Origin of the sequence: Phenylobacterium sp. (genome assembly GCF_030645195.1) — a bacterium.
Lineage (GTDB): Bacteria > Pseudomonadota > Alphaproteobacteria > Caulobacterales > Caulobacteraceae > Phenylobacterium.
In genome coordinates, this window is sequence record NZ_JAUSLW010000068.1 from 1 (window position 1) to 49,204 (window position 49,204).

The window sequence follows — 49,204 nt, forward strand, 5'->3', positions numbered from 1 at the left end:
GCTTCGGCGCCGCGCCCCGCCTGTTCCAGGCGCCGGGCCGCATCAACATCATCGGCGAGCACACTGACTATTCCGGCGGCTTCGTCCTGCCCGCCGCCATCGACCGCTGGTGCGCGGCGGCCGCCGCCCCGAACGACCGCGCGACCCTGCGGGTGGCCAGCGCCACGGTGGGGGAGGAGGTGGAGCTGGATCTCGCCGCCCTCGCCCGTCGCGGCGACTGGACCGACTATGTGGCGGGCGTGGCGGCGACCCTGTTGCAGGCGGGCGTGGCGGTCGCCGGCGCCGACCTGCTCATCGAGTCCGACGTGCCCATGGGCGCCGGGGTCAGCTCGTCCGCCGCCCTGGAGGTGGCCGTCACCCTGGCCCTGCTGGCCCTGGCGGGCCGTGAGGCCGACGGGCGTCAGGTGGCGCTCTGGGCCCAGGCCGCCGAAAACAACTTCGTCGGCGTGCCCTGCGGGATCATGGACCAGTTCGCGTCGGCCAACGGCGTGGCGGGCGGGGCGGTGATGCTGGACTGCCGCAGCCTGCAGGCGACCCCGGCGCATCTGCCGGAGGGCGCGCGCTTCCTGCTGGTCAACAGCATGGCCGAGCGCCGCCTGGCCTCGGGGGCGTACCGGGCGCGGCGCGAGGACTGCGAGGCCGCCGCCGCCACCCTGGGGGTCCCGAGCCTGCGCGACGTCGGCCTGGCCGACCTGCCGGCGGCCCTGGCCCGGCTCGACGGCGGCCCGGCCCGCCGCTGCCGCCACGTGGTGAGCGAGAACGCCCGGGTGCTGGCGGCGATGAAAGCCATGGCCTTGGGGGACCTGCCGGGTCTAGGTCGGCTGATGGACCAGTCCCACCAGAGCCTGAGCGACGACATGGAGGTCAGCCTGCCGGTCCTGGACCGCCTGGCGCGGATCGCCCGGGCGACGCCGGGCGTCCACGGCGCCCGGATGATGGGCGGCGGCTTCGGCGGCTGCGTCATCGCCCTGGCGGACCAGGACCGGGCGGACGCGGCCATGGCCGCCATCCAGGCCGCCTATGGGGCGGAGATCGGCCAGGTCCCCGACGCCTTCCTCTGCCGGACGGTGGGCGGCGCGGCGGAGGTGAGGCCATGACCGCGCCCCGGCCCGAACGGCGCCTCAACCTGCTCACCGGCGACTGGGTGCTGGTCTCGCCCCAGCGGGTCAGCCGGCCCTGGCAGGGGGCGGCCAGCGCGCCCAAGCCCGCCTCCGACCTGATCCACGATCCGTCCTGCTATCTCTGCGCCGGGGTGACCCGGGCCGGGGGCGCGGTCAATCCGGACTATCAAGGGGTCTATGTCTTCGACAACGACTACCCGGCCCTGCTGCCGGGCCTGACGGCGCCTGGTCCGGAGACCGATCCGCTGCTGGTCTCCGAGCCCGAGGCCGGGGTCTGCCGGGTGATCTGCTACGCCCCCGACCACAGCCTCACCATGGCCGGCATGAGCCGCGCCCAGATCGAGGCGGTGATCGACACCTGGACCGAACAGTTCGTGGAGCTGGCCGGCCGCCCCGACGTGGGCGCGGTGACCATCTTCGAGAACCGCGGCGAGATGATGGGGGCGAGCAATCCCCACCCCCACGGCCAGATCTGGGCCCAGCAGCGGCTGCCCAACGAACAGGTGGCCGAGGACGCCCGCCAGCGCGCCTGGTTCGTCGCCAACGACGTCCCCCTGCTCGCGGCCTATCTGGAGCGCGAGTTCGAGGTGGGCGAGCGGATCGTCGCGCAGAACGACAGCTTCGTCGCCCTGGTCCCCTATTGGGCCGCCTGGCCCTTCGAGACCCTGGTCCTGCCCCGCCGCTCGGTCACCGGCCTGGACGAGCTGAGCGCGCGCGAGCGGGCGGGCCTGGCCGATGTGCTGTCGCGGCTGACGCGCGCCTATGACCGGCTGTTCGACACGCCCTTCCCCTACACCATGGGCTTCCACCAGCGTCCGGTGGACGGGCGGCCCGAGGAGCACATCACCCTGCACGCCCACGTCTATCCGCCCCTGCTGCGCTCGGCCTCGGTGCGCAAGTTCATGGTAGGCTACGAAATGCTGGCCATGCCCCAACGCGACCTGACGCCCGAGGAGGCCGCCGCGCGGCTGCGGACCCTGGTATGAACGACCCCATCGCCATGAAGCCCCTCAGCCGCCTGCCGGGCGGCCCGATGGTGGACGCCTACACCCTGACCAATGTGCACGGGGTCTCGGTGCGCATCCTGACCTATGGCGGGACCATCCAGTCGATCCGGGCGCCCGATCGCCACGGAGAGCTGGACGACATCGTGCTCGGCTACGACCACCTGGAGCGCTATCTCGAAAGCCCGCGCTATTTCGGCTGCCTGGTGGGGCGCTATGCCGGCCGGATCGCCGGGGGCCGGTTCACCATCGACGGCCGTTCCTACGATCTCGACCGCAACGAGGGCGACAACTGCCTGCACGGCGGCCGGGCCGGCTTCGACAAGGCCGTCTGGACGGCGAAGACCCAGGAGACCCGCGCCGGCGCCCAGGTGAGCCTCTCCCATGTCAGCCCGGACGGGGACATGGGCTTCCCCGGCGAGCTCACGGTCCAGGCGACCTACGAGCTGACCCGCGGAAACGAGCTGCGGCTGGAGCTTCAGGCTGCGACCACGGCGCCCACGGTGATCAACCTCACCAACCACACCTACTGGAACCTGGGGGGCCTCGGCGCCCGTCACGTCCGCGACCACGAACTGCAGGTTCTGGCCGACGCCTACCTGCCCACCGACGAGGCCCAGCTTCCCAGCGGCGAGATTCGAGAGGTGGCCGGGACCGAGTTCGACTATCGCCAGCCGCGGATCCTGGCCGAGGAGCTGGACCACACCTTCGTCCTGGCCGCCAGGAAACGCGGGGTCCTGGCCCCGGCCGCCCGGCTGAGCCACCCGGGCACGGGCCGCAGCCTCGACATCGCCACCACCGAGCCCTGTCTCGCCGCCTATACCGGCTGGGGCGGGATCGCTCTGGAGACCGAGCACGCGCCGGACGCGCCCAACCAGCCCAACTTCCTCCCCACCCTGCTGCGGCCCGGCGTGGTCTGGAAGTCCGCCACCGTGTTCAAGCTGGGCTAGGAGGCCCCTGCCGTGACCTCGCCTGACGGCCGCGACGCCCCGGAGCACCCCTTCGCCTTCGCCTCCTTCGATTCGCTGGAGGGGGTGCCGGTCCTGGCCCCGGCCCCGGCCGGCACGCCCGGCTATCGGCGGCTCTACCAGGCGGTCGCGCGCATCCTGCCCGGCGGGCTGATCGCCATCCTGGTGGCGCTCTCGGCCACCTGGCTGGCCGACCATTACGGCGCGCCGGTCATGCTGTTCGCCCTGCTCATCGGCATGGCGGTGAACTTCGTCGGCCAGGACCCCCGCTGCCGCCCGGGCATCGACTTCATGGCCCGCACGGTGCTGCGGCTCGGCGTCGCCCTGCTGGGCGCGCGGATCACCCTGGACCAGGTCAACTCGCTGGGGGGCAAGGTGCTGGTGATCGCCGCCGGCGGGGTGATCCTCACCATCCTGGCCGGCTGGGCCCTGTCGCGCCTCCTGAAGCTCAAGCCCGACTTCGGCATCCTCACCGGCGGGGCGGTGGCCATCTGCGGCGCCTCGGCGGCGCTGGCCCTCTCCTCGGTCCTGCCCCAGACCCCGACGCGGGAGCGCGACACCACCCTGACCGTGGTCGGCGTCACCACGCTCTCGACCGTCGTCATGGTCATCTATCCGCTGATCGCCGCGGCGCTCGGCCTCTCCCACACCCAGACCGGGGTGTTCCTGGGCGCCACCATCCACGACGTGGCCCAGGTGGTGGGGGCCGGCTACGGCGTCTCCAAGGAGACCGGCGACACCGCCACCATCGTCAAGCTGTTCCGGGTGGCCCTGCTGCTCCCCACCATCCTGGTGGTGGCCCTGATGTTCCGCTCAAGGATGACCGCCGGCCCCTCGGGCAAGCGGCCGCCGCTCGTGCCGATGTTCCTGGTCGGCTTTGTCCTGCTGGTGGGGCTCAACTCCTCCGGCGCCGTGGCCGCCGGGATCATGGACCAGGTCGGGACCGCCTCGCGCTGGTGCCTGGTCACCGCCATCGCCGCCCTGGGCGCCAAGACCTCGCTCGGCGAACTGGTCTATGTCGGCTGGAAGCCGGTGCTGCTGATCGTCGCCGAGACCCTGGTGGTTCTGGCCTGGGTGCTGGCCATGCTGCTGCTGGGGTGAAGAGCCCCTCATACGAGCCTGCGCCCGAGGGAAACCAGCAAACCCACGTCGTCATCCCGGCCGCAGCGAAGCGGAGAGCCGGGACCCAGGGGCCCAGCCTACGGCCCCTGGGTCCCGGATCGGCCTGTCGGCCGTCCGGGATGACGGCTATTGTTCTGAAGGCGGAGCACGACCCCGCACGGCGGGACGGACCGCGCGAGCTAGCCGAAGTCCCTCGCCAGCTCCGCCCGTGTCGCGGGGCTGAGCAGCGCCAGGTGCCCGTAGCTCTCATGATCGCAGCCGATGGCCACGGTCACCGCCGGATCGCGGAACACCGCCACGTGCTCGGGCTTCAGGGCGAAGCGCAGGAAGTGGACCGACGAGGTCTTGCCGTCCTCCCGCGTGCGCTCCACGTCGCCCTCGGGAACCCCCATCATCCGGTCCTCGCCGACAGCCACGAAGAAGTGGTCCTCCACCCCGCCCAGCCGGGCGAGCGTCGCGGCGCGGCGCACCTCGTCCTCGATCTCGAACATCACCGTGGCCACCAGCTCCGAGCCCTGGGGGATCAGCGGGTTATAGGCCGCCAGCTCGTCGGCCAGCTGGGCCTCGCCGCCCTTCTCGATCAGCAGCATCTCCTGGACCTGGAACAGCATGGTCTCGAAGCACTCGAAATAGAACGAGCAGATGGGCCCCAGATCGATGCGGCGCAGGCGCTTGGTCGGCAGCAGGGCCTTGCGGCGCTCGCCGCGCACCTTGGCGAACTCGGCGTCCGGCAGCAGGTCGGCCTTGGTGATCTGGCGAAGGTGGGCGGGCATGGCGGTCACGTCTCAGAGCGCCCCATAGGCGCGGGCGAAGATCTCGATGGGGTGGGACTGGCGCGGCTGGGCGGCGTCGCCGGTCTCCGCGACCAGCATCTGGCCCAGGTGCTTGCAGGCCAGCGGGCAGTCGGAACAGAGCTCGGCATTGGCCTTCTGGGCCACCTGCTTGGTGGTGGGCTTTCCCACCTTGAGCGCCAGGGGCCGGGTCTCCTTCATGATCCCGAAGGTGCCGCCGTGGCCCGAGCAGCGCTCGATGACGTCCACCTTGGTGTCGGGAATCAGCCGCAGCATGTCGGCCGACTTCTGGCCCATGTTCTGGGCCCGGGCGTGGCAGGCGTGGTGGACGCTGACCCCGCCGGCCACGGGGGTCAGGCCCGGCGCCAGGCCCTCGGCGCGGGCGATGTCGACGACATATTCGCTGATGTCGCGGGTGGCGGCGGCCAGGCGGCCGACGGCGTGGTTCTCGGGCAGCAGCAGCGGCCATTCGAACTTCATCATCAGGCCGCAGGAGGCGGTGAGCGCCACCACGTCGTAGCCGCCCTCGATCCAGGGCTCGAAGGCCTTGGCGATCCGCTCGGCGCGGCCGGCCACATCGGCCAGGTCGCCGCCCTCCAGCTGCGGCATGCCGCAGCACTCGGGATAGATCAGTCGGGTCTCCACGCCTTGCAGGGCGAGAACCCGCGCCGCGGCGAGCGCCGTGTCGGGCTGGTTGTAGTCCACGAAGCAGGTGGCGTAGAGCACCGCCTTGCGCAAGCCGAAGGCCGGCCCCTGCGGGTTGGCGGGGACGGGCGCCTTCAGCAGATCGGTGGCGGTCTTGGAGTGGTACTTGGGCAGCTCGGCCTCGGCGTCGATCTCCGCGATCGCGTCCAGCAGCTTGCGCAGGGGGGTGTTCTTGCGCGCCGTGGCCCAGTTGGCCAGGCCGGCCACCGGCTTGGCCAGCTTGCCGTTGCGGTCGGTCTGCCCGAGCTGGTCGCGGATGAAATCCTTCTCGCCGGCCCGCCGCTTGGCGGCGCGATAGCGCAGGATCAGGTGGGGGATGTCGATGTCGAACTCGTGCGGCGGCACGTAGGGACACTTGGTCAGGAAGCACATGTCGCAAAGCGTGCAGGCCTCGTCGACCTTGGCGTACGCAGCCTTGGGAACGCTATCGAGCTCGCCGGTGGGCGCCTCGTCGATCATGTCGAACAGGCGCGGGAAGCTGTCGCACAGGTTGAAGCAGCGCCGGCAGGTGTGACAGACGTCGAACTGCCGCTCCATCTCCTTCTCGACGGCGGCCAGGTCGTAATAGGCCTCGTCGCGCCAAGCGATGGGATGGCGGAAGGGCGCATCCAGGCTCCCCTCCCGCGCGGTGGTCTTCGGGCTCTCGTCCAAGCGCCATCTCCCAAGGGCGTCCTTCTCCCCTTGTGGGTGAAGGTGTCGGGCGAAGGCCCGACGGATGAGGGGTCGCGCTCCGCTCTCAACCCTTCACGTCATCCCGGCCGCAGCGAAGCGGAGAGCCGGGACCCAGGGGCGGCGCGTGTGGCCCCTGGGTCCCGGATCGGCCTATCGGCCGTCCGGGATGACGCAAGGATGGGCGAGACCGCGACCCAGTCCTGAGGGGATCTAACCCAGGGTCTCAAGCGCCCGCTGGAAGCGGCCGGCGTGGGACTTCTCGGCCTTGGCCAGGGTCTCGAACCAGTCGGCGATCTCGTCGAAGCCCTCGTCGCGGGCGGTGCGCGCCATGCCCGGATACATGTCGGTGTATTCGTGCGTCTCGCCGGCGATGGAGGCCTTGAGGTTCAGCTCGGTGCCGCCGATCGGCAGGCCGGTGGCGGGGTCGCCCACGCCTTCCATGAATTCGAGGTGGCCGTGGGCATGGCCGGTCTCGCCCTCGGCGGTGGAGCGGAACACCGCGGCCACGTCATTATAGCCTTCGATGTCGGCCTTCTGGGCGAAATAGAGGTAGCGCCGGTTGGCCTGGCTCTCGCCGGCGAAGGCGTCCTTGAGGTTCTGCAGGGTCTTGCTGGTGGCGAGGGTCATCTGGTCATCTCCCGTGAGGCTAAGGATCCCCCGGCGTCGAGGCCGGGTCTTGCTCAAGATCAAGTATGGCCGCTTTTCCACATAGAACTAATCGAATTAATCTATCCGCAGCATAGAGTGCGTCGATGGAAGGCCCCTTGTCGCAGTGCGGGCTTCCATTTGTGATCAATGATAAGTTATCTTGATTCTAATCAAGGCGGCCCCCGCGCGGGGCGCGAACCTTGGCGATGAGGAAACAACGGAACGCCTGCGGACGTCCCGATCAACAGCGACCCCTTTGCGCAACGAGAGCTGAGCCATGTCCGAAGCCGCCACCCTGACCCGCACCGCCCAGAAGACCGAGCACTTCGACGTCCTGATCGTCGGCGCCGGAATCTCCGGGGTCGGCGGCGCCTATCACCTGGCCAAGGAGCGGCCGGGGACCAGCTTCGTGGTGCTGGACAACCAGGACAAGTTCGGCGGCACCTGGACCACCCACACCTATCCGGGCATCCGCTCCGACAGCGACCTCTACACCTTCGGCTACCACTTCAAGCCCTGGGTCGGCGCCCCCATCGCCACGGCCGACGAGATCCTCCGCTACATGGGCGAGGTGATCGACGAGAACGATCTGGCCCGCCACATCCGCTACAAGCACCGCATCACCAGCGCCGTCTGGTCCAGCAAGGACAACCTCTGGACCCTGGAGGCCGAGCGCACCGACACCGGCGAGCCCCTGCGCTTCACCACCAACTTCCTGTGGATGTGCCAGGGCTATTTCCGCCATTCCAAGGGCTACACCCCCGACTGGGAGGGCATGACCGACTACAAGGGCCAGATCGTCCATCCCCAGACCTGGCCGGAGAACCTCGACTACAAGGGCAAGAAGGTCCTGGTGATCGGCTCGGGCGCCACCGCCGCGACCCTGGTCCCGGCCATCGCCGGGGACTGCGCCCACGTCACCCTGCTGCAGCGCTCGCCCACCTATTTCATCCCGGGGCGCAACGCCAACGAACTGGCCGACACCCTGCGCGAGCTGAAGATCGACGAGAAGTGGATCCACGAGATCGTCCGTCGCAAGATCGTCCATGACGGCGACGCCTTCGCCCGCCGGGCGGTGGAGGATACCGAGGCGGTCACCGCGGAGTTGCTGGGGGGCGTCCGCGCCTTCCTCGGCGAGGACTTCGACGTGGCCAAGCACTTCACCCCCCGCTACCGCCCCTGGCGTCAGCGCATCGCCTTCATCCCGGACGGCGACCTGTTCCAGGGCATCGCCTCGGGCAAGGCCTCCATCGTCACCGACGAGATCGACCGCTTCACGCAGAAGGGCATCCTGCTGAAGTCGGGCCAGGAGCTGGAGGCCGACATCATCGTCACCGCCACCGGCTTCGAGCTCTGCGTGCTGGGCGACATCGACTTCACCATCGACGGCAAGAAGCTGAACTTCGGCGACACCGTCACCTATCGCGGCATGATGTTCACCGGCGTCCCCAACATGGTCTGGGTGTTCGGCTACTTCCGCGCCAGCTGGACCCTGCGGGCCGACATGGTCGCCGAGTTCGTCCTGCGTCTGCTGAATCACATGGACAAGAAGGGCGCCAAGAAGGTCGAGGTCGCCCTGCGCCCGGAAGACAAGGACATGCCGCTGCTGCCCTGGATCGACCCGGAGAACTTCAACCCCGGCTACCTGATGCGCGGCATGCACCTCTTGCCCAAGGCCGGCGACAAGCCCGAATGGCGCCACAGCCAAGACTACCTCACCGAAAAAGAGCAGTTCCCCGCCATCGACCTCGACGACAAGGCCTTCGTCTACAAGTGACTCCTCCTCGCCCCCTTCTGGGGGAGAGGATGGGTGAGGGGGCCTCCGCGTAGCGGAGGTCTTCCGCCTCCGGAGCAACAACGGCGCTTCAGAAAGAGCCCTCACCCAACCTCTCCCGCAAGCGGGAGAGGAGGAGCTGCACGACCCAGATCCTCCCCCAGCGCGCCAGCGCGATGTGGGGGAGGTGGCCCGCACCGAAGGTGCGGGTCGGAGGGGGATCGACGTAGTCGACCTCTTCAACCCTAAAGCAAGAGTCAAAGTCCCCCTCAGGCGCTTCGCGCCAGCTCCCCCAGCGGGGGAGCATCTGTCACCCGCTGTTCCGCAACCCCGCCGCCACGCCGTTGATGGTCAGGTGGATGCCCTCGCGCACCTCGGCGGTGTCGTCGCCCGACCGCCGCCGGCGGATCAGTTCGATCTGCAGGTGGTTGAGCGGGTCGATATAGGGCAGGCGCGAGCGGATGATGGCCGCCAGGTCCGGGTTGTTCTCCAGCAAGGACGACTGGCCGGTGATGGCCAGGATGGCGTCGCGGGTGCGCTCCCACTCGCCGCTGATCTGGCCGAAGATGGCCTCCCTCAGGCCCGCGTCCTCCACCAGGCCGCCGTAGCGCCGGGCGATGGCGATGTCAGCCTTGGCCAGCACCATCTCCATGTTGGCCAGCGTCGTGGCGAAGAAGGGCCAGGTCGCGTGGAGCTCCGCCAACTGGGCCGGCGGCAGGCCCGCGCCCGCCACCGCCGAGCCGAAGCCGTACCAGCCCGGCAGCATGGTGCGGGCCTGGGACCAGGAGAACACCCAGGGGATGGCGCGCAGGGCCTCGATACTGCGGGTCGCCGCACGGGACGAGGGACGGCTGCCGATATTGAGGTCGGCGATCTCGGCGATGGGGGTGGCGGCGTAGAAATAGTCCACGAAGCCCGGGGTCTCGTAGACCAGGGCGCGATAGGCGGCGATGGAGCCCGCCGAGAGCGCGTCCATGGCCGCGCGGTGACCCGCTCCCACCGGCGCCGCCGGCTCGCTCAGAGAGGCCAGCACCACGCCCGCGGTCAGGGTCTCCAGGCTCTGGCGGGCGAGCTGGGGGTCGGCGTACTTGTTGGCCACCACCTCCCCCTGCTCGGTGATGCGGATATGGCCGTTCACCGTGCCCGCCGGCTGGGCCAGCAGGGCCTCGAAGCTCGATCCGCCCCCGCGCCCCACCGTGCCGCCGCGGCCGTGGAACAGTTGCAGGGAGAGCCCCGCCGCCCGCGCGGTCTTCACCAGGGCCGTGGAGGTCTCGTGCAGGGCCCAGGTGGAGGTCAGGTAGCTGCCGTCCTTGTTGCTGTCGGAATAGCCGATCATCACCTCCTGCCGGGCCTTGGACTTCAGGAGATCGCGGACCAGGGGCAGGGCGAAATAGCGGGCCATGGTGGCCGGCGCCTCGGCCAGGTCGCCGATGGTCTCGAACAGGGGCTCGGCGAAGACGCGGGTGGCGGGCGGATCGCCCGGGGTGAACAGCCCCACCTCCTTGAGCAGCAGATAGACCTCCAGCAGGTCGGAGACCGAGGTGGTGTTGGAGACGATATAGGCCTTGATGGCCTCGGCCCCGTAGAGCCGCACGGCCTCGGCGGCGGCCTGCAGCACGCCATATTCCCGCACTGTCTCGTCGCTGTAGGCCCCGTAGGGCGAATAGAGCAGACGGCTATGGGAGAGCTCGCCGACCAGCAGGTCGCAGCGCCGCGCTTCCGAGAGCGCCTCGTAGTCCGGGCAGGCGCCGGCGTCCTTCAGCAGCTCGGCCGCGACCCGCGCATGGACCGAGGAGTTCTGACGCAGGTCCAGCGTCGCCAGGTGGAAGCCGAAACAGTCCACCGCTCGGATCAGGTCGGGCAGGACGCCCTCGCCGAACACCTCGCCGTGCTCGGCGATCAGGGAGTCCAGGATGGTCTGCAGGTCGGCCTTCAGCTCCTGCGGGCTCGCATACGGGTCGCCCTTGAAGGGGGCCAGCAGGACCGTGCCGCCGGTCAGGGCCGGATAGGCCGCCGCCAGCCGCGCATAGATCCCGGTCAGCGCCCGGCGATAGGGCTCGTCGGCCCGGTGTGGCGAGGTGTCGGGGGATCGGTCGGCCAGGGCCTGGAGGGCGGGCGTCACCTTCGCCAGCGAGCCTGAGATCGAGAGTTCCGCGCCCAGGGCGTGGATGCGGGCCAGGTAGAGGTCGAGCGCCGCCCGGGACTGGCGGGCGAAGGCGTGATGCATGATCTGCGCCGTCACGCCCGGATGGCCGTCCCGGTCGCCGCCGACCCAGGACCCCACCTGCAGGAAGCTCGGCAGGTCCGCCCCCGGCAGCTGGCCGCGCCAGTGGGCGTAGAGCCTCGGCAGCTCGGTGAGGAAGCTGCGCTCGAAATAGGAGACCGCGTTCTCGATCTCGTCGGTGACCCCCAGCTTCACGCCGCGCAGCAGGCGGGTGCGCCAGATGATGGCGATCTGCCGCACCAGTTCCCGCTCGTGGGCCGCCCGAGCATCGATGTCGGGCGTGTCATGGGCCTCCAGCGCTTCCATGATGGCGCCGGCGCGGTCCAGCAGGCTCTTGCGGCGCACCTCGCTGGGGTGGGCGGTGATCACCGGGGCGATGACGGCGTCGGCCAGCAGTTCGGCCACCCGCTCGGGCCCGATCCCGGCCTGCGCTAGGCTGCGCAGGGCGCCGGCCAGGGTGTCGGGGCGGCCGTCGCCCTCACGGCCGCGACGCCGCTGGATCTGGTCCTCGGCGATATTGGTGATCTGCAGGAAGCAGGCGAAGGAGTGGGCGAAGCGGACCGCGTCGGGCAGGGACAGCCGGCCCAGCCGGGTCTCGACGGCCTTGGCGTCGGCGTCCGGGCCGTCGCGGTGCAGGGCCACCGAGGCCTGGCGGATCTGCTCGATCTCCTCGAACACCGCCAGCCCGTCCTCCGAGCGGATCACGTCCCCCAGGATGCGCCCCAGGAAACGCACCGTGGCGCGGAGCTGGACCGGCAGGGAATGGGGCATGGGCGACCTCTCGACAAACGCTCTATGACACCGGTGTCAATAATCCAGCAACCCCCTTGGGGTCCACTCCATCAAGCGCCCAAACTCAACGCCCGGGCCGGTAGGTCCGCTCCGTGTGGCCGGCCAGCTGATCGGGGTGGAAATAGACCTCCCGCAGGTCGCCGGCGGCATAGCGCCCGGCCTGGTCGTTGAAGTGGGGCGACTTGGGATCGCCGCTCTCGCCCCCGGCGGTCACCGCCCGGGCCTGCACCCGGTCGCCGAACTCCACCACGGCCACGAAGCTGTTGCCGCTGGTCCCGTAGTACTTCCGGGTCCCCGGCTTGCGCCCGGCGCCGAAGGAGGCCAGCGACCCCCACTGGGCCGAGGCGAAGGGCACGGGGATGCTGGGGGCGGCGTCGTTGAAGGGCTGGACCAGGTCGCCGGTCAGGCGCTGGAACCGGTTGATCTGGCCCCAGGGTGTCCGCCAGCTGCCGAAGTCCTGGGCCAGCCGGTCGGAGGCGACGGCGAGCGCCGTCAGCTTCTGCGCCGCTGTGGTGCGGGTCGCCATGTCCTCGTAGACCGGGCGTCCCGCGGCCCGGGCGGTGACCGCCACCTCCCCCCACAGCTGCTCCCCCCAGAACACCGCCAGGGAGGTGGCGGCCGAGTCCGCCGACCAGCGATGGTCCCAGCCTCGCAGCAGGACGATCTGCTCGGCCAGCCGGACCTTCAGCGGGTCGCTGGCGGGGGTCGCGTCATAGGCCGCCAGCAGGGGCGGGATCATCTGGTCGAAGGCCGTCAGCCGCGGGTCATAGGCCGCCGCGATCAGGCTTTGCAGGGTGAAGTCCTTGCGGTCCCGTAGCACCAGGTCGGCGTGGATCCCGCGCGGGTTCTCCCCGGCTGAGTCCATGTAGCGCGGATAGTCGGCCTTCCGCGGGCTGTAGGAGCCTGCCGCCGAATAGGGCCAGTTGTTGGTGTTGGCGATCCAGCCGTTGGTCGGGTTGAGCAGGTGCGGCGCCTCGGAGAGCGCGTGCAGCCCCTTCCAGTCCGTGGCCGGGTCGGAGCCGTCCACCGGCTTGGTGTAGTCGAAGCGGTCGTCGCGGCGGGGGATGAACTGCGGGTGCAGATAGGCCACCTCGCCCTTGGTGTCGGCGAACAGGGTGTTGTTGGAGGAGTTGGCCTGGAGTTCCATGACCTTCATGTAGCTGGCGTAGTCGACGGCCTTGGTGCGCAGGAACGACTGGCTCAGGGCCGCCACCGGCCGGTGCATCAGGGCCACGCTGATCCACTTGCCCCCGGCTTCGCGGACGATGGGCCCATGGTGGGTGCGATAGACGGTGAAGGTCCGGGTCTTCATCGTCCCGTCGGCGGCCCGGTAGGGCACGGCGATGGTCGAGGTCGTCACCGGCCGGTCTTCGGCGCCATAGCGGTAGGTGAGCCCTGCCTTGCCGATGGTCTCGGCGAACTCGTCGATGACGTCGACCCCGCTGGAGGTGTGCATCCAGCCGGCCTTGGCGTTGAAGCCCTGGTAGATGAAGAACTGGCCCCAGGTCGCCGCCCCATAGACGTTTAGCCCCTCGTCGCTGCTTACCTGCTGCTCGGAGCGGAAGAAGAAGCTGGTGTGGGGATTGATCAGCAGCAGGGCGTGTCCGCCCGCCGTATTGGAAGGCGCGATGGCGAAACCGTTGGAGCCCGAGGGCTCCTTGAACTGGGCCAGGGCGAACTGCTCGTCGGCCATCGAGGTCCGCCGCCCGCCATAGAAGGCCTCCAGTTGGGGCAGGGAGATGCTCTCGATGTCGCCGCCGATGCTGCCCTCGGTGAAGGACAGCGCCATCCAGGGTTCGAAGCGCCTGATCACCCGCGGCGTCACGGCGGGATGGGTGGCGAGGTAGTAGTTCAGCCCGTCGGCCCAGGCGGTCATCAGGGTCCGCAGCCAGGCCGGGCTCTGCGCGTACTGGACCTGGAGTTGGGCCGGATCGATGAACAGCTTCATCCGCAGGTCCTGCCAGATCGCCGTCTCCCCCTCGGCTTCGGCCAGGCGGCCCATGGCGTTGATGTAGTTGGTCTCCACCCGGTTGAAGTCGTCCTCGGCCTGGGCGTAGACCATGCCGAACACCGCGTCGGCGTCGGTCTTGCCGTGGACGTGGGCGATCCCCCAGTCGTCGCGGACGATGGTCACCTTCTGGGCCTGCCGCGCCCAGCGGGCGGCGTCGCTTTCGGCGGCGGCGGCCGGGGAGGCCAGGGCGATCAGGACGGCGATCAGGGCGAGGGCGCGGGGAAGGACTTGCATCCCGCGACGCTAGGGTCAGGCCGCGGTCACCGCAACGACCCAGCCGTGGCAATCTGGCCGCGGCCGTCCCGACGCTAGCCGATCAGGCGCCGCACGGCGGCGGCGAGCACCCCTTGCGCCCGCTCCGGGGCCAGGCCCTGTTCACGGCGCAGGCGCGACCAGGCCTCGAAGCTCAGCATCAGGTCCAGGGCCTCGAGGGTCGGGGGATCGACCTGGGTTCCCACCACCCGCTCCAGGATTTCCCGCAGGGCCTTCACCAGCCGGCTGGCGTCGTCCCCCAGGAAGCGGGAGCGGTGGCGGAAGGTGTCCGACGCGCGGCGGAAGGGCCCGATCTTCTCGAAGACCATGCTGCGGCGCTCCACCAGTTCCAGCACCCGGCCGCGCCAGTCGGGCGCCTTGAAGGGCTGGTCGGCGATGGCGCGGACCTCGGCCTCTATGACCTCGGACATCTCGCGATAGAGGCCGTCCATGTCGCTGAAGTGCCGGAACACGGTGCGCAGGCCGACATCGGCGCGCACCGCAACCTGTTCGGCGCTGGGGGCGACCTCGCCCGACTGGACGATCTCCAGCATGGCCGCGACGATGCGGGCGCGATTGTCCTCGCCGCGCCGGCGACGACCGTCGGAGGACGCGCCGGCGTCTGGTTCGACGAGGCTGAGCTTGGGTCGGGATGTCACGCGGCTACACACTCACCAGGGGCGCCAAAGGCCGCTGAATAGAGCCCGTCGCGCCCGCGCGCCAGGGGTCAGGCGAACAGGGCCATGCATCCGGTCGGCCGGAGGGCGGTATCGACCTTGGCCCGGGCGCCGTCGTCCAGGCCTGCCCGCGACTGCCGCAGCCACTGCAGGCACTTGGCCTGGTACGGGAAGGGCTGCTGGCTCCAGGCTTGGCCGTCGACGGTGGCAGCGACCTCGGCGGCGCCGTCCATCACCGCCTTGGCGTTGGCCAGCATGACCGGCGGATAGACCCGGCCGACTTCGGTCAGCAGGGCGATCAGGGTCGGGGGCAGGGCGTCCATGGAGATCCAGCCGTCGTCCTTCGGCTCGACCCCCGACTGGTCCTCCATCATCCCGACCCACGCTGTGACCCGGGGCGCGACCTTCAGGGTCAGCGCCATGGGGGTGGGATCGAACTCGGCGAGCTGGGTGAGCTGGCCGAACACCGCGAAGTCGCAGGCCGCGGGCCGGTGGCCGAGGATATAGGGATGGCGGGTCAGGTGGGCGTCGAATGCCCGCAGGAAGCGTTCATAGGCCGCCTCGATCACCGGCCCGGTCACCGGGTTGGAGCCGACATAGCGCAGGCGGCCGATCTGCCGCTCGGCGAACATCGCGCCACGGGAAGCCAGCTCCTCGTCGGGGACGCAGTAGCCGCGCCAGCAGGGGAGGATGGCGGCGGCCTTGGCGATGTCGGCGTCATAAGCCCAACGGTAGTGGAACATGGCCTTCGTCAGCCACTCGTCGGCATAGTCCTCGATCAGCTCGTCGAGGAAGGCCAGGGCGGGGTCGGCCGGGATCAGGCTTCGGCCCGCATGCTCGCGCTCCAGCCGCCGGATGATCGGGGTGGAGTCGGTGACCGCCTGCGGCGTCCCGGCCTCGTCGGGCAGGTAGAAGGTGGGCAGCAGGGCCACCTTGGGCTGGGGCAGCCCCGCCAGGGCCGGGCCGCTGGCCGGGAGGAAGCGGTAGGGGATGCGCCGGTAGCGCAGCACCGCCAGCATCTTGCGGGTATAGGGCGAGCCGGGGGCGCCGGAGAGGGCGACGATGTCGGACATGCGCAGATCTCCTTAGCGGAAGGTTTTGAGCCGGTTCGAGTATCTGATTTCCGTAGAGCCGGCCGGCAGGCTCATCAGGTCGCCATCATGGCCGACGCGGATGGCGCCGGAATAGATCTCCCGCGACTTGCCGAGGAACGGTCCCTCCAGCGCCCGCATGGGCAGGGGCGGGATGACGTGGGTGAACAGCAGGGACTTCACCCCGGCCCGCTGGGCGATGCCCGCCGCCTGTTCGGGGGTCGTGTGATAGGTCAGGATGTCGTTGAAGATGGCCGCCAGATTGCCCCGGCCATTGGCCAGGGCCGCCTTGCGCTGCAGGGCCACGAGGTTGGGCGCCAGGCCCTCGTGCACCAGCAGGTCGGCGCCCTTGGCGGCGGCCTCCAGGCGCGGCGAGGCGGTGGTGTCGCCGCTGATCACCGCGCGGCGGCCCTTGTAGATGAACAGGTAGCCCACCGCCGGCTCGACGGGATTGTGATGCACCGGAAAGGCGATGACCTTCAGGTCCGGCTCGTCGATCAGGGTGACGTCAGGCAGGTCCGGGCGAGATTCAAATGGGTGGGCGACGCCCCCGAAGCCGCTCGGCGGGACCACGACCGGCCCGTGGTGGGCGATGCGGTAGCCGCTGTCGAGCTCGTAGGCCGACTGGAAGCCCGCCACCACCTGGTCGACCCCGGTGGGGCCGTAGATCGGCAGGGGGCTGGTGTTGGGCCCGCTGGCCCAGCGTTGCAGCATGAGTTCGCCCAGGCCGTCGATGTGGTCGGAGTGGAAGTGAGTGAGGAAGACCGCGTTCACGCGGGCCGGCGGCAGGTTCATCAGGGAGAGGTTCTTGGTCCCGCCCGCCCCGGCGTCGACCACGAACAGCTTCTTGCCCGCCAGCACGACCGTGCAGGGGCCGGCCCGGGTGGGGTCGGACATCGGGGAGCCGGAGCCGCAGAGCCCGACATGCAGGCCATCGGCCAGGCCGGCATAGGGGTCTTGCCCCATGACGCGGTCGTAGATCCGCGCCATGGCCGCGGTGGCCAGCTTGCCCCGCGCGAGCCAGGCGCCGGTCAGGCCCAGGATGATCACGCCCACCAGCACCAGGACGACTGTCCGCAACCCGCGCATGCCTGTTCTCCCCGATTGTCTCACGTCCCCGGCTTGACCCCGGGATATATTGGCACGCATATTGTCACTAGTTTCAGTCAAGGGCCAGGGCCAACTGGCGCCGGAGGATGCGATGCAGGTTCTGAGGACGCCGGACGAACGATTCACCGGCCTGGCCGACTGGCCCTTCGCCCCCCACTACGCCCAGATCACCGACGCCGATGGGACGGCCCTGCGCCTGCACTATGTCGATGAGGGCCCCCGCGACGGGGCCGTCGTGCTGCTGATGCACGGCGAGCCCTCCTGGGCCTATCTCTACCGCAAGATCATCGCCGCCCTGGTCGCCAAGGGTCACCGGGTGATCGCGCCGGACCTGATCGGCTTTGGCCGCTCCGACAAGCCGGCCCTGCGCACCGACTACACCTACGAACGCCATGTCGCCTGGATGAGCCAATGGTTCCTGGACCTCGACCTGAAGGACGTCACCCTGTTCTGCCAGGACTGGGGCGGCCTGATCGGCCTGCGCCTGGTGGCCGCCTTCCCCGAGCGCTTCGCCGGCCTGGTGATCGCCAATACCGGCCTGCCGGTGGGCTCGGGCATGACCGAGGGCTTCAAGGCCTGGCTGACGTTCAGCCAGACCGTTCCGCAGATGCCCATCGGCATGATCGTCAACATGGGGACCGGCCGCGACCTGACCCTGGCCGAGATCGCCGCCTATGACGCCCCCTTCCCGGATGAGACCTACAAGGAGGGCGCGCGCCAGTTCCCGACCCTGGTGCCGGTGACCCCGGAGCACGGCTCGGTGGCGGAGAACAAGGCCGCCTGGCAGGTGCTGGAGACCTTCGAGAGGCCGGTGGTCACCGCCTTCAGTGACGGCGACGCCGTCAGCCGCGGCGGCGACGCCGCCTTCCAGACCCGCATCCCCGGCGCCAAGGGCCAGCCCCACGTCACCACCAAGGGCGGCCACTTCCTGCAGGAAGACTGCCCCGAGGAGATCGCCGCCATCCTCGACACCCTGATCCGTACCCGGAGCTAAGCCGCCATGAACGTCGTCAACGCCGTCCTGCCGCCGATGACCCAGGCCATGGAATTCTTCGGCGCGCCCGAGGACGGGCCCTTCGTCATGGTCAACCTGCTGAAGTTCAAGCCCCAGGCCGAGTACCCCGACGGCGCCGACGCCCACCTCACCGGCCGCGAGGCCTATGCCCGCTATGGCGAGGAGGTGGCCAAGCTGGTGGAGGGCCTGGGAGGCAAGATCCACTACAGCGGCGAGGTCACCGGCCTGATGATCGGCGAGGTCGAGGACCTTTGGGACATGGTGGCCCTGGCCGAATACCCGTCCCTGGCCGCCTTCCGCGAGATGGCGATGTCGCCGGCCATGCACGCCATCGAGCACCACCGCGCCGCCGGCCTCGCCGGCCAACTCAACATCAAGACCAGGCCGCTGGCGGGCTGAGGGCGCTGGCGCTCCCGCGCCCGCCCCTCAGTTGTCCCAGAGGATGTATTCGTCGCCCGCCTTCTGCGGAACACCGCCCGGCTTGTCGACCATCACCGCCCCCTGCAGCAGGGAGGGCCACATGGGCTTGGCGTTCTGGGCATCCTGGGCCTTCAGCTTGGCCAGCAGGGCCTTGACCCGTTCCGGCTGGGCCTGGGCCAGGTCGTGCTGCTCGGTGGGATCGGCGGCCAGGTCGTACAGCCAGACCTTGCCGCGCGCCTCGTTGCTCTGCAGCTTCCAGTCGCCGTCCAGCACCACCTTGTACTGGCCCGAGCGCCAGAACAGCGTCTGGTGGGGCCGACCCGCGGACTGACCCTTCAGATAGGGCAGCAGGTCGACCCCGTCGATCACCCGGTCCTTGGGCAGGGGCGCGCCGGCCGCCGCCGCGGCGGTGGCGAAGATGTCGATATGGCCCACGGGATAGGGATAGCGCGAGCCGGCCGCGATCGCGCCCGGCCAGCGCATGAAGAAGGGCGCGTGGATGCCGCCCTCGAAGAAGGTCGACTTGAAGCCGCGATAGGGCCGGTTGACGTCGGGCAGGCCGATATAGCCGGCGCCGCCGTTGTCGCTGGTGAAGATCACCAGGGTGTTCTGGTCCAGGCCCTCGTCCTTCAGGCTCTGCAGGATGCGGCCCACATTGCGGTCCAGGTTCCGCACCATGGCGCCATAGACCCGCAGGCGGTGGTCCTTGATCTGGGGCAGGGCGTCATAGTCGGCCTTCGCAGCCTGCAGCGGGGTGTGGATGGCGTTGGGGGCGAAGTACATGAAGAACGGCCGGTTCTTGTTGGCCTTGATCGAGGTGATCGCCTCATCGGTGAGGTAGTCGGTCATGTAGCCCTTGGGGGCGAACATCGGCGAGCCGTTATACTGCACCTGGTAGGGCAGGTTGGGCCACAGGAAGCGGTCGATGGGATCCCAGGCTTGCTTGGCGTTGACGGTCCCGGGATCGTTCTCCGGCAGGTACATCGAGCCGCCGGCGATGAAACCCAGGCTCTCGTCGAAGCCCTGGGCCTCGGGCCGCGAGCCGGCGCCGCCCCCCAGGTGCCACTTGCCGAAGTGCAGGGTGTGGTAACCGCGGGTCTTCAGCACTTCTGCAATGGTGAGTTCGCCGGCGGGCACGCTCAGGGTGTTGACCGCTGTCGGCGTGGGATCGGTGCTGCCGGGGGGCATGTCCTTGACCCGGTCGTGGAAGAACCTGGGCTTGAAGATCGCCCCGGGCTCGGCCTCGGTGCCCACCAGCTTGGCGAAGGCGACCGGCGCCGGGGTGAACTCGAAGCCGAAGCGAGTGGGGTAGCGGCCGGTCATGATCGCCGCGCGCGACGGGGCGCAGGTGGCGTTGCCGGCATAGCCGTTGGCGAAGGCCACCCCGTCGCGGCCGATGGAGTCGATGTTGGGGGTCGGGACCTGGCCGCCGGCCACGCCGCCGCCGTTGAAGGTGATGTCGTTGAATCCCATGTCGTCGACCAGGATGAAGACCACGTTCGGCGGCCGCGCCCCCGGCGCCGGGGCGGCCGGGCCCTGGGCCCAGGGCACCGGACGGTTGGGCTCGATGTGCGGCAGCCGCGAATGGGCGATCATGGCGAAGATCTTCGCCCTGTTCATGGCCGCGAGCGCCACTGCGCCGGCCACCACGACGAGCGCCAGGCCGATCCAGATCCGGAGCTTCATGTCTTCCCCCCCCGCGCCCGCGCGATCGCCGGGCATATATTGGCATCTAGAGTGTCATTAGATGCGGGGGCGGGCAAGCGGCCTTGCGTTGGGGGCTAGCCGGCGGCCCGTTTCACGGTTCGGAAGCCCAGGTGCGACGATCCGGTGTCCGGCGGTCCCGGCTGCCGGGCCGAGGGGCGGTAGCGGAAGCAGTAGTCGTCGGCGCAGAGATAGGAGCCGCCCTTGATCACGTGCTTGGGCGCGGTGGCCCGGGGCTCGGCGGGGTCGTAGGCCATCTCCTCGCCGGGGCCGTGCGGATCGTGGCCGGCAGCCACCAGGCCGGGCTTGTAGAGGTCCTTCGTCCACTCCCAGACATTGCCGGCCATGTCGTGCAGGCCGTAGCCATTGGCGGGGAAGCAACCCACCGGGGCGGGCCTGGCCTGATAGCCGTCGGCGCCGGTGTCGACGGCGGGGAACACCCCCTGCCAGTAGTTGGCCCGGGGCCGGGTCTGGCTGGAGGGCGTGTCGCCCCACTCGTAGCGGGCGGCTTCCAGGCCGCCGCGGGCGGCGAACTCCCACTCGGCCTCCGTCGGCAGGTCCCGGCCGCGCCAGAGGGCGTAGGCGAGCGCGTCCTCATAGGCGATCTGCACGGCGGGCAGCCGGTCCTGGCCGGCGATGGCGCTCTTGGGGCCGGTGGGATGCCGCCACTGGGCGCCGTCGACGATCTGCCACCAGGTGGTGGGATTGGTCAGCTTGGGGTCGGCCAACGCCCCCTTGAACACGATGGCCGAGGGTTTCAGCAGGGCCGGGTCGACGCCGGGATAGACCTTCGGATCGGGCTGGCGTTCGGCCAGGGTCACATAGCCGGTGGCCTTCACGAACTGGGCGAACTCGCCGTTGGTGACCTCGGTGCGGTCGATCGAGAAGGGACCCACGCTCACCGTCCGCGGCGGGCCCTCCTCGGGGCGCAGGGGATCCTCGCCCATGGTGAAGTCTCCGCCGGCCAGGGCCGCCTCGCCGGTAGGTTGGGCCGCGCAGGGCGCCGGCCGCGGGCCGCCCGCCGCCGTCTTTCCGGGCCCGCAGGCGGCCAGGACGAGCATCAGGGACACGGGCAGGGCGATCCGGATCATGGGTCGACACTCCCCCATTGCGACAAATTGCGCCAGCGGTCAGCGGCGCGGGACTTGATTCCGATCAAGGTGGAGGCCTTCGCCCAAGCTTAGCAAGGGGGCGCCGTGAAGGCCGATTCCAGCGACGGGACGTCCGCCCCCCGGGCCCCCTGCTGGACGGGCGCCCCGGAGAGAAATCTCCGGGGCGCTCTCTCCGTCCCATCGGACCCGCAGAGGGCGAACACTATGCTGACGTCTCCCCAAGACCTCTCCCGGACCGCCGGCTGGCGCACGCTCCGGATCGCCGCCCTGTCGCTTTCGATGCTCACCGCCGGCTGCGCCACCTCGGCCCAAGACGGGGTCGCTCCCGGCTCGGCGGCGGAGCGGGGACGGGACCTAGCCGAACTGCGCTGCGGCGGCTGCCATGGCCTTGGCCTCTATGGCGAAAGCCCCCGGTCGCCCTCCACCCCCTTCCGCGACATGCGCCGGCGGATGACCGCGCTCACCTTCCAGCAGCGGATGACCGACATCGCCGAGGGGCGGCACTACGACATGCCGCGCATCGGGCTGAGCGCCGGCGAGACCGAGGACATCGCCGCCTATATCGAGAGCCTCGAGAAGCCCTGACCCTCGACCCCGGCGCGGAAGCCGCCGCGATAGGCGCCCATGACGGGCTCTGCCTAAGAGAAGGGCGCCTGACCGCCTGCGCGGCCTCCCGGCGTATTACGATTTGATCGGATCGTAATACCGACCGCACATCGGGGCATGAATCTCGAAAGCCTTCCCCTGGCGCGTTTGAGTCTGAGCATGCCGGCCGAACTCGTGGCGCAGCTCGACGCCATGGTCACCGAGCGCGGCCTGCCCAGCCGCTCCCAGATGATCGCCGAACTGATCCGCCACGAGCTGGCTGAGCATGGCGAGGAGCGGGCTGGCGTGGTCCTGGCCGGGACCATAACCCTGATCTACCGCACCGAGAGCGGCCGGGTCCGCCAGGCCCTGGCCCAGGCCCAGCAGGCCTATCTGGAGGAGGTGATCTCCTCCCAGCACGTCTTCCTGGAGGACGACCAGTCCCTCGAGGTGCTGCTGGTCCAGGGCCCCTCGGAGCACCTGCGCGATCTCTGCGACGAGCTGCGCAAGATCCGCGGCGTGCAGCAGATCAAGCTGGTGACCACCACCGCCCTCCTGCCGCCCCTGCACGCCCTGCTCGATCCGAAGGACGCGTCATGACCGACACCGCCAATCCCTATGGCGCCCAGGCCCATGCCCGGGCCATGGCCGGAACCCGGGTGGAGTCCATGCCGACCCTGCCGGCCTCCGCCGCCCCCGACCTGCCCCCCGGCGTCGCCGCCGAGGCCATGATCTGGGAGGAGACCGTCGCGCCGGGGGGCTACGCCGCCAAGCAGATCGACCGCGGCGCGCGCCTGCGGCTCGTCGACCTGGCCGGCGACGCCTGCGCCTCGATGCTGGTGTTCAACGCCGAGCGGCCCATCGAGCGGTTGAACGTGGCCGACACCCTCAAGGTCCAGTGGAACGCCTATCTGGGCGCCGGCAAGCTGGTGCTGTCGGACATGGGCAAGGTGATGTTCAGCGTCCTGGCCGACGAGGCCGAAACCCACGACGCCTTTTGCGGCGCCTCCAACCTGGCGACCAATGCGGCCAGGTACGGAGCCGGCGACAACTGGGGCCCCCACCCCAACGCCCGCGACCGCTTCAGCCTGGCGCTCGCCAAGTTCGGCCTTGGCCGCCGCGACATCCATCCCTGCATCAACTGGTTCAAGGGGGTGAGGGTCGAGGACGACGGGTCCCTGACCCCCCGGCACGGCCCCTTCGCGCCGGGCCGCGGCCTGACCCTGCGGGCGGAGATGGACCTCATCGTGGTGTTCGCCAACTGCCCCCACGTCCTGGACGCCCGGCCCGACTACAGCGTCACGCCGCTGCGGGTCAGCGCCTGGCGCGGGCCGGTGACCCCCGCCGACGACCCCCTGCGCACCGCCACGCCGGAGGGCCTGCGGGCCTTCCTCAACGTCGAAGCCGAGTACAGCCGATGAGCGACCCCCTGAGCGGCCTGACCGGCCCCATCGCCCGCGACGACGTCGTGCCCGCCCGCGCCCCCTGGGACGCGGTGGTGCGCAAGGGCCAGACCCTGCGCATCGTCGACCTGGAGGGCAACCAGGCCGTGGACTTCCTGATGTACGCCCTGGCCGACGACGCCGAGCGCTATTCGGCCCAGGACACCATGGCCGCCCAGGGCAATATCTTCCTGCGGACGGGGTCGGTGCTGCTCTCCAACGAGGGGAACCCCATGGCCACGGTCACCGGCACCTCGGTGGCCTATCACGACACCATCGGCGGGGCCTGTTCCTGCGAGAGCAACACCCTGCGCTACGGCCACCACACCAAGAGCCAGCATGCCTGCGTCGAGAACTTCCTGCAGGCCAACGCCAAGCACGGGCGCGGCAAGCGCGATATGGTCTCCAACATCAACTGGTTCATGAACGTGCCGGTCGAGGCCGACGGGGCTCTGGGCATCGTCGACGGCATCTCGGCGCCTGGCCTCCATGTCGATCTGCGCGCGGAGATGGACCTGGTGGCCATCGTCTCCAACTGTCCGCAGATCAACAATCCCTGCAACGGCTTCAATCCGACGCCCGTGCGCATGATCATCGCGGGGTAGGACCAGTGTTCACCAAGGTCCTGATCGCCAACCGGGGCGCCATCGCCTGCCGGATCATCCGTACCCTGAAGGCCATGGGGGTCGGTTCGGTCGCGGTGTTCTCCGACGCCGACGCCGGCTCCCTGCACGTCTCCCAGGCCGACGAGGCGGTGCGCATCGGCCCCGCGCCGGCCGCGCAGTCCTATCTCGACATCGACGCCATCCTGGCGGCCGCCAAGGCCACGGGCGCCCAGGCGATCCATCCGGGCTACGGCTTCCTGTCGGAGAACACCGCCTTCGCTGAACGCTGCGAGGCGGCCGGCATCGCCTTCATAGGCCCGACGCCGGCCAACATCCTGGCCTTCGGCCTCAAGCATACGGCGCGGGAGCTGGCCCACGCTCAGGGCGTGCCGCTGGCCCCGGGCACCGACCTGCTGACGGACGCCGAGGCGGCACGCGCGGCGGCGGAGCGGATCGGCTTCCCGGTGATCCTCAAGGCCACCGCCGGGGGCGGCGGCATCGGCATGCGCGTCTGCGAGACGCCCGAGGCCGTCGCTGAGGCCTTCGCCGCCGTGGCGCGGCTGGCCGGCTCCAACTTTTCCGACGGCGGGGTCTTCCTGGAGCGCTATGTCCGCAAGGCCCGCCACATCGAGGTCCAGGTGTTCGGCGACGGGCAGGGCGGCGTCGTCGCGCTCGCCGAGCGCGACTGCTCGCTGCAGCGGCGCAACCAAAAGGTCATCGAGGAGACCCCGGCGCCCCACCTGCCGGCCGCCACCCGCGCGGCCCTGATGGCGGCGGCCGTGCGGCTCTGCGAGGCCGCCGACTATCGCTCCGCCGGCACCGTGGAATTCCTCTACGACGCCGAGCGCGACGACTTCTTCTTCCTGGAGGTCAATACCCGCCTGCAGGTGGAGCACGGCGTCACCGAGCAGGTCACCGGCGTCGACCTGGTGGAATGGATGATCCGCGGGGCGGCCGGCGACTACGCCTTCCTTGACGCCTTCGACGGGACCGTCAGGGGCGCCTCGATCCAGGCCCGCCTCTACGCCGAGGACCCCGGCCAGGACTATCGGCCCTCCTCCGGCGTGCTCACCAAGGCGAGTTTCCCCGACGGCGTCCGCGTCGACACCTGGGTCACCGACGGCTCGGAGATCAGCGCCCATTACGATCCGCTGCTGGCCAAGCTGATCGTCACCGCCGCCGACCGGCCGGCCGCCGTCCGCGCCCTGCAGGACGCGCTCGACCGCACCGCTCTGTTCGGCCTGGAGACCAATCTCGAATGGCTGCGCCAGGTGGCGCGCAGCCAGGCCTTCGTCAGCGGAAAGGTCTCCACCCGAGCGCTCGCCGAGATCACCTTCAAGCCGTGCACCATCCGGGTGCTGAGCGGCGGGCCGGCCACCACCGTCCAGGACTATCCCGGCCGCCTCGGCTACTGGGACGTGGGGGTGCCGCCCTCGGGGCCGATGGACGCGCTGGCCTTCCGGCTGGGCAACCGCCTGCTGGGCAATCCCGAGGACGCCGCCGGCCTGGAGATCACCGCCCTTGGCCCCAGCCTGATCTTCAATCATGAGGCCGTGGTCTGCCTGACGGGGGCCGAGCTGGAGGCCAGCCTCGACGCCCAGCCGGTGGCCACCTACGCCCCCATCGCCATCGCCGCGGGCCAGACCCTGAAGATCGCCCGGGTGAAGGGTGGGGGCCTGCGCGCCTATCTGCTGGTGCGCGGCGGGCTGGATATCCCGGCCTATCTCGGCAGCCGCTCCAGCTTCACCCTCGGCGGCTTCGGCGGCCATGCGGGACGGACCCTGGCCGCAGGCGACGTGCTGCACATCGGCCTGGCCGCCGCGGGCGAAGTCTCAGCCCCCCTGGCGCCGGCCCTGAGGCCGGAGCTCTCAAAATTCTGGGTGCTGCGGGTCCTGGCCGGGCCCCATGGCGCGCCGGACTTCTTCACGCCGGGCGACATCGCCATGGTCCACGCCGCCGAGTGGAAGGTGCACTACAACTCCAACCGCACCGGGGTGCGCCTGATCGGGCCCAAGCCCCACTGGGCGCGGCGCGACGGCGGGGAGGCGGGGCTGCACCCCTCCAACATCCACGACAACGCCTACGCCATCGGCGCCATTGATTTCACCGGCGACATGCCCATCATCCTGGGTCCCGACGGTCCGTCCCTGGGGGGCTTCGTCTGCCCCTTCGTGGTGATCCAGGCCGACCTCTGGAAGGTGGGCCAGCTGGCACCCGGCGACACCGTCATGTTCGATCTGGTGGACGACGCCGCGGCCACGGCGGCCGAGGTGGATCAGGACCGCCTGGTGGCGCGCCTTGAACCCGCCCCGCCCTCTGTCGCGGCGGCGGTCCGCGACCTGGCGGAACTCACCGATCCGATCCTGGGGGAGATCGAGGCCATCGATCACCGGCCCCGCGTGGTCTATCGCCGCCAGGGCGACCGCCACCTGCTGGTGGAATACGGCCCCATCGTGCTGGATCTGGAGCTGCGCCTGCGCATCCACGCCCTGATGCTGGAGCTGCAGGCCCAGGCCCTGCCGGGGGTCATCGATATCACCCCGGGCATCCGCTCCCTGCAGGTCCACTATGACAGCCGCGTCCTGCCCCAGGGCAGGCTGCTGGCGGCCCTGATGGAGATGGAGGAACGGCTGGGCGGTCTCGACGACTTCGAAATTCCCAGCCGAGTGGTCCACCTGCCGCTGTCCTGGAAGGACCCGGCGATCTACCAGACCATCGACAAGTACATGGCCTCGGTGCGCGACGACGCCCCCTGGTGCCCGGACAACATCGAGTTCATCCGTCGCATCAACGGCCTGGCGAGCGAGGACGACGTCCACCGCATCGTCTTCGACGCCCGCTACCTGGTGATGGGCCTGGGCGACGTCTATCTGGGCGCCCCCGTCGCCACCCCGGTGGATCCGCGCCACCGTCTGGTGACCACCAAGTACAACCCCGCCCGCACCTGGACCCCGCCCAATGTGGTGGGGATCGGCGGGGCTTATATGTGCATCTACGGCATGGAGGGGCCGGGGGGCTATCAGCTCTTCGGCCGCACCATCCAGGTCTGGAACACCTACCGGCAGACGAACGCCTTCACCGAGGGCAAGCCCTGGCTGCTGCGCTTCTTCGACCAGATCCGCTTCTTCCCCGTGACCCACGAGGAGCTTACCGAATGGCGTCGCGACTTCCCCCTGGGCCGCCGCGAAATCCGCATCGAGGAGGAGACCTTCAGGCTCTCCGACTACCGCGCCATGATGGCCGACAACGCCGAGAGCATCGCGGCCTTCCAGGCCACCCGCCAGGCCGCCTTCGAGGCCGAGCGGCACGACTGGGAACTGAAGGGCGAGTTCGCCCGGGTGGAGGCCTTGTCGAGTGAAGCGATAGATAACGCCCCCACGGCCGCCATCGAGGCGCCCGGCGGCTCGGAGTTCGTCGAGGCGCCTCTCGGGGGCAGCGTCTGGAAGATGCTCGTCGAGGTGGGCGACCATGTGGAGAAGGGCGCGATCATCGCGGTGATCGAGGCCATGAAGACCGAGTGCGACGTGGCCAGTCCCAGCGCCGGCGTGGTCCGCCAGGTCTATGCCCAGGAGCGTCAGCCCATCGCCCCGGGCGCCCCGATGATCGCCCTCGAACCGGCCTGAGCCCCATGACCCGTCCCTCCGTCACCGCCATCGCCGCCGAGGTCTCCAGCGGCAAGCGCTCCGCCGAGAGCGTCATCGCCGAGGCCCTGGACTCCATCGCCGCCTATGACGACGTCCAGGCCCACGCCTGGATCATGCGGCCGGACCCCCAGGCCGTCCTGGCCCAGGCCCGCGCGGTGGATGCGCGCATCGCGGCCGGCCAACAGCTTCCGCTCGCCGGTGTCCCCTTCGCGGTGAAGGACAATATCGACGTGGCCGGTCTGCCCACCACGGCCGCCTGCCCGGCCTACGCCTACGTTCCCAACGAGACCGCCACCGTCGTCACCCGCCTGCTGGCGGCCGGCGCGATCCTGATGGGCAAGACCAATCTCGATCAGTTCGCCACCGGCCTGGTGGGCGCCCGCAGCCCCTATGGCGCGCCGGCTTGCGTCTACAACCGCGACTATGTCAGCGGTGGGTCGAGTTCCGGGTCGGCCGTGGCCGTCGCCGCGGGCCTGGTGGCCTTCGCGCTTGGCACAGACACGGCGGGCTCGGGCCGGGTGCCGGCCGCCTTCAACGGCTTGATCGGCTTCAAACCCACCAAGGGCCGCTGGAGCAGTTCCGGCGTGGTTCCGGCCTGCCGCTCCCTGGACTGCGTGACGGTGCTCGCCAACGACGTCGCCGACGCCGCCCTGGTGGATAGCGTGGTCGCCGCCTTCGATCCGGCCGACGCCTATTCCCGCGCCGCCCCGGCCGCGCCGTCCCTGCTGGGCGAGAGCTTCCGGTTCGGCGTGCCGAAGGCCGACCAGCTGATCTTCATGGGCGACGATCAGGCCCAGGCCCTCTATGGCCAGGCCGTCGCGCGGCTCACGGCCACCGGCGGCGTCCCCGTCGAGATCGACATCGAGCCCCTGCTGGAGGCCGCCAAGCTGCTCTATAGCGGCCCCTGGGTCGCCGAGCGCACCGCCGCCATCGAGCCCCTGCTGCGGCAGACCCCGGCGGCGGTCCATCCCGTGGTCCGCGCCATCCTGCAGGGCGGCTTCGGGGTGACCGGGGTGGAGACCTTCCGGGGCCTCTATGCGCTGGCCGACCACGCCCGCGCCGCCGAGGCGATCTGGCCCCAGGTCGCCGTCCTGCTGCTGCCCACCACGCCGACCATCTACCGTCTGGCCGAGGTGATGGCCGAGCCCTTCGCCCTGAACGGGGCGCTCGGCCTCTACACCAACTTCGTCAACCTGCTGGATATGAGCGCCATCGCGATCCCGGCCGGGTTCCGCGACAACGACACCGGCTTCGGCGTCACCCTGATCGGCCAGGCCTGGGCGGACCACGTCCTCCTCGACCTGGCCCGCCGCTACGAGGAGATCTTCCCCATGCCCGACGCCCCCGCCCTCGATGTCAGCGGCAAGCCCCAGACCGTGAAGATCGCTGTGGTCGGCGCCCACCTGGCCGGCATGCCCCTGCACTGGCAGCTCACTTCCCGCGACGCCAGACTGTTGAGCCGCACGAAGACCGCGCCGGCCTACAAGCTGTTCGCCATGACCAACACCACCCCCTTCAAGCCGGCGCTGATCCATGTCGGCGAGGGCGGTGGGGCCATCGAGGTGGAGATCTACGAGTTGGGGGTCGAGGCCTTCGGTAGCTTCGTGGTGGAGGTGCCCGCGCCGCTAGCCATCGGCACGGTGACCCTGGAGGACGGCGCCTCGGTGAAGGGCTTCGTCGCCGAACCCCGCGCCATCGTCGGCGCGCAGGACATCACCGCGCTCGGCGGCTGGCGCGCCTATGTCGCGGGATTGTCGGCCTAGCCGCCGGGCACGGACGATTCTAGAAGGGAGCTGACGCTTCCTCTCTCGACGACAAGGCCTCCATGCTGAGCTGGATCCATTCGACCCTGGGCCACGCCTGGGGGCCCTTGCGCCTCTTCGATTCGTTCTTCTTCCTGGCGGGTACGGGCTTCGCCGCCAGCGCCCTGGTCACCTGGCTGATCCTGCCCCGCCTCTGGTCGCGCCTGCCCACCGACCGGGGCCGGGCCTTCGCCGTCAATGCCGAGATGAGCGTCGGCAAGCCCATCAGCGCGGGCCTGATCTTCGTCAGCGTCTTCGTCGTGGCCTGTCTGATCTTCGTGCCCTTCGGGGCGCGCTGCCTGCTGACCCTGCCCCTGATGGTGGCCGCCATGCTGGTGGGCTATTTCGACGACCGGCGGGGCGGGTTCTCGGAGTACCAGCTCGCCCTGATGGACCTCGCCATCGCCGTCGGCGCGGCCATGGTGATCTGCGGCTTCGAACCCACCACCATCTGGCTGCCGGGCTGGAAGGGCGTGCTGACCCTGGGCCCCTGGCTGTCCATTCCCCTGGCCACCGGCATCATCTGGCTCTCCATCAACGCCACCAACTGCTCCGACGGGGTGGACGGCGTCTCGGGCAGCCTGACGGGCACCGCCATCCTGCTGCTGGGGGGCCTGCTCTACGCGGTGATCGGCAACGAGGTGGTGGCCGGACACCTCAACATCCCCGTCACCCGCGAGGGCGCGAACTGGGCGATCATGGCCTTCCTGATGGTGGGCTGCGTGGCGGGCTACCTCTGGTACAACGCCGCCCCCAGCCTGGTGCTGATGGGGGACGCGGGCTCCCGGCCGCTCGGCCTGCTGATCGGCATGCTGGTGGTGGCCACCAACAATCCGCTGTTCCTGCTGCTGGTGGGCTCGGTGATCCTGATGAATGGCGCCACGGGCCTGGTGAAGGTGGCCCTGCTGCGGTTCTTCGGCCTGAAGATCCTGGCCGGGATTCGCTTCCCGCTGCACGACCACTGCCGCAAGGAGCTGGGCTGGTCCAACACCCAGGTGCTGGTGCGCTTCATGCTGGTGCACCTGGGCCTCTCGGCCCTGCTGGTCATCCTGGCGTTGAAGGTGCGCTGAGGCCCGCCAGCACCGGCGGCACCACCCGGCTCTTCTTGTCGTCCAGCGGGAAGTCATAGACCGCCGTCGAGCCGTAGCGGTGCGGCGCCTGGGGATCGTGGCGGCGCTTGTCGAAGGCCACCACCCGGGTGCCCAGCTTGAAGGCCTCCTTGATGTCGTGGGTGACCATCAGGATGGTCAGCCGGTGCTCGGCCCAGAGCTCGGTGATCAGCCCGTGCATGTCCAGGCGCACGCCCGGGTCCAACGCGCCGAACGGCTCATCGAGGAGCAGGATGCGCGGCCGCGTCACCAGGGCTTGGGCGAGCGCCAGCCGCTGCTGCATGCCCCCCGACAGCGCCCGGGGATAGGTCTTGAAATTGTGCTCCAGGCCCACCCGCGCCAGCAGGGCCTTGGCGGTCTCCCGCGCCGCCTTGCGCGCCTTGCCCCCCAGCCGGCCGCGCAGGGGGGAGCCCGCGCAGTCCAGGCCGAAGGTGACATTGTCGAGCGCGTTCATGTGCGGGAAGACCGAGTAGCGCTGGAAGACCACCCCGCGGTCGGGGCCGGGCTCCGGCGACAGGGGCTCGCCGTCCAGCAGGATCTCGCCCCGGCTCGGCGCCTCCTGGCCCAGCGCCAGGCGCAGGAAGGTGGACTTGCCCGCCCCCGACGGCCCGATGATGGAGACGAAGGCGCCCTCGGCGACGTCGAGGCTGACCTTCTCCAGGACGATCTTGGACCCGTACTCGACCCAGACATTGCGGAAGGAGAGCACGCTCATCGCACGTTCCGCGGCGGGTGGGCCCAGGCGAAGCTGGTGCGGCTCCAGGCCTGCAGGCCTAAGTCCATGATCACCGCCAGCAGCGAGATCCAGACGACGTAGGGCAGGATGATATCCATGGCGAGATAGCGGCGGACCAGGAAGATCCGGTAGCCGAGGCCGACGTCCGAGGCGATGGCCTCGGCCGAGATCAGATAGACCCAGGCCGGGCAGAGGGAGAGCCGCAGGGAGTCGATCAGCCGGGGCAGGGCCTGGGGCAGGGCGACCCGCAGCAGGGTCAGCCAGGTCGAGGCGCCCAGGGTCTGGGCCTTGACGATCTGCTCCTCGGGGATGGCCGCCACATGGCCGGCCAGGTCGCGCACCATCACCGGGGTGACGCCCACGAAGATCAGCACGATCTTCGAGGTCTCCCCCAGGCCGAAGACAATGAACAGGATGGGCAGGACCGCGATCGGCGGGATCACCGAGATCGCCGCCACCAGGGGCCCGAGGCTGGCCCTGACATAGGGCAGCAGGCCGATGGTCAGGCCCAGGACCAGGGTGGTCGCCGCCGCCAGACCCATGGCGATCCCCAACCGCCTCAGGCTGGCCTTGGTGTCGGCGACCAGGGGAACCTCGCCGGTGCGGGGATCGGGCTCGAAGGCCATGGTCTGGATGCCCGCGGCCATCGCGGCGGGGATCGGGGTGATCTTGTCGCGGGGGTTCTCGGTGTGCCGCGCCGTGGCGATCACCAGGTAGAGCAGGACCAGGGCCAGGATCGGCAGCAGGCCCAGAAGGAGGCGACCCCCGACACGCGGCCGCGCGTTCAGCAGACGGCGCATCGGGAAGTCACCTCCAGAGGGTAAGCGGTTACTGGGACAGGCCTAGAGCTTGCCGTCCGCGGCCATCTGCACGTAGGTCGGGTCGAAACGCAGCTTCACGTTCTTCGGGTCGCCCAGGATCTTGCCGCCCGGGAACTCGATGCCGATGTCGTCCACCGACTTGGCGCCCTGGCCGAACAGGCCGTTGGTGAAGCTGAACTTGCGCACCTTGTCGTTGGCGGTGACCAGGTCGGGGCTGACCGTGGCCGCCAGCGCCGCCTTGGGGTCGTAATAGAGGTAGGTGGTCTTCAGCTGGCTCTCATAGCCGGCCAGGTCGGTGCCGGAGATCTTGGCCATGGCCTCGCGGGCGGCCTTACCGGCGGCGTCCTGCTGGTTCATCAGCATGGTGGTCTCGTACCAGATGCCGGCCAGCGCCTTGGCCAGGTTCGGATTGGCCTTGGCTGCGTCGGTGGAGATGATCATGCCGTCGAGGATCTCGCCGGGGATCTTGGATGAGTCGAACACCTCCTTGGCGCCCGGCATCGCCTTGATCTGCGACAGCTGCGGGTTCCACGGCACGACGGCCTTGGTCTCCGGGGCCGAGAAGGCCGCCACGATGTCGGCGTCGGAGGTGTTGACCACCTTGACGTCGGTCATCTTCAGTCCGGCGCTCTCCAGCCCGCGGGCCAGCAGGTAGTGGGAGACCGAGTTCTCGACGAGGTTGACCGGACGGCCCTTGATGTCGGCCAGGGTCGCGCCGCCCTTCAGGATGATGCCGTCATTGCCGTTGGAATAGTCGCCGATCATGATGAAGGTGGTGTCCTTCCCGGCGGCGGCGGGAATCGTCAGGGCGTCCATGTTGGTGGAGGTCACCGCGTCCAGCTTGCCGGCGGTGAACTGGTTCAGGCTTTCGACATAGTCGTTGATCTGCACCAGCTTGATGTCGACGCCGTACTTGTCGGACCACTTCTTCACGATCCCGGCCTGCTCGGCATAGGGCCAGGGCATCCAGCCGGCATAGATGGTCCAGCCGACGGTGTAGGTCTTGGCGGCGGGCGCCGCGGCGGTCTTGGTTTCCGTCTTCGGGCTACAGGCGGCGAGCGCCAGGCCGACAAGGGCCGCCGTCGCGGCGACTTTCACTCCGGTAAGCCACTTGGTCATATCGATCCCCTGTTCCGCAGACGCGCCCTCGCCCGTCTTTCGAGCGATATTACTGAGTGCGCAGATCGTAATAATCCACGGCTCCGGCGCGCGCGGCGCGGAGACGCCGCAAGGCGCCGCAAAACTACGCAGGGCGCCGCCAGGATGAGCGTCCAGGCGTCAATCGGCGGGCCTCTCGCATGGGATTCGCTGGTCGCCTGGATGAATACGAACTGGGAGATTGGTAATACGCGCGACCCTGGGGAGATGGCTCGTGACACGCAACTTCCAGACCGTGCCGGTGGTGGATATCTCCGGACTCGACGCCCCGGCGCTGGATGAGCGCCAGGCGGTCGCCGAGGCCCTGGGGCGGGCGGCACGGGAGGCGGGCTTCCTCTATGTCACCAGTCACGGCCTTGCCCCGGTCCTGATCGCCGACCTGCTGGCCGCCGCCCAACGCTATTTCGCCCAGCCGATGCTCGTGAAGATGGCCTCCTATATCGGCGGCTCCACCAACCACTCCGGCTACGTGCCGGAGGGCGAGGAGGTCTTTCCGGGCGGCAAGATCGACAAGAAGGAGGCCTACGACATCGGCCTCGACTGGCCGGCGGGGGACGACCGCGCGCCGATGATGGGACCCAATCTCTGGCCGGACGACCAGGGCTTTAGAACTGCAGCCGGCGCCTATTATCAGGCGGTCTCAGGCTTGGCCCGGCGGCTGTTCGGCGGCTTCGCCCTGGCGCTCAGCCTGCCCCAGGACCACTTCGAGCCCCACCTGACCTGTCCGCCCAGCCAGCTGCGGGTGATCCACTATCCCTTCGACCCGCACGCCCACCCCGACCAGCAGGGGATCGGCGCCCACACCGATTATGAGTTCTTCACCCTGCTGCATGGGACCGCGCCGGGTCTGGAGGTGATGAACGGGCAGGGCGCCTGGATCGACTGCCCGCCGATCGAAGGCGCCTTCGTGGTCAATATCGGCGACATGCTGGAGGCCTGGACCAATGGCGAGTTCGTCGCCACCTCACACCGGGTCCGCAAGGTCGGCGAGGAGCGCTACAGCTTCCCCTTCTTCGCCACCTGCGACTATTGGACGGTGGTGGAGCCCCACCCGGACTTCGTCACGCCAGCGCGCCCGGCCCGCTATCCGCGTCTGATCTCCGGCGACCACCTGCTGTCCCAGACCATCGCCACCTTCGGGTATCTGAAGGACCGGCGAGAGGGCGCTGTGGCGAGCCCGGCGCCCGGCTTCGGCGCGTTCGGGCCAAAACCTGCCCAGACTTTAGGCAGGCGCGCCGAGCAAACTGAAACCGCGCCGCCCCGCCGTATTCGACGCCGCCGCCGGGCCTAGCCTCGAACCTCGTCTGGAGGTTCCCATGACTCCTCGAAAAGCCCCGAAAGCCGCGCCGCCGCCGGCGGCCGTCCCCTGGATCGTCCTGCTGCGATCGGCCCTGTTCCAGGCCATGACCGTGCGGGCCGACCGCCTGGGCTAGCCGCCGCTGGCGCGACGCCGGGCCGTCTCCGGCTCGGCCGTGCCGTGGGCGTGCAGGGGCGGCAGCAGGGAGCGCGTGGTCACCAGCTTGAGCTGCTGCACGGCGCGCACCCGCCTCAGGCGGTCGCAGAGCTGCTGCAGCCGTTCCGCCGATCCCTGGACCAGCAGCACCTCCAGCGAGCGGTCCTCTTCCAGGAAGACGTGCTGGGAGGAGATCACCTCGGGCAGGTACTCGCTCTGCACGCGGGCGAGCGCATGACGCACCCGGCCGCTCTCGGCGCGATAGATCAGGGTGATGGTCCCGGCCAGGACCCCGTCGGCCAGGCCGCCGTCCGCGTCGGCCAGCTCGTGGCGGATCAACTCGGCGATCATCTGCGAACGGCTGGGCAGGCCCCGTCGCGACACCAGGGCGTCCAGTTGCGCCAGCAGCTTGCTGGGCAGGCTGACGCCGATGCGGGCGAGCTGGGGAAGGAGGTCCGGGTCCAAGGCGTAATCCAAACATGACAGGCGGCCCCGGCCGACAGTCGCACGGGCGATGCGCGGCGATCAACGCGACAGGTCCGATTTCGCGGACTCTCGATCGTCCGCCTCAGGAGGGGGCAGGCGCCGGGACGTCGCAGTCGATCAGGGTCCAGGCCAAGGGATCGACGCCGCCGATATCCTGGCCCTCAAGCCAGGGATAGGAGGACAGGGTCACCCGTCGCCCGGCGCCCACCATCTCGCCGTGGCAGATGCGCATGGAGAGCGCGGCGACGGCGGCCTCGCGCCGTCCCGCCGCCAGGGCCTCGGTGACGATGGCCGCCAGGGACTCGCCCTTCGGCAGGGGCGTGTCCCGGTCGAGGATCTCGGTGAAATAGTTTCCGGCGATCACCAGCAGGCCGCCGCCGCCCGCCTTCCGGTAGGACACCAGGGGCGAGGCGCTGCCGGGCTCGCGCCGCCAGATCTCCTGGTAGTCGGAGTGGATGCCGTCCTCGATCATCACCTCGCCGTTCACGGCGAAGGTGGCCTCGTCGGGCGAGTGGCTGGGGGGCTGGTAGTCGAGATCGCGCCGCCACAGGCAGACGTTTCCCGTCGCGGTCAGCTCGCCGGCGAAGCCCTGGACGGCCGCCAACCCGATCAGCTCGGCGTCGGTATAGTCGGCGAACCCCGTCGCCCCGGGACGGTTGGGGCGATCGGCCTTCACCCGCAGGTCAGCGTACCAGGAGCGGGCCTGCAGCCACAGCACCGCGGTGGTCTCGTCGCGATAGCCCTTTGGCGTGGTGATCACCTCGCGGCGCCACAGGCCGGTGAGTTCTGGGGGGACGAAGGTGGTCATGGTCAGGCCTCCAGGGGCCGGTGGCGGCCCATCAGCTTGGCCAGATCGCCGATGGCCGCCAGCAGGCTGAAGGCGGCGAAACCGAGGGCCATGAAGATCACCGCGCCGACGCACATGGTGGGCTCATAGCCCGATTTCAGGCTGCTGAAGATGCGGATCGGCAGGGTCTGCACCGAGAAGCCGGCCACCATGTAGGCGATCAGGTACTCGTTCAGGCTGAGCACGAAGACATAGACCAGGGCGCAGAGGATGTAGGGGATCATGGCCGGCCGGACCACCATGCGGAAGGCCTCGGTGTCCCCGGCGCCCATGGTCTGGGCCGCCTCGATCAGGGCGCGCTCGATGAACTGGAAACCCACCGACAGCATGGCCACCGGAATGCCCACCAGGATCACCGAGTGGCTCAGCACCACGTTCTCGATCCGCCCTACATGCCGCCCGTCCCATAGCATGGTCGAGAATATACGAACTAGTGAGTTTGTTGTGAGCCTTCGCGCGAGCGTTCCACGGAGGGCCGGACTCAGAGGTCGCGAAGCGGGTGGGAGGGACCTTAGCTGGCGTCGAGGCGGTCGGTGATGGCCCAGAGGCCGTCGACCACCGACTTCAGCTGCTCGGCGTCCTTGTCGTCCTTGCTCCAGATCAGCCGCAGGGCGCTCACGTGGACCCCGATGGAGGTCCAGTCCTGGCGATCCTTGGTGCGCAGGCGGTCGGTGAGCTCGCACAGGCTGTAGGAGGCGTCGCACAGGGTGCGCATGTCGAACATGCCAGCGATGTCGAGCACCACGGCGCTCTCGATATAGATGTCGTCAGCCGAGGCGGTCTTCTCGGCGCACATGGTTTCCAGACGCCCGATGGTGACGCCGAGGGATTTCTTGGCGTCACCGGCCTGGGCGGCCAGCTCGCGCCGGGCCCTCTGGGTGGCGATGTCGGCGGTCATGCCTCCGGGCTTGGCCACCTGCTGGGACAGGCGGTGTTGGACCTTGATGAACTCGGTCTTGCTCAAATTTGCACCCGTGCAGGCTTCATAAGCATGTCGACCTCGTTCTGATCCATGTTGGGATCGGTGGCGGCGCCGACGTGGGTGGACAGATCGTCCTTACGACGGCCCTTCACCCCGAGGGGCGGGCCGAGATTCTTGAATCGACGGTCAGGGCCGACATAGTTGGCGCTCTTGACCATCTGGCGTTCGTCCCGGGCCACCCAGAAGATTCGCTGCAGCAGGATCTCCGGTGTGAAGGGCCGGGTGAGGATGAAGTTGGCGCCGGAGTCGCGGCTCTTCTCCACCATGCTGCGCGGGGCGTGGCCGGTGAGCATGATGACGGGGGTGAAGATCAGCTCCGGCGGGGCGTCGCGCCGCAGCCAGCGGACGAAGTCGTAGCCGTCCATGTCGGGCATCTGGGCGTCGGTGATGACCAGGTCGAGTTCCTGATTCTTCACGTAGTGCATGGCCTCGGCGCCTGAGCCGCACTTGAACTGCTTGCGGACCCCAAAGCCGCGGACCATCGCGCTCAGCGCTTCGAGGGCCTGCGGATTGTCATCCACGAGCAGGACCACCGAGCGGTCCAGATTGATGCGGATGTTGGGGTCAAGGGCCATGGCGCGATGGGTGGTTCGCTGGACTAAAAGAGGTCTAGGTCGCCGGATTCCGAGGCGACCAGCGCCTCGGCCTCCCGCGTCACCTGGGCGAGCCGCATGGCCAGATCGCCGAGGGTGACCCCGGCGATGGCGTCGGAAAGGTCGTACTCGCCGCCGACCTGCGACTGGGTCGAGAGCCGGCGCGTGAAGGTCGCCAGGGCCGCCAGGTGCTGGGTCAGCACGTCGACGGTCTGGGCCTCATGCAGGGCGATTTCCAGGGTCTCGCCGCGGCTGGCGCGGACCAACTGGGTGACGAGCATCTCCAGGCGGTCGCACAGGGCGCCGGCATGTTCCAGCTCGTCAGCCAGGGAGGCCAGGAGCTGCGGGGTCTGGTTGGGTTTGGACTGGGCGGAAGGACTCATCAGAACAGCTCCAGTGACCCTTCGTCCTCGACCACCGGAACGGGTTTGGGCGGCGTCTTCAGGCGCGCCACTTCGTTGGTGTCGGTGACGGTGCGCTGCTGCGCGCGGCCGGTTGTCGGCCAGTATTGAACCCGGCGCGCGCCGACGCCGCCGAGGCTGCCGCCCACCACCGGAATGCCTTCGTCGCGAAGGAATTTCTCGGCGAAGGCGGCGTTGGAGGCGCCGACGTCGGACAGGCCGTCGAACATGCGGGCGCCGCCGAACAGCTTGGCCTCCATGCGTTCACGCCTGGCGCCGTTCCGCAGGAGCTCGTTGATCAGCAGCTCCATGGCGTAGGCCCCGTAGCGGCGGCCCTCGTCGAGGCCCTCGACCTTGCCCTCGGGTAGGAGAAAGTGATTCATGCCGCCGATGCCGGTCTCGGTGTCGCGCAGGCACACCGCGACGCAGGAGCCGAGAATCGTCGTCAACATGACGTCCGGATCGGAGGAGACGTGATGCTCCCCCTGGACGACATGGACCCGTTTGCCGGGACGATTTGAGACGTTCTCAACGATCATGAAAGGGGTCCAAACACCGCTTCGATTTTTTCTTTTAGGGTCTGCGTCGTGAACGGTTTGACCAGATAATTATTGACGCCGAATTGAACCGCCCGCTGAACCAGCTCGCGATCGGCGCGGCCGGTGAGCATGATCACGGCCACCTTCGAGGTCGGCCCGTGGGCGCGGATGGCGCGCAGCAGGCCAAGACCGTCCAGTTTGGGCATGTTGAAGTCGGTGATCACCAGGTTCACCGGCGTGCTCAGCATGGCCCTCAGGGCTTCCTCGCCGTCGGGCGCCTCGCGGGTCTGGGTGATCCCCAGGGCGTGCAAGCTCGTGCGGATGAGCGAGCGCATCGTCTGTTGATCGTCGACGATCAGGGTTTTCAGGGCGGACGCGGCAGGCATCACACGTTCCTTTGCGACTCGGCGGTGGCCGAGCAGGTGTTGAGAATAGCCGGGCCCATCCGTGACAGCCCGACCTGCTTTTCCACCGCCCCGATCTCGAAGGCGGCCTTGGGCATGCCGTAGACGACGCAGCTGGACTCGTCCTGGCCCAGGGTGTGGGCGCCGGCCTGACGCATGGCGAGCAGACCCTCGGCCCCGTCGCGGCCCATGCCGGTCAGGATCACACCCACGGACGGGCGGTTGAGCTTCGCCACGGAATGGAACAGCACGTCGACAGACGGGCGGTGTCCGTTGACGGGCTCTGACTCCCGCAGGCGGCAGACCGGGTGGCTGGAGGAGACCACCTCCAGGTGGGCCGCGCCGCCGGGGGCGACATAGACGTGGCCCGGCAGCAGCCGCGCGCCGTCTGTGGCCTCGGCCACCGTCGCACCGGAGATCCGGTTCAGGCGGTCGGCGAAGCTCTTGGTGAAGGTCGCCGGCATGTGTTGGGTGATGACCGTTGGCGGGCAGGTGTCGGGGAAGTTGGCCAGGATGGTCATCAGGGCTTCGACCCCGCCGGTGGAGGAGCCGATCGCCAGGATCAGGTCGCCGGCGGCGGCGTAGTTCTTGTCCCGCTCCACCGGGGCGACCGGGCCGCTATAGGGGCGCACGCGGGCGCGGGCCGCGGCCTTCACCTTTTCCGGCAGGTCGGCGAAGGCCTCGTGCGGGGTGACGCCGCCGCCGGGCACCGGCTTGCCGACGCAGTCCACCGCGCCCAGCTCCAGGGCCTCGATGGTGATCTCGGCGCCCTTCTGTGTCAGGGTCGAGACCATCACCACCGGCGTCGGGCGCAGGCGCATGATCTTTTCGAGGAACTCGATACCGTTCATGTGCGGCATCTCGACGTCGAGGGTGACGACATCGGGATTGAGTTTCTTGATCTGCTCGCGGGCTTCCAGCGGATCGTTGGCGAAGCCCAGGACCTCGATGTCGGGGTCGCGCTTCAGGGCCGCGGCGATCAGGCCGCGCATGGTCGCCGAATCGTCGACGATGAGGACTCCAACCGTCATCGGCCGCTCCTCAGGGCATAGGTGGTGAGACCCGTGGTCTCGAAGATCTGGGTGGCCGGACCGGTCACCCGTTCGGAGTGGCCGATATACAGCGTTCCGCCGGGGTTGAGCATCGGGGCGAAGCGGCTCCAGATGCGTTCCTGGGTGGGTTCGTCGAAATAGATCACGACGTTGCGGCAGAAGATGACGTCGAACTTGCCCTTCATCGGCCAGTCGCCGATCAGGTTCAGCTCGCGGAAGGCCACCAGGGCGCGCAGTTCGTCGGCCACTTCCCAGCGGTCGCCGGTGCCTGTAGCGGGCTTCTTGAACCAGCGGCGGCGCAGGTCGACCGGCACCGGGGCGATGGCTTCCTCGCGATAGATGCCGGCGCGGCCCTCGGCGACCATGTTGGGGTCGATGTCGGTGGCCAGAATCTTGACGTCGAGATTGGCCGCTTCCGGCAGGGCGGCCAGCACCGTGATCGCCATGGAATAGGGTTCCTGCCCGTTGGAGCAGGCGGCCGACCAGAGGCGGATCTTCCCGCCCTTGCGGGCCCGGTCCACCAGGGGCGGCAGGACCACGTCGCGCAGGTGGTCGAAGTGGTGCGGTTCGCGGAAGTAGCGGGTCACGTTGGTGGTGAGCGCCGCCATCATGGCCTGGCGTTCGTCCACCTCATTGGAGTCCTCCACCAGGGCGCAGTACTCGCGGAAGGAGCGCAGGCCGAGCGACCGCAGCCGCTTGGCCAGGCGCGAATAGACCAGCGCCGCCTTACCCTCGGCCAGCGCGATTCCGGCGTGGGCGTGCAGGATCTGGGCGATCTGCTGGAAGTCCTCGTTGGTGAAGAGGAACTCGCCCTCCACCAGGCTGCCGTTCTTGCCGCGGGACTCGGGGAAGCTGCTCATGCGGCCTCCGCTTCGATTTCGGGCAGGACGCGCTCCAGCGAGATCAGGCTGACCATGCGGCCGTCGATGGCGAACAGCCCCTTCACGAAGGTCTTCACCTGGTCGCAGGCGACGTCGGGCGTGGGTTGGACCATGTCCTCGGTGACGTTGATGATGTCGCTGACGGCCTCCACCAGCAGGCCCAGGGTCCGGTGACCCTGGTTCACCACCATGATGACGTGGCGGGCGCTGGGTTCGGCGGTGACCAGGCCCAGTCGCGCGCCAAGGTCCACGATCGGCAGGACGGCGCCGCGCAGGTTGATGACGCCCTTCATATAGGCCGGGGTGCGGGGCAGGGGGGTGGCCGTGGTCCAGCCGCGGATCTCCCGCACCTGCATGATGTCGACGCAGAACTCCTGGTCGCCGATCCGGAAGGCGATGAGCTCCCGGGCGGGCCCGACGGTGGGTGTGTTGATGGCGGTGGTCATGCTCAGCTGGCCATTCGCTTTTCGCTACGGGGCGCCGGCTTGCGGCGTTGGGTGGTGACGAGCGCGTCGACGTCCAGGATCAGGGCGACACGGCCATCGCCCAGGATGGTCGCGGCGGCCACGCCGTCGATCTGCTGGTAGTTGGCTTCCAGACTCTTGATGACGACCTGGCGCTGGCCCTGGATGGCTTCCACCAGTAGGGCGGCCTTGCCGCCGCCTTCGCTCTCCACCAGCACCGCGACGCCGGAGGCCGGGTCGATGGCGGTCTCGCGGAAGCCCAGGGCGACGCCCACGTCGATCAGGGGCACGAAGATGTCGCGGATGCGGATCACCGCGTCCTTGCCGCCGATATAGTGCACGTCCTCGGTGCGCGGAGTCAGGCTCTCGACGATGGCCGAGAGCGGGGCCACCAGGGTCTGCTCGGCTGCTGTGACCACCATGCCGTCCAAGACCGCGAGGGTGAGTGGCAGGGACATGGTGAACTTGGAGCCCTTGCCGGGCTCCGAGGAGATGGAGATGCGGCCGCCCAGTCCCTGGATCGAGCGGCGGACCACGTCCATGCCGACGCCGCGGCCGGAGATGTCGGAGATGGTCTCGGCGGTGGAGAAGCCGGGCAGGAAGATCAGGTTGTCGATCTCCTCGTCCGACAGCACTTGGTCCTCGGTGATCAGGCCCTTGTCGACGGCGATGCCGCGGACGCGGGGGCGGTTGATGCCGCGGCCGTCGTCCTGAAGTTCGATGACGATGCGGCCGCCACGGTGCAGGGCGCGCAGGCGCACCACGCCTTCGGCCGGCTTGCCGGCGGCGGCGCGGCCCTCGGGATCCTCCAGACCGTGGTCGATGGCGTTGCGCAGCATGTGGGTGATCGGGTCGGTCAGGCGCTCGATCACGGTCTTGTCGACCTCGGTGCCTTCGCCTTCCATCACCAGCTTCACGCGCTTGCCGGTCATGTCGGCGACTTCGCGGGCCAGACGCGGCATCCGCTGGAAGACCGACTTCACGGGCTGGGCGCGGATGGCCATGACGCTGTCCTGGATCTCCCGGGTCAGGAGCTCCAGGTCCTCAAGACCGAGGGCGACGTTGGAGGACCGCGCCAGGCCGCTCTCCAGGACCCGCTGCGAGAGCATGGCCTGCTGGATGACCAGCTCGCCGACGGCGTTGATCAGGCGATCGACCCGATCCAGGTCGACGCGGATGGTGGCGGTGGGGGCGGCGGCGGGTGCGGCGCCGCTGTTGGCGGCCGGGGCGGCGGCGGCCGGGGCTGGCGCCGGCGCGGGGGTCGGGCGGGCCTCGACCTTGGGGGCCGGCGGCGGCTCGACGCTCTGGGCGCGGGCGATCAGGGCGGCGACGTTCTCGGCGGGGGCTTCGGCCGGCGCTTCGGCGGCGGGCTCGGCCGGGGCGGCTTCGGCTCCGCCCACGCGGGCCAGGAGGGCGGCGATGTCGATGTCGGCGTTGGCGGAGGCCGCGGCGGCGCGGTCGTCCTCGCTCAGGCTCTCATCGGCGGCCGACGGCGCGGCGGCCTGGGCCTCGCCGCCTTCGCAGGTGATGGTCAGGTTGCAGTCGTCTTCCACGAACTCGAAGACTTCGCGGATGGCGGCTTCGTCGGAGTCGGTGAACAGCTGGATGCGCCAGCTGACATAGGCCTGCTCGGCGGCCAGCTGGTCCAGGGGCGGCAGGGTCTCGTCCAGCAGGGTGACCCGGGTCTCGCCGAGGCGGGCCAATTCGCGCAGCACCAGGCCGGATTCGTTGGCCTTGGCGTACATCTCGGTCTTGGGAGAGAACTCGATGATCCAGGATGTCTGGCCGGTCTCGTCCTCGATCGACGGCACGGCGATCTCAGCCGACGCGTTCTGGGCGTCCAGGTCGATGAAGCCGCCGGGGGCCTCGTCGCCCTCGACGCTGAGGGTGACGGGCACGAAGCCGAAGTCCTCATCGGCGCCGTTGTTCATGTCGTCATCGGCGTCCTCGGCGCCGATCAGGCCCTTGAGCTCGCCGAGCGCGCCGAGCGAGCGGGTCTCCTCGACCGAACCGCCGTCGCGGGCGGCGTGAACATGGTCGGCCAGGACGTCGAAAGCCCGCAGCAGGACCTTGGCGACCTCGTCGGTCAGCTCCATCTTCTCGGAGCGGACCTCGTCCATCACCGTCTCGAAGACGTGGGCGAACCGGATCAGCTGTTCGAGGCCGAAGGCCCCGGCGCCGCCCTTGATGGAGTGGACGGCGCGGAAGACGGCGTTGATCGTCTCGGAATCCGCGTCCCCCGACTCCATGGCCAACAGGCCCTGTTCAGCGTCGGTCAGGAGTTCATCGCACTCCTGGAAGAACGTCTGTTTGATACTCTCGAACGGATCCAACGGAACGCTCCGAAACGGCTTCTAGAGGGTCAGGCGGCGACGCGACGGACGGCGTCGACCAGCTTCACCGGGTTGAACGGCTTCACGATCCAGCCGGTGGCGCCGGCCGATCGGGCCCGCTCCTTCTTGGCCGCATCGCTTTCCGTGGTCAGGACCAGGATCGGCGTGGCGCGGTGCTCGGGATTGGCGCGGACGCCTTCAATCACGCCGAAGCCGTCGAGGCGGGGCATGTTGATGTCGGTGATCACCACGTCCACCATACCGGCGTTGGCTTGAAGGACTTCCAGGCCGTCGATGCCGTCCACCGCCTGGATGACGCGGTAGCCCGCCTCCACCAGCGCATGGTTCAGCATCTCCCGCATGGTGCGGCTGTCGTCGATGGTCAGTACTGTCTTGCTCACGAAAGTTCCCCTTCCGGCTCGAAATGAAGCTCGGGCTCCCCGAACGCCGCCAATTGCTCTGAAAACGCCAAAGACGGTTGATCCACCGTTAAGTTGACGCCGTCTTCGGCCCAGATTTTGCGCGCCGACATCAAAACCTGCAGACACAGTCCGCCCATTCGGGTGACCTGAGAGGCGTCGAGGTCCAGCGGACGGCCACGCAGCGACATCAGTTCGGCCCGCAGCGGCTCGGCCGCCTGCAGGTCCAGAACCGGGGTCAGGCTGACCGTCGCCCGGTCCGCCAAGGTTGCGGTGTCCATGGACATCAGAATTCTTCCCATTCATCGGCGCCGGACTGCGGCGCAGGTTTGCGGAGCGCCGAACCGTCACGCCCGGAGGCGTGAACAGGGACGGCGTGCCGGGCCGACGGGGGCGGCCGGCGGGCGGGGGTGGTGTTGTTTCGCGCGACCGCGGAAGGCGGCCGGTGCTGCTCGCCGACCTGGAACAGGCTCACCGAACTGGCGAGGCCTTCGGCTTCCTGGGCGAGGTTGTGGCTGGCGGCGGTGGACTGCTCCACCATGGCCGCGTTCTGCTGGGTCACCTGGTCCATCTGGTTGACCGCGGTGTTGACCTGGGCGAGGCCGACGGATTGCTCCTGGGCGCTGGCGGCGATCTCGCGCACCAGGCCGTCGATCTCGGCGACGCGGCTGACGATCCGTTGCAGGGCCTCGCCGGTCTGTCCCACCAGCTGGACGCCCGTGCTGACCTGGGCGCTGGAGGCGCTGATCAGGGCCTTGATCTCCTTGGCGGCTTCCGCCGAGCGCTGGGCGAGCGCGCGCACCTCGGAGGCCACCACCGCGAAGCCACGACCGGCCTCGCCGGCGCGGGCGGCCTCGACGCCGGCGTTCAGGGCCAGCAGGTTGGTCTGGAAGGCGATCTCGTCGATGACGCCGATGATCTGGCTGATCTGGGTGGAGGACTGCTCGATCTCGCTCATGGCTGTGACGGCCTGCTGAACGACGTCGCCGCTGGTCTGAGCGTCGCCGCGGGCGGCCACCACCACGTCGGCGCAGGCCTTGGCCCCGGTGGCGGTCTTGCGCACGGTGACGGTGATCTCGTCCAGGGCCGCGGCGGTTTCCTCGAGGGTGGCGGCCTGCTGCTCGGTGCGGCGCGACAGGTCGTCGGCGGAGCCGGAGATCTCGCCCGCGCCGGCATGGATGCCCGAGACGTTGCCGGCGATGGCGCCCATCACCTCCTCGAGGTGGCTGACGGCCTTGTTGAAGTCGGCGGCGAGCTTGGCGTAGTCGCCGGTGAAGGACAGGGCCATGCGGTGCCGCAGGTCGCCTTGGCTCAGGGCCTCCAGGGCGCCGGCCAGGCCATGGATGGCCTTGCGCTGCTCCCGGTCGGAATCCTCGCGCAGGTGGGCGACCTCGGCGTGGCGGAGATCGGTGATCTCGGTCTGGGCCGACAGCAGCAGGTCCATGTCCAGCAGGCCGGCCTTGATCACCGCGCCGATGGCGTCGGCGGCCTTGTCGCGGGAACCGGTCTTGGCGCCGAAGCCCTTGGGCCAATGGGCCGCCAGGATGGCGCGCACCATCTCGTCGAGGATGCGGGCGTAGCCGCCGATCGCCCAGTCGGCCTTGAAGCCGATATTGACGTGGGCTTCGCCGATGGCGCGGACGTCCTTCAGATAGGCGGCGTCGTACTGGCCCGAGAGAACCGCGCCCCAGCGGCTGATCTGCCGCTGCTCGGCCTTGGCCATGTGCTCCTTGCCGCCGAAGACGCTGCGGGTCTCCTCATGGCGGGCGAGCTGTTCGTAGAAGGCGGCGACGGCGATCGGGAGGGCGCGTTCGACCACCGGACGCGCGTCCACCAAGGCGGCTCGGGCCTTGGCGTCCATTCCGATGAAGTCGAGACGCCGATCCAGTGCGATCGCCTTGGTGTCAGCCATTCTAATGCCTGACCTTGCGCGCTGGTGAGAGCGTTGTCCGGCGAACGTAGAGTCCGGGCATCGAAAAACGCGGTTCTTCGGCTGACGCGAGACTCGTGGCCCCCGCGCCGATGTTTTCGGGGGGCTGCAAATACTTCGACATACTATTCATAATCATCGATGAGCCCCCTTCTGATCTTCCTGTTCAAGGCCAATGTCTTGGCTGCGGCGGACGCGCCAAGGCCAGTCAAACCGAACGTCTGATTTGGGTAAGGTGTTTGGCTTGAAGAAATGGTTACCGGAATCTTGGACCGCGCCCGGCGAAGGGGTGGTTCCCCAACGAAAGCCGTGACTTGGGGCCATCCGCGACAATCTGGCACGCAAAAGGTCACCAAGGCTTGAGCGCGCATGGGTTCCGCGAGGTCAGACTTGCGGGCGAGGCCAGACGGTGGTGGCCTGCGGGACAAGAAGAGACGGCTAGGCAGGAGGACGCCATGGACCTGAGGCTCACGCCCGAGATGGAGGCCTTCCGCGAGGAGGTGCGCGCCTTCCTCGCCGCCCACCGGGACCGCTATGCGCCCGGAGCCGGGGCCGACCGTCCGCGCGAGGCGGCCATGGAATGGCAGGCCCTGCTGATCGACAACGGCTATGCCGCCCGCACCATCCCCAAGGCCTATGGCGGTTATGGCGCCGAGCCCGACATCCTGAAGTCCCGGATCATCGCCGAGGAATTCACCGCCGCCGGGGCGCCGCGGGGCTTCGCCAACCAGGGTATCTCCATGCTGGCGCCGACCCTGCTGGAGGTGGGCTCGGAGGAACAGAAGACCCGCTGGATCGCGCCGACCCTGCGCGGCGAGGTGGTCTGGTGCCAGGGCTATTCCGAGCCAGGCGCGGGGTCGGATCTCGCCAACCTGCAGACCAAGGCGGTCGAGGACGGTGACGACTTCCTGATCTCGGGCCAAAAGATTTGGACGAGCACGGCGGCCCAGGCCGACATGATCTTCTGCCTGGTGCGCACCGAGCCCCAGGCGCCCAAGCATGACGGCATCTCCTACATCCTGTTCCCCATGAGCACGCCGGGGATCGAGGTCAGGCCGCTGAAGACCATGACCGGGTCGGCTGAGTTCAACGAGGTGTTCTTCACCGATGTCCGGGTTCCGCAGAGCGCGGTGGTGGGCGGGCGCGGGCGGGGCTGGTTCGTGGCCAATGCGACCCTGAAGCATGAGCGCGGCATGCTGGGGGACCCCAACGCCACCGAGGCGCGGTTCGCCGCCCTGATCGACCTGATGAAGAGCGAGACGGTGGACGGCCAGAGGTTGATCGACAATCCGGTGATGGCCGACCGGCTGATGGCCCTGCAGGCCCGGGTGATGACCATGAAGTTCAACGGCCTGCGGACGATCACCGCCTCCCTGACCGGCGAGAGCCCCGGCCTTGCCGGCATGGTGGTCAAGCTGCAGGGCTGCGAGCTGAACCACCAGATCGCAGCCCTGGCCATCGACGCCCTGGGGGAACTCGGCGTGCTCTACGAGGACGGACCGCACCTGCGGGCCAAGGGCAATTGGCAGCGCAATTACATGTTCGACCTCGGCCTGATCATCGGTGGCGGCACGGCCCAGATCCAGAAGAACATCATCTCCGAGCGCGGGCTGGGCATGCCGCGCGAACCCAAGCTGGCGGTGGCCTGATGGACTTCTCTCTCACCGACGACCAGAGGATGATGCAGGAGAGCCTGAGCCGCACCCTGGCCGAGGCGTCCTCCCTGGACCGCGTGCGCGCCTTCGCCGGCGATCCCGCCGACCGCGGCGCCGACATCTGGGCCGCCCTCGTCGACTTCGGCCTGCCGGGGATCGTGATCCCGGAGGAATATGGCGGCCTGGGCCTGACCCTGCTGGACGCCGCCCTGATGGCCGAGGCGCTCGGGCGGGCGGTGGCGCCGGTTCCCTTCCTGGGGGCGGTGCTGGCGCCCCTGGCCCTGCGGCTGGCGGGCTCGAGCGAGCAGCAGGCCAGGTGGCTGCCCAAGCTGGCCTCGGGCGAGGTGACGGCGGCCGTCGCCATCTCCGAGGCCGTGGCCGGGGCCCGCGACGGGGCGGGCGTCACGGCGTCCGGCGGCAAGCTCACCGGCAAGGCGCTGTTCGTGCCGGGCGGGCTTGGCGCGGACCTGCTGATCGTCGCTGACACCGGTGGCGCCATGTATCTTGTCGACGGGAGAGCCAGCGGGCTGGGTCGGGAGATCATGACCGGCATCGACCTCACCCGTCGCATGGCCGAGCTGACCTTCGATGGGGTCGCGGCCGAGCCGCTCACAGGTGGGCAGGGCGTGCTCGCCCGGCTGCGGGACGCCGGCTGGGTGCTGCTGGCGGCCGATACGCTCGGCGCCTGCGACGTGATGATCGAGAAGGCCGTGGCCTACGCCAAGGAGCGCAAGCAGTTCGGCCGGGTGATCGGCTCCTTCCAGGCGGTCAAGCACCTCTGCGCCGAGATGGCCGCCGAGCTGGAGCCCTGCCGGTCCCTGGTCTGGTACGCCGGCTACGCCTTCGACGCCGCCCCGGAGGAGAGCGCGCTCACCGCCGCCCACGCCAAGGCTCACCTGTCGGAGGTGTCCCGCTTCATCGCCCGCACCTCCACCGAGGTGCATGGCGGGATGGGCATCACCGACCTGCTGGGCCTACACTTCTGGTTCAAGCGGGTGGGGCTGAGCCGGCAGCTCTTGGGCGGGCCCGAACGGGTTCGGGCGCTCGCCGCCCAGATGCAGGGGCTGACGGCTTAAGGGGTCGCGAGACCTTCGCGCATGTCCGGATGCACCAGCTCGTGCAGTTCCGGCCGCTTGGCGATGTAGGCGTGGAAGAAGGGGCAGGTGGGCCGCACCCAAAGCCTGTGCTCGCGGGCATAGGCCAGGCCCGCCTGCACCAGCTTGCCGCCGACCCCCTTGCCGCCGAAGGCCTCGGGCACGACGGTGTGCGGGAAGATGATGCTGTCGCCGGCCAGTTTGTATTCGGCGAAGGCGGTCTCCGCGCCGAGCGTCACCTCGAACCGGTGGGTGTCGGTGTTCATGATCACCGTGAGGTCGTCGTCGGCCATGGGGCTCTCCCGGCAAGGGTTGTCGGGGACAAACAAGCACGGCGGCGCGGGCGAGGGCTAGGGCCAGTCCTCCATTTCAGCTCTGTTTCAATCCCGAGTTTATGACCGACATCAAGGCGCGCCCCGGCTGTGCGAGCTTGGGTGCCAGTCTCCAAGGGAGGAATTCCATGACCAGATACGCAGCCCTCGCGGCCATTGGCCTTTTCGTTCTCGCCGGCCCCGCCGCCGCCCAGCCCCCCGCCCCGCCCGCGGCCGGCATGCAC

General features: G+C 69.3%; 46 protein-coding genes and 1 pseudogene. 18 read left to right on the forward strand and 29 right to left on the reverse strand.

Translation table 11 applies throughout. From position 1 onward, the window contains the following. From galK to Q7T09_RS05985, 5 genes and pseudogenes are all read left to right on the forward strand, one after another. A partial coding sequence (galK, locus tag Q7T09_RS05965) for a galactokinase (protein ID WP_304698431.1) occupies positions 1–1,097 on the forward strand: 1,097 nt, incomplete at its 5' end. Continuing rightward, complete coding sequence (locus tag Q7T09_RS05970; protein WP_304698432.1) at positions 1,094–2,107, forward strand: UDP-glucose--hexose-1-phosphate uridylyltransferase; 1,014 nt, start codon at positions 1,094–1,096, stop codon at positions 2,105–2,107. The genes galK and Q7T09_RS05970, both read left to right, overlap by 4 nt. Further along, a complete protein-coding gene (locus tag Q7T09_RS05975) occupies positions 2,104–3,075 on the forward strand; it encodes an aldose epimerase family protein (protein WP_304698434.1) in 972 nt (323 codons plus the stop codon). Before Q7T09_RS05970 ends, Q7T09_RS05975 begins: the two co-directional genes overlap by 4 nt. Before the next feature lie 12 nt (positions 3,076–3,087). Then, complete coding sequence (locus Q7T09_RS05980; RefSeq protein ID WP_304698435.1) at positions 3,088–4,194, forward strand: YeiH family protein; 1,107 nt, start codon at positions 3,088–3,090, stop codon at positions 4,192–4,194. Positions 4,195–4,246: 52 nt separating this feature from the next. Continuing rightward, positions 4,247–4,339 (forward strand): annotated as a pseudogene (locus Q7T09_RS05985) (hypothetical protein); the annotation flags it as partial. A gap of 55 nt (positions 4,340–4,394) precedes the next feature. Here the strand turns inward: Q7T09_RS05985 and Q7T09_RS05990 are convergent. The 3 genes from Q7T09_RS05990 to Q7T09_RS06000 form a co-directional block, all read right to left on the reverse strand. Beyond that, positions 4,395–4,988 carry a DUF3501 family protein gene (locus Q7T09_RS05990; protein WP_304698437.1) on the reverse strand — a complete coding sequence of 198 codons (594 nt, stop codon included), beginning with the start codon at positions 4,986–4,988 and terminating at the stop codon, positions 4,395–4,397. 12 nt (positions 4,989–5,000) lie between these two features. Beyond that, the gene (locus Q7T09_RS05995; protein ID WP_304698439.1) at positions 5,001–6,362 is read right to left on the reverse strand and encodes a heterodisulfide reductase-related iron-sulfur binding cluster; all 1,362 of its coding nucleotides are present in this window, start codon (positions 6,360–6,362) and stop codon (positions 5,001–5,003) included. A 231-nt stretch (positions 6,363–6,593) separates the two neighbouring features. Next, complete coding sequence (locus Q7T09_RS06000) at positions 6,594–7,010, reverse strand: rubrerythrin family protein (RefSeq protein WP_304698448.1); 417 nt, start codon at positions 7,008–7,010, stop codon at positions 6,594–6,596. Between the two features lie 298 nt (positions 7,011–7,308). Here Q7T09_RS06000 and Q7T09_RS06005 point away from each other — a divergent pair, with 298 nt between their 5' ends. Then, entirely contained in the window at positions 7,309–8,808 is a 1,500-nt protein-coding gene (locus Q7T09_RS06005; RefSeq protein ID WP_304698450.1) for an NAD(P)/FAD-dependent oxidoreductase, read from the forward strand. 307 nt (positions 8,809–9,115) lie between these two features. Here Q7T09_RS06005 and ppc read toward each other — a convergent pair whose 3' ends face one another. From ppc to Q7T09_RS06030, 5 genes are all read right to left on the reverse strand, one after another. After that, the gene (ppc, locus tag Q7T09_RS06010) at positions 9,116–11,800 is read right to left on the reverse strand and encodes a phosphoenolpyruvate carboxylase (RefSeq protein WP_304698452.1); all 2,685 of its coding nucleotides are present in this window, start codon (positions 11,798–11,800) and stop codon (positions 9,116–9,118) included. Positions 11,801–11,885: 85 nt separating this feature from the next. Then, positions 11,886–14,066, reverse strand: a complete 2,181-nt coding sequence (locus Q7T09_RS06015; protein WP_304698453.1) for a penicillin acylase family protein — start codon at positions 14,064–14,066, stop codon at positions 11,886–11,888. A 74-nt stretch (positions 14,067–14,140) separates the two neighbouring features. Beyond that, on the reverse strand, positions 14,141–14,743 hold the full coding sequence (locus tag Q7T09_RS06020) for a TetR/AcrR family transcriptional regulator (RefSeq protein WP_304698454.1): 603 nt from the start codon (positions 14,741–14,743) through the stop codon (positions 14,141–14,143). 68 nt (positions 14,744–14,811) lie between these two features. After that, complete coding sequence (locus Q7T09_RS06025) at positions 14,812–15,834, reverse strand: glutathione S-transferase family protein (protein ID WP_304698455.1); 1,023 nt, start codon at positions 15,832–15,834, stop codon at positions 14,812–14,814. 12 nt (positions 15,835–15,846) lie between these two features. Then, a complete protein-coding gene (locus Q7T09_RS06030; RefSeq protein WP_304698457.1) occupies positions 15,847–16,941 on the reverse strand; it encodes an MBL fold metallo-hydrolase in 1,095 nt (364 codons plus the stop codon). A 112-nt stretch (positions 16,942–17,053) separates the two neighbouring features. Between Q7T09_RS06030 and Q7T09_RS06035 the strand changes: the two genes are divergently transcribed. Further along, positions 17,054–17,956: a haloalkane dehalogenase gene (locus Q7T09_RS06035; protein WP_304698458.1), complete on the forward strand. Its 903-nt coding sequence runs from the start codon at positions 17,054–17,056 to the stop codon at positions 17,954–17,956. Between the two features lie 6 nt (positions 17,957–17,962). After that, the gene (locus Q7T09_RS06040) at positions 17,963–18,376 is read left to right on the forward strand and encodes a DUF1330 domain-containing protein (protein ID WP_304698459.1); all 414 of its coding nucleotides are present in this window, start codon (positions 17,963–17,965) and stop codon (positions 18,374–18,376) included. Between the two features lie 27 nt (positions 18,377–18,403). On the opposite strand, the gene Q7T09_RS06045 is transcribed toward Q7T09_RS06040, so the two are convergent. Together Q7T09_RS06045 and Q7T09_RS06050 are read right to left on the reverse strand one after the other, a co-directional pair. After that, a complete protein-coding gene (locus Q7T09_RS06045; protein ID WP_304698460.1) occupies positions 18,404–20,083 on the reverse strand; it encodes a sulfatase-like hydrolase/transferase in 1,680 nt (559 codons plus the stop codon). A gap of 95 nt (positions 20,084–20,178) precedes the next feature. After that, entirely contained in the window at positions 20,179–21,192 is a 1,014-nt protein-coding gene (locus Q7T09_RS06050) for a formylglycine-generating enzyme family protein (protein WP_304698462.1), read from the reverse strand. A gap of 225 nt (positions 21,193–21,417) precedes the next feature. Between Q7T09_RS06050 and Q7T09_RS06055 the strand changes: the two genes are divergently transcribed. From Q7T09_RS06055 to Q7T09_RS06085, 7 genes are all read left to right on the forward strand, one after another. Beyond that, the gene (locus tag Q7T09_RS06055) at positions 21,418–21,798 is read left to right on the forward strand and encodes a cytochrome c (protein WP_304698464.1); all 381 of its coding nucleotides are present in this window, start codon (positions 21,418–21,420) and stop codon (positions 21,796–21,798) included. Between the two features lie 138 nt (positions 21,799–21,936). Continuing rightward, positions 21,937–22,398 (forward strand): CopG family ribbon-helix-helix protein, encoded by a 462-nt coding sequence (locus Q7T09_RS06060; RefSeq protein ID WP_304698466.1) that lies wholly within the window; start codon positions 21,937–21,939, stop codon positions 22,396–22,398. Further along, a complete protein-coding gene (locus Q7T09_RS06065; RefSeq protein WP_304698468.1) occupies positions 22,395–23,219 on the forward strand; it encodes an urea amidolyase associated protein UAAP1 in 825 nt (274 codons plus the stop codon). Before Q7T09_RS06060 ends, Q7T09_RS06065 begins: the two co-directional genes overlap by 4 nt. Continuing rightward, complete coding sequence (locus Q7T09_RS06070) at positions 23,216–23,845, forward strand: urea amidolyase associated protein UAAP2 (RefSeq protein WP_304698470.1); 630 nt, start codon at positions 23,216–23,218, stop codon at positions 23,843–23,845. Before Q7T09_RS06065 ends, Q7T09_RS06070 begins: the two co-directional genes overlap by 4 nt. Before the next feature lie 5 nt (positions 23,846–23,850). Next, a complete protein-coding gene (gene uca / locus Q7T09_RS06075) occupies positions 23,851–27,468 on the forward strand; it encodes an urea carboxylase (protein ID WP_304698472.1) in 3,618 nt (1,205 codons plus the stop codon). Positions 27,469–27,473: 5 nt separating this feature from the next. Then, positions 27,474–29,252, forward strand: coding sequence for an allophanate hydrolase (atzF, locus tag Q7T09_RS06080; protein WP_304698474.1), 1,779 nt, complete (start codon positions 27,474–27,476; stop codon positions 29,250–29,252). Between the two features lie 62 nt (positions 29,253–29,314). Then, positions 29,315–30,361 carry a hypothetical protein gene (locus tag Q7T09_RS06085; RefSeq protein WP_304698475.1) on the forward strand — a complete coding sequence of 349 codons (1,047 nt, stop codon included), beginning with the start codon at positions 29,315–29,317 and terminating at the stop codon, positions 30,359–30,361. Here the strand turns inward: Q7T09_RS06085 and Q7T09_RS06090 are convergent. The 3 genes from Q7T09_RS06090 to Q7T09_RS06100 are packed head-to-tail and all read right to left on the reverse strand — an operon-like array spanning position 30,336 to position 33,076. Next, a complete protein-coding gene (locus Q7T09_RS06090; RefSeq protein ID WP_304698476.1) occupies positions 30,336–31,115 on the reverse strand; it encodes an ABC transporter ATP-binding protein in 780 nt (259 codons plus the stop codon). The two genes, Q7T09_RS06085 and Q7T09_RS06090, sit on opposite strands and share 26 nt — an antisense overlap. After that, positions 31,112–31,936: an ABC transporter permease gene (locus Q7T09_RS06095; protein ID WP_304698477.1), complete on the reverse strand. Its 825-nt coding sequence runs from the start codon at positions 31,934–31,936 to the stop codon at positions 31,112–31,114. The genes Q7T09_RS06090 and Q7T09_RS06095 overlap by 4 nt, the downstream gene beginning before the upstream one ends. Positions 31,937–31,978: 42 nt before the next feature. Next, a complete protein-coding gene (locus Q7T09_RS06100) occupies positions 31,979–33,076 on the reverse strand; it encodes a putative urea ABC transporter substrate-binding protein (RefSeq protein ID WP_304698478.1) in 1,098 nt (365 codons plus the stop codon). Between the two features lie 253 nt (positions 33,077–33,329). Between Q7T09_RS06100 and Q7T09_RS06105 the strand changes: the two genes are divergently transcribed. Next, positions 33,330–34,406 carry an isopenicillin N synthase family oxygenase gene (locus Q7T09_RS06105; protein WP_304698479.1) on the forward strand — a complete coding sequence of 359 codons (1,077 nt, stop codon included), beginning with the start codon at positions 33,330–33,332 and terminating at the stop codon, positions 34,404–34,406. A gap of 138 nt (positions 34,407–34,544) precedes the next feature. Here Q7T09_RS06105 and Q7T09_RS06110 read toward each other — a convergent pair whose 3' ends face one another. From Q7T09_RS06110 to Q7T09_RS06180, 15 genes are all read right to left on the reverse strand, one after another. Continuing rightward, complete coding sequence (locus Q7T09_RS06110) at positions 34,545–35,033, reverse strand: CopG family ribbon-helix-helix protein (protein ID WP_304698480.1); 489 nt, start codon at positions 35,031–35,033, stop codon at positions 34,545–34,547. Between the two features lie 103 nt (positions 35,034–35,136). Continuing rightward, positions 35,137–35,862 (reverse strand): hypothetical protein, encoded by a 726-nt coding sequence (locus Q7T09_RS06115; RefSeq protein ID WP_304698481.1) that lies wholly within the window; start codon positions 35,860–35,862, stop codon positions 35,137–35,139. A 2-nt stretch (positions 35,863–35,864) separates the two neighbouring features. Continuing rightward, positions 35,865–36,275 (reverse strand): ABC transporter permease, encoded by a 411-nt coding sequence (locus Q7T09_RS06120; RefSeq protein ID WP_304698482.1) that lies wholly within the window; start codon positions 36,273–36,275, stop codon positions 35,865–35,867. Between the two features lie 137 nt (positions 36,276–36,412). Then, positions 36,413–36,865 (reverse strand): hypothetical protein, encoded by a 453-nt coding sequence (locus tag Q7T09_RS06125; RefSeq protein ID WP_304698484.1) that lies wholly within the window; start codon positions 36,863–36,865, stop codon positions 36,413–36,415. After that, positions 36,862–37,458, reverse strand: coding sequence for a response regulator (locus tag Q7T09_RS06130; RefSeq protein WP_304698486.1), 597 nt, complete (start codon positions 37,456–37,458; stop codon positions 36,862–36,864). The genes Q7T09_RS06125 and Q7T09_RS06130 overlap by 4 nt, the downstream gene beginning before the upstream one ends. A 23-nt stretch (positions 37,459–37,481) precedes the next feature. Beyond that, a complete protein-coding gene (locus Q7T09_RS06135; RefSeq protein WP_304698488.1) occupies positions 37,482–37,859 on the reverse strand; it encodes a hypothetical protein in 378 nt (125 codons plus the stop codon). Then, positions 37,859–38,416, reverse strand: coding sequence for a chemotaxis protein CheD (locus tag Q7T09_RS06140; protein WP_304698489.1), 558 nt, complete (start codon positions 38,414–38,416; stop codon positions 37,859–37,861). The genes Q7T09_RS06135 and Q7T09_RS06140 overlap by 1 nt, the downstream gene beginning before the upstream one ends. Further along, positions 38,413–38,802 carry a response regulator gene (locus Q7T09_RS06145; protein WP_304698491.1) on the reverse strand — a complete coding sequence of 130 codons (390 nt, stop codon included), beginning with the start codon at positions 38,800–38,802 and terminating at the stop codon, positions 38,413–38,415. The genes Q7T09_RS06140 and Q7T09_RS06145 overlap by 4 nt, the downstream gene beginning before the upstream one ends. Beyond that, positions 38,802–39,851 carry a chemotaxis response regulator protein-glutamate methylesterase gene (locus Q7T09_RS06150; RefSeq protein ID WP_304698493.1) on the reverse strand — a complete coding sequence of 350 codons (1,050 nt, stop codon included), beginning with the start codon at positions 39,849–39,851 and terminating at the stop codon, positions 38,802–38,804. The genes Q7T09_RS06145 and Q7T09_RS06150 overlap by 1 nt, the downstream gene beginning before the upstream one ends. After that, positions 39,848–40,732: a protein-glutamate O-methyltransferase CheR gene (locus tag Q7T09_RS06155; protein ID WP_304698494.1), complete on the reverse strand. Its 885-nt coding sequence runs from the start codon at positions 40,730–40,732 to the stop codon at positions 39,848–39,850. The genes Q7T09_RS06150 and Q7T09_RS06155 overlap by 4 nt, the downstream gene beginning before the upstream one ends. Further along, the gene (locus tag Q7T09_RS06160) at positions 40,729–41,199 is read right to left on the reverse strand and encodes a chemotaxis protein CheW (protein ID WP_304698495.1); all 471 of its coding nucleotides are present in this window, start codon (positions 41,197–41,199) and stop codon (positions 40,729–40,731) included. The genes Q7T09_RS06155 and Q7T09_RS06160 overlap by 4 nt, the downstream gene beginning before the upstream one ends. A gap of 2 nt (positions 41,200–41,201) precedes the next feature. Further along, positions 41,202–43,550 carry a chemotaxis protein CheA gene (locus tag Q7T09_RS06165; RefSeq protein ID WP_304698496.1) on the reverse strand — a complete coding sequence of 783 codons (2,349 nt, stop codon included), beginning with the start codon at positions 43,548–43,550 and terminating at the stop codon, positions 41,202–41,204. A gap of 29 nt (positions 43,551–43,579) precedes the next feature. Then, positions 43,580–43,951: a response regulator gene (locus Q7T09_RS06170; RefSeq protein WP_304698497.1), complete on the reverse strand. Its 372-nt coding sequence runs from the start codon at positions 43,949–43,951 to the stop codon at positions 43,580–43,582. Beyond that, complete coding sequence (locus tag Q7T09_RS06175) at positions 43,948–44,256, reverse strand: STAS domain-containing protein (RefSeq protein WP_304698498.1); 309 nt, start codon at positions 44,254–44,256, stop codon at positions 43,948–43,950. Before Q7T09_RS06175 ends, Q7T09_RS06170 begins: the two co-directional genes overlap by 4 nt. Continuing rightward, positions 44,256–45,881 carry a methyl-accepting chemotaxis protein gene (locus Q7T09_RS06180; RefSeq protein ID WP_304698500.1) on the reverse strand — a complete coding sequence of 542 codons (1,626 nt, stop codon included), beginning with the start codon at positions 45,879–45,881 and terminating at the stop codon, positions 44,256–44,258. The genes Q7T09_RS06175 and Q7T09_RS06180 overlap by 1 nt, the downstream gene beginning before the upstream one ends. Before the next feature lie 473 nt (positions 45,882–46,354). Here Q7T09_RS06180 and Q7T09_RS06185 point away from each other — a divergent pair, with 473 nt between their 5' ends. Further along, positions 46,355–47,548, forward strand: coding sequence for an acyl-CoA dehydrogenase family protein (locus Q7T09_RS06185; RefSeq protein WP_304698502.1), 1,194 nt, complete (start codon positions 46,355–46,357; stop codon positions 47,546–47,548). Next, on the forward strand, positions 47,548–48,630 hold the full coding sequence (locus tag Q7T09_RS06190; RefSeq protein ID WP_304698504.1) for an acyl-CoA dehydrogenase family protein: 1,083 nt from the start codon (positions 47,548–47,550) through the stop codon (positions 48,628–48,630). Before Q7T09_RS06185 ends, Q7T09_RS06190 begins: the two co-directional genes overlap by 1 nt. On the opposite strand, the gene Q7T09_RS06195 is transcribed toward Q7T09_RS06190, so the two are convergent. After that, positions 48,627–48,941 carry a GNAT family N-acetyltransferase gene (locus Q7T09_RS06195; protein WP_304698506.1) on the reverse strand — a complete coding sequence of 105 codons (315 nt, stop codon included), beginning with the start codon at positions 48,939–48,941 and terminating at the stop codon, positions 48,627–48,629. The two genes, Q7T09_RS06190 and Q7T09_RS06195, sit on opposite strands and share 4 nt — an antisense overlap. Positions 48,942–49,204: the final 263 nt, after the last annotated feature.

Bases quoted from the DNA above. Each gene is read 5' to 3' on its own strand.
- Q7T09_RS05970 (WP_304698432.1), top strand. From the start codon at position 1,094: ATGACCGCGCCCCGGCCCGAACGGCGCCTCAACCTGCTCACCGGCGAC.
- Q7T09_RS05975 (WP_304698434.1), top strand. From the start codon at position 2,104: ATGAACGACCCCATCGCCATGAAGCCCCTCAGCCGCCTGCCGGGCGGC.
- Q7T09_RS05990 (WP_304698437.1), bottom strand. From the start codon at position 4,988: ATGCCCGCCCACCTTCGCCAGATCACCAAGGCCGACCTGCTGCCGGAC.
- Q7T09_RS06000 (WP_304698448.1), bottom strand. From the start codon at position 7,010: ATGACCCTCGCCACCAGCAAGACCCTGCAGAACCTCAAGGACGCCTTC.
- Q7T09_RS06005 (WP_304698450.1), top strand. From the start codon at position 7,309: ATGTCCGAAGCCGCCACCCTGACCCGCACCGCCCAGAAGACCGAGCAC.
- ppc (WP_304698452.1), bottom strand. From the start codon at position 11,800: ATGCCCCATTCCCTGCCGGTCCAGCTCCGCGCCACGGTGCGTTTCCTG.
- Q7T09_RS06015 (WP_304698453.1), bottom strand. From the start codon at position 14,066: ATGCAAGTCCTTCCCCGCGCCCTCGCCCTGATCGCCGTCCTGATCGCC.
- Q7T09_RS06025 (WP_304698455.1), bottom strand. From the start codon at position 15,834: ATGTCCGACATCGTCGCCCTCTCCGGCGCCCCCGGCTCGCCCTATACC.
- Q7T09_RS06030 (WP_304698457.1), bottom strand. From the start codon at position 16,941: ATGCGCGGGTTGCGGACAGTCGTCCTGGTGCTGGTGGGCGTGATCATC.
- Q7T09_RS06035 (WP_304698458.1), top strand. From the start codon at position 17,054: ATGCAGGTTCTGAGGACGCCGGACGAACGATTCACCGGCCTGGCCGAC.
- Q7T09_RS06040 (WP_304698459.1), top strand. From the start codon at position 17,963: ATGAACGTCGTCAACGCCGTCCTGCCGCCGATGACCCAGGCCATGGAA.
- Q7T09_RS06045 (WP_304698460.1), bottom strand. From the start codon at position 20,083: ATGAAGCTCCGGATCTGGATCGGCCTGGCGCTCGTCGTGGTGGCCGGC.
- Q7T09_RS06050 (WP_304698462.1), bottom strand. From the start codon at position 21,192: ATGATCCGGATCGCCCTGCCCGTGTCCCTGATGCTCGTCCTGGCCGCC.
- Q7T09_RS06055 (WP_304698464.1), top strand. From the start codon at position 21,418: ATGCTGACGTCTCCCCAAGACCTCTCCCGGACCGCCGGCTGGCGCACG.
- Q7T09_RS06060 (WP_304698466.1), top strand. From the start codon at position 21,937: ATGAATCTCGAAAGCCTTCCCCTGGCGCGTTTGAGTCTGAGCATGCCG.
- Q7T09_RS06065 (WP_304698468.1), top strand. From the start codon at position 22,395: ATGACCGACACCGCCAATCCCTATGGCGCCCAGGCCCATGCCCGGGCC.
- Q7T09_RS06070 (WP_304698470.1), top strand. From the start codon at position 23,216: ATGAGCGACCCCCTGAGCGGCCTGACCGGCCCCATCGCCCGCGACGAC.
- atzF (WP_304698474.1), top strand. From the start codon at position 27,474: ATGACCCGTCCCTCCGTCACCGCCATCGCCGCCGAGGTCTCCAGCGGC.
- Q7T09_RS06085 (WP_304698475.1), top strand. From the start codon at position 29,315: ATGCTGAGCTGGATCCATTCGACCCTGGGCCACGCCTGGGGGCCCTTG.
- Q7T09_RS06090 (WP_304698476.1), bottom strand. From the start codon at position 31,115: ATGAGCGTGCTCTCCTTCCGCAATGTCTGGGTCGAGTACGGGTCCAAG.
- Q7T09_RS06095 (WP_304698477.1), bottom strand. From the start codon at position 31,936: ATGCGCCGTCTGCTGAACGCGCGGCCGCGTGTCGGGGGTCGCCTCCTT.
- Q7T09_RS06100 (WP_304698478.1), bottom strand. From the start codon at position 33,076: ATGACCAAGTGGCTTACCGGAGTGAAAGTCGCCGCGACGGCGGCCCTT.
- Q7T09_RS06115 (WP_304698481.1), bottom strand. From the start codon at position 35,862: ATGACCACCTTCGTCCCCCCAGAACTCACCGGCCTGTGGCGCCGCGAG.
- Q7T09_RS06130 (WP_304698486.1), bottom strand. From the start codon at position 37,458: ATGGCCCTTGACCCCAACATCCGCATCAATCTGGACCGCTCGGTGGTC.
- Q7T09_RS06135 (WP_304698488.1), bottom strand. From the start codon at position 37,859: ATGAGTCCTTCCGCCCAGTCCAAACCCAACCAGACCCCGCAGCTCCTG.
- Q7T09_RS06140 (WP_304698489.1), bottom strand. From the start codon at position 38,416: ATGATCGTTGAGAACGTCTCAAATCGTCCCGGCAAACGGGTCCATGTC.
- Q7T09_RS06145 (WP_304698491.1), bottom strand. From the start codon at position 38,802: ATGCCTGCCGCGTCCGCCCTGAAAACCCTGATCGTCGACGATCAACAG.
- Q7T09_RS06150 (WP_304698493.1), bottom strand. From the start codon at position 39,851: ATGACGGTTGGAGTCCTCATCGTCGACGATTCGGCGACCATGCGCGGC.
- Q7T09_RS06155 (WP_304698494.1), bottom strand. From the start codon at position 40,732: ATGAGCAGCTTCCCCGAGTCCCGCGGCAAGAACGGCAGCCTGGTGGAG.
- Q7T09_RS06160 (WP_304698495.1), bottom strand. From the start codon at position 41,199: ATGACCACCGCCATCAACACACCCACCGTCGGGCCCGCCCGGGAGCTC.
- Q7T09_RS06175 (WP_304698498.1), bottom strand. From the start codon at position 44,256: ATGTCCATGGACACCGCAACCTTGGCGGACCGGGCGACGGTCAGCCTG.
- Q7T09_RS06180 (WP_304698500.1), bottom strand. From the start codon at position 45,881: ATGGCTGACACCAAGGCGATCGCACTGGATCGGCGTCTCGACTTCATC.
- Q7T09_RS06185 (WP_304698502.1), top strand. From the start codon at position 46,355: ATGGACCTGAGGCTCACGCCCGAGATGGAGGCCTTCCGCGAGGAGGTG.
- Q7T09_RS06190 (WP_304698504.1), top strand. From the start codon at position 47,548: ATGGACTTCTCTCTCACCGACGACCAGAGGATGATGCAGGAGAGCCTG.
- Q7T09_RS06195 (WP_304698506.1), bottom strand. From the start codon at position 48,941: ATGGCCGACGACGACCTCACGGTGATCATGAACACCGACACCCACCGG.